The sequence below is a fragment of the Leptospira bouyouniensis genome, assembly GCF_004769525.1.
GTDB classification, from domain to species: domain Bacteria; phylum Spirochaetota; class Leptospiria; order Leptospirales; family Leptospiraceae; genus Leptospira_A; species Leptospira_A bouyouniensis.
In genome coordinates, this window is the sequence record NZ_RQFT01000003.1 from 690,394 (window position 1) to 748,064 (window position 57,671).

Genomic DNA, 57,671 nt, shown 5'->3' on the forward strand with positions numbered 1-57,671 from the left:
AGAAATACGCAAGAATTCCATCTCCAATGAATTTATCGATAAATCCACCGTTGTTGAGGATGGGTTCACTCATCTCTTGGAAAAATCGATTGAGAACAAAGACTACGTCATAAGCAAGACTTGATTCTGTAAAAGAGGTAAATCCTTTAATATCTAAAAATAGGATCGCCGCATAACACTCTTCTCCCGTTTTTGAATTTTTTCTTTCGGAAGTTATATTTTTTAAATCTTCTTCGTCTCGGATGATTCTTTGGACTTCTACATTTCCAAAAATTTCTGTTTGGCATGACAAACGAATCTCGTTAGGCCATCCTTTTCGTTCTGCAATTGTTTTTTCCCTTTCATTTCTTTCACTGAGCGAGGATAATCCATCAGAAACAAAAACGCGACAAGTCGTACATCGAGCATTTCCTCCACATAAATGATAAAGGGGGAAATTATTGGCGATGGCGGTTTCCAATATGGTGTCACCTGATCGTTTAGTTTTTAAGGTTTTCCTTTCTGGTTCTAAAAAAGAGAGATCAAACATGAAGTAATACCTTTTTCAATTGAATTTCGAATGAAAAGAGTTTGGATCTTTTTCCCAAACAAATTTACATTTCCTAATGGTAAACAACTCTCTAGTTTGTTTTCCTTGCTAGAGAAAAATAGGATATTGGCCGTAGATTTTTTCAATTTTTCTGGGATCGTTTTTCGTTTCACTTAAGGTCTTTAGCGCAAAACAGGAGTATAATAACCATTCCTCAAGATTCCGTTCAAATTCCTTTGGTTATTCTATTTAGGTGATCAGATAAAACGATAAAACCCTACAAAGCTGGATTTTTGTACAAGTATACACGCTTTATCATTTCATTTGAGGGTTAATCATACAGGACCTGAAGACACATTATAGGAATGAATGGTTCTTTTTGTAAATGGATAGGTCGGAAATTGCTACATTGATGTTCTGATTCAAAGCCAATAAATGATTATCATTGGTGATAAGCACATAACAATGGTTCGGTATAATTTATTTTAGAGAATCGTTGAGATGAGTGATAGGCTTATGATGTAATCCGTCTTTTACGATTCATCAATCTGTTGCTACATATAGAATATCATTTAATTGTCTCATCAATATGAATATAAAATTTTTTAGAATCCTTTTTCGAAGGTTTCTTGTTCTGGTGATTGATTTTGATCATTTTTTGGAAGGAAGGAAAAAGAGAAAATAAATAAGCAAAGAAGTGGAAAGAATTGAGTTCGGAAAAATTGATTTATTAAATCACTCTTTCGATAATTCGGTCCAAGAATTTATTTAAACCGAAAGGGAGCGCAGTTTTAGTTTTTCTGAGAATCAATACCAAATCCAAAATACAATTTCGATATTGGTGATACATTTTTCAATACGTGCAAAGAACTTACCGAATTGTTTTAAGTAGGACGAATTAAACTCAAATCCATATTACAAAATATTTTCTTTGCATAATAGAACTTTATTTCGGGTTTTTTCGTAATTTAAAAGATTCTTATCTCGCGGGTAAAATCAATTTCAAATGTTTGATTTGATTGAAAGTGGGTTAGAAATGGAATTGGTTCGAGTCATACTTATGGTTCTAATATAGACAGAATTTCTTTCCAATCGATTCGATATGTATTATGTAATAGAAAGCGACTCCGTTTAGCTATGGGACAATTACTTTTCCTGAGATATAATTGTCGCTAAATCCTTTAGGTCCATCTTTCACAAAATAGGAAGAAAGAACAACACATTCTTCATGATAGGTCAAGACATCAAAGGTTCTTTGATCCGTTTGGTATGTTCCTGAGTTGATCGGTGTAAATATTTCTGTATATGAAAAAGTAGCGGGTCCGTTGCTACCACTTACTGTAGAACTGGTGGTATCCAAATATAAGTAATCTTCGTTTGCAGATTCGATTGTTGCTTTGGCAGTATATTCCATTTGATTTCCAACCAAATCGATAACTAAACAATGATTTGCACAGTTCCCAATAATTGTAGGTGCATTCACACTTCCAACGCATGGAGAAACTGGCGGGGGAGGGGGAATTGTATCGATACTTCGATTGCCTTTAGCATCAGCAGTGGAACCAATGACTATTATTTTGTACGTTGAGTTTAGTTCTGGAGTTATGAATAAAAAATTTTAAGATGATGTGTCATAGAAAGAAGCAGAAATATAATTGATGACATTAAAATTATCGGCTGCAAGAGAAATGATACTTGGTCTACCAATGTAAGCGTTTAGTTGTTTGAAAGCGGAAAGATCCGAACCTGCTTGAAATCTGACTCGAATCACTTGGTATTCTGTGCCTCCAATTACGGATCGTTTGGATTCATAACTAATAGACGGTAAGGTGATGGAATTTGGTGGGATGGTTGGAGGATTTGTAGGAGAGGTAGTCAGCTCCCTATAAGAAATAACTTTACCTTCTTTCTTTACCGTTAAGAAAACTTTGAATTTTTTACTATAATCAGAATAGGAAAATACAATTGAATTTGTTTGAAATAAATCTTCTTTTTGTTGAAAAAAACCTGAAATTTGATTCGTTTGTGCATTAAAAGAAATTTCATTTGGTTTTCCAATATATGCTTCTACTGTTTCAAAAGTTACATCCGATGAATTCAGTTTATATTCAATGAGAATATCTTGGAATTCGATGTTTCCATCTTTTCTATAAAAGGATGTAACACGGGCGGATTGGAATTTGTCTTCCATGTTAATGTTAGTCGAAATTACAGGAAAAATTAAAAAAGCTAAAGAAAACAAATCTTCGCTCTTAGATTTATCATTATACGAAATCAATAAAAACAATAATAAAAAAAAGGAAAATAAGGAATACATCAATGTTATTTAAAAAAATAGGATTTTTTATTCATTAATTTTTATATATGTATGGTTTTGCATATCTTTAATTTATTATGTGCATTAGAATATTAGTAAGTATAAGTATTGTCATTTTGTTACTCCTATTATTGAAAAATAATAATGGATAATGCTACAAGAAACTTTATAAAGGAAAAAATGTTTATTTGATATTTGTAGGTAATTTCTATACCCAACTACTATCTCCGATATTTGTTAATATTTCAAAAAGAGAATTCACAAGTTGGTAATTAACGATTATTTCAAAATCTCTGATTTGGCTCGATTCCATTCAGGTTTCAATCAAGTTTGAGAAGTGATCCCTGATTAGCAAAGACCATCATCATCAATTGTAGGGAACTTGTCGAACCCAACGGACTGAAAACGGTACTAGACAACTGAATATCGTTTTATATTAGACAAACCTTATGTTGTTTTTCCGAAATTCAGTTTTAGAACAAAGCACTCAATTTAGGTGAAAACCGATAGACCAAACATTTGTTGGCGATGAAATTCTTGTGATCCCTAGTACGGGATTGAATGACTCATTGTGATTTAATAACATGAATCCAATTCATGTCCAATCAGTTAGTCATTTGCTAAATTCAATGCACAGAAATCGAAAGTAATTCAAGATAGGAAATACCGTTTTCTTGCAATTTCTGTTATAGCAGATATTGTATCTATTATGTCAAACACACTCATACAACAAGAATCCAGTAAAGTCCACAAGGAAGTCATCGACGCCAATGAAAAATATGCATCTGCTTTTGGTAAAAAAGGAGAATTGGCCCTCCCTCCCGCGAGAAGTTTTACCATCCTCACCTGCATGGATGCAAGACTCGATCCCGCAAAATATGCAGGTTTAGCGGAAGGAGATGCTCACGTGATTCGTAACGCAGGCGGTCGTGCCAGTGACGATGCGATTCGATCGCTTGTGATCTCTTATAAACTATTAGGAACAAAAGAATTTTTTGTCATCCATCACTCTGATTGTGGAATGCAACTTTTCACTGATCCGATCATTCGTAATCTTCTTTCTAAAAGTTTAAAAACAGCAACTATTGATTCAAACGGATGGCGCAATTTAGAAGAATCTGGTGGTTCGGATGAAGCAAAGTTCATTCCGTTTCTAACCTTTGAAAATTTAGAACAAAGTGTAATTGATGACGTAAAAAGAATTCGAAACCATCCGTTAATTCCTAAAGACATTCCAGTGTATGGATATTATTATGATGTAAAAACGGGGAAACTCATAGAAGTTCCCGAAGCCACCAAAATTGGAAGGGCATCATAAGCAAAATCTTATTATTCTTGGTTCAATCATAACCTTTAGAATTCTCGGTGAATACATAGTTGGTTTATCTCTACTATTGAGAAGCGATAAATCAGCTATAATCATTAATTCTAGCAAACGTTATTCCTAAAAATAATTCACTTAAGTTCAATGATCATTTTATCTTAATGGAAAAGTTTATTAGCTGATTGAGTAGAAATAAGCCAATTTAATGGAATTTGACGAAATCACTTATTCGGGTCGATTGTTGATATACGTGGTTATAGCTGTATTTGCATCTTCGATATCGGGAATATAAACATTGCTTAGGTTAGTATTTCCTGCATGACCATATATCTTTTCACCAGAATTTGAAATGTCTTCTCTTGCCCACCAAGCTTGGATCACTGTGTAAGTAGAGTTCATCGTGAATTGTTCTAATCGATTCAAATTTCTATCGTATAAGACGAAAGTTGGATTTAATGAATAATTTTCATATGATGGTATTGTGCCTAAGGTGAAGGCACTGTATAATTTTGAGAGAACCGTAACCAAAATCAAATTTGACTGCCTGAACTCAGGGAGAAGATAACCAACTACAATGTAGTCTGCATCAATGTTTTTGAGCGAGTATGTTAATTCTTGCTCTGATTTTTTATTGATCTCAACCAGTTTTAAAATTTCATCAATTCCAGATTTTTTGGTAATTTGTAAATATGTATCAACAAACTCCTTCACTTTGGATTCGGGAATATCATCTCTAACTCCATTCACTTTGAATTTTTCGATTGGTTGACCACTTTTAAAATAAGACTTTAAGGATCGATTATAATTTAAGCTTGCGGTTGAAGTGCGTCCATATTTATTGCTTTGAGAGATGTAGTATGGGAAAAAGTTGACTAAAGCGATCGTCTTGTTTGTGCTTGCGGTTTAAGCAGTATAATCCCTTACAATAACTTGCGACTTGCAGTGAATTGCGATAAAAATTAAAAGAAAGGATATATATTGATTTTTCATATAGTGTTCAAACATGCGTTATGTTTAAAATTTTGGAAAGTCTTATTTTTAAGATAACTTAAAATAATAATATTGTTATAAATTTAAATAAATAAATGGTTTAGAATTCATTTTGTCTTTCAGGATAATTTGTGATGACCACTGAATTAGAAATTGAAGTTGAATTCTAAAAATTTTTCCTATTTTTAATCCTTTGATAAAAAATTCACCACTTAGGAAAGTCCTTCAACTTTTAATTAGATCCAGTAAGTGCGTGCAAAAGGGAATCTTAGTATATTTGTGAAAGATATGGCATTCCAATAATGAGCTTATCAAAGTGTAGAAGTTAATCGGCTGAAGAGGGATTTCATTTTTATATATTAATGAATTCTCTGTTCAATTTTCAGGTTCGGTTAACGATATAGCCCTCTCCAATTTGCATCGTAGTGGTAGTATTTCTTAACAATCAAAATAATGTTTCGTTGGGAGACTTGCCATTAACATCCTATCGATAAACATGTATAGATACGCAACATAACTTTTTAGTTGGAAGTCTCATTATCTTTTTCATCATAAATTTCAATAGCGAGTAAATTCAAAATCCTTTCACTAGGAGGACGTTGATGTTCTAATTCACTATCTTTTTGCGCAATTGCCTGATTATATTTAGTCTGATCATAGAAAAATCACAGATTTCCGTAATTTTAAATGAGTCAAAATATTGCCTATATTGCGAGAAACATGAATAATTCTTTTAGTTAGGGTCACAACGAAGACTTTGATACTTTGATCTGGCGATAAAACGATTGTATTAAGTCGTAACTCGAACCATCTCGCGTGCTTGGTTCTAAACTTATTGGATGTATCATAGATGGTTGTGATAGATTCAATTTTTTTAGATTTACCGCGCCAGCGATAGAAGCGGAAATCCTTTCCGATAGGAAAGATTGGAGCGGATAGCGCGGTCGTGATTGGATCGAATTTATCTCAACTAACAGATTCGAGGCGCCGTAATCTTTTGAAAAAGAATGTATGCATTCAGTATTAATATTTACGAATTCTCTCCCAACTTTCCAAAGACTAATCTCCGTCACCTTCCCATATTGAAGGATTCGAAGTGACTTTCCCTCTAATCGATCGACGTGACTTCCCTAAGTTGATCAAAAGGCATGTCTTTCAGTCTACCAAAAGGTTAGTCCGTCAAATCTACCTCTTCGAATGCCTCTGTTTGGTGGCGAAACATCCAGAGTTTACTACCTGAGTAAAAATTGATGAAACCATCTCGCATTTCAAATTGATAAATACGTCGGAGTAATAAATTTTCTTCAAATTGAACTTCCGAAGGAAGGTCGATCACAAGCATACGACGTGTTGTGATGATTGCCACTTTATCATAGAGATTGGCAAAACCACTGAGAGTTTCTTGTTCAAGGCTAATTGTATCCCAATGGTTCGTATAACTATTGTATAGGTAGAGTTTACGATCACTGGCAACAAGGGCAGCTTTATGACCCATTGCGACTTGGTAACGTTCTTCACCAAAGATATGTCCCTTTTCCCATTCTGTGCTCGAATTACTCACACCTAACAAATTTTTTTGCGAGACGATGATACAAAGGTCACCGAAACATTTTGAGTAACGAACATGTTCCCCTCTTGTGGAATAAGATACTTCTGTCCCATCGGATAAAAATGCCTTATAGGACAAATGTCCTTCCACAAAGTTGATCGTTGTTTGGATATAAGGGTAAGCTGTTTTATCTGTAGGTTCATTGGAAAATACCGTTATATCTGGTTTGGCGGGTACCGTAGGAACATGCAGTTCTGGGTGTGGTCTTTGAGGTGGTCTCGAACGATTTTGGCCAACGGTATCCATGTAATACATGTCCCCATCAAATTGGTTAGGATTGGCAAATAGAGAAGGGATGATGCCGATTACAATGGAAAATCCAATGATAACGGTTAGTACTTTTATTATCAGTTTTGAATGCTGCCAAGAGAACATGTCTATACGTTTCCTTCCCGTTGAATCTTTATTATATGGACTCTTCCGACAACCATTTCTCCACTTTTGATGGAGAATAGTTTTGTACATGAGTGAGTAAGTCTTTCGTTTCTTTTAGGACAGTTACGAGATCTAAGTTTTCCTTTTTTAAAAAACCTGATTCTACCATGGTTTGGAACATTTGGACAAGTGAATCGTAAAACCCATTCCAATTCAATAATACGATGGGTTTGTTGTGGAGTCCCAGTTGTGACCAAGTTACCACTTCAAAAAATTCCTCCATCGTTCCAAACCCGCCAGGTAACACAACAAAGGCATCCGAACGTTCAAACATGATGCGTTTTCTTTCGTGCATGGAGTCCACTTGGATAAGCTCTGTGAGTCCTATGTGTTCAATTTCCTTTCTTTTGAGAAACGTAGGGATCACACCTATGACTTGGCCTTGGTTCTCCAAACATCCGTTTGCTACGGCTCCCATAAGTCCCACACTCGCACCGCCATAAACAATTCCAACAGAATGTTTTGCAAGTGTTTCACCCAATTGGTAAGCTTCTTTGAGAAAGGAAGGATTTAGTCCTGAAGAGGAACCACAGTAAATAGCAATCTTTTGTACGGAAACCATTAGGTGGACAGGATCGATTGCCTAATGGAATTGAAAAGTGAAAATGGAAAATGGGAAAACTTAGTGATTATTTTCGGAAACCATAAAAAGCATTTGAAGGGAATTCCCACTCGGGTGTTGGGAAAATTTGACCCTCAGGCAGAACAAACCAAGGAGAAATAGGAGTATCGTTTTTTAAGATATGCATTTCTTGGGAAGGCATATAACTCTGTGCTAATAAAAACACTGTGTTTCCATCCTTCGATTGGGCTTTGTCAACAACCATCACCACATGACCAGGAGAACCTGCCTCAATCCAAACATCTCCTGGTTCTAAATGTGTTAGCGATTTTTTCACAAGTTCGGATTTGAGAGAAATTGTTCCCGCATAACTGTAGATAAATTTTAGATATACTTCAAAAACGTCTCGATTGTTTCCTTTTTTGCCATTGCCTACCTTCCAGCTTGTTTTATTTCCTTTCACATCCACTCTATCACCTTTTGCAAACCGAAAGAAGGGAACTTCCATTCCATTGCTGATCGTAAATTGGATTTTTCCCCATTCCTTTCGCGAATATAAATACTCAGCACGGAGTTTCATCACCGCATCCGCACATTGGATGAGGTCAGATTTAAGTAAGGGAAAATCGAGAACAGCTAAATGGACTTGGTTTTGTTTTTTGGATCCATTGTACAAAAATACAGGGCTTCCTTTTGGTTTTAAGGGAAAGTTTTGGAGGTAGGTAGAAAAACTTTCTTTTGGGTAAATAACTCGCAGGTATCCGTTAGGTGGTAAAAAACGTTCTTGGATGGATTCTGAATCAAGGGGACAAATAAAAAAAAATAAGAAATAGAAACAAAGTCTTCGGCCCAATTGATACCAGAGCTTTGATTTCATTTTTGTTGCTTGTTGATTCACTTTACCCAATCCAAAATCATATTTCAACGTGTCACAACCAGTTTGATTGATTCTTCCAACCATGCTTCTTTTGCTTCCGCAAAGGGAACTGTTTTTGTAACAATTTTTTCGGGAGTGAAAATTCCCTTTTGGATTTCTGGATAAAGAGCTTTCATCGAATCGATTGATTCCACTCGGCCAATCTGGATTTCTGCTCCTTGGTTGTACATTTCTAAATACGGAATTTCCAAACGATTGGTCCAAAAGATAGAAGCAGAACTTAAGATAGCATTTTTTCCCATTGAACGAGTGGCAAATTCCCATCCTTCTTTTGTGGCTGATGCATCACAAACCAAATCATACTTCTCCGTTGGTTTGGGAAAATTAGAGACAAAGGTAACGGGGATACCAAGAGAAGTTGCTAAATCAACCCGTTCTCTATTTGTATCGACATACATAACTTCGGCTTTTTTTGTTTGGTGAAGGTAGAGAGCCGTGTAAAGTCCGATACTTCCAGCATTGCCACCAACTACCAAAGTTTTGGGATCTTTTTTTCTTTCTAAAAATCGACCTGCCAATTTCCAAACTTCCGAGATATTATCACTCAAACTTGCAATCCCAACAGGATTGAGTTTTGGGTCAAGTTCGAGTAACATTTGTTTTGCGTAAGGAACTTTGATGAGTTCTGAAATGGCACCACCAACCGCATGGGCACCAGGTGGCATTCCATAAGCAGAAGTATATGGAACTGTTTCACAAGAATTGGTATGTATGGACAAACAAGAAGGACATGTCCCACATGAAATTTGGAAGGGGATCGCAACCATTGATCCGATTTTAAATTTTCCTTCTAAATCTTCCGATATACCTTTGATATGACCAACAAACTCGTGTCCTACGGGAAACGGCGCACGAAAAAGAGTTTCTCCCCTTACGATGGGCAAATCCAAATCGCAACGAGCGATCGCAATAGGTTCTATTAGTGCTTGATTTTCACCTGTGATGGTTGGCGTTATTACCTCTTCCCATTCAAGGATTCCTTTTTTCCGAAAGACAAGTCGTAACATTTGACCCTCCGTATACCGATCGGTCTACAATTCGGTTCTTTTCATTTTTATGCAACTAAAATTGTTGGAACCAATTTGGCAAAGTTGGCATCGCCGATTCTTCCCAAGTCCAATCACCAAGGACAGTGACAATCGGAGATTGGGATTGAAGTGCTTTTGTCAAACCTCGAGTTAGGTCCTCTCTCACTGTAGGTCTATAAGGAGTTGTAAATTGGTTTTGAAAGGCCTCTTTTTCATGTTCCCAAGCATAAGAAAGAAAAAAGTCCATAAACTTCTCGTTAGATGATTCAAATTTTGATTTGAGATTTAGAAGATCAGGATGGTTTGTTTTTTTCATCGTCCGTTGTAATACGATTGAAATACCTCTTACACTTTTCGAAAAAAATGTTCCAGCACGGACTAAACGGCGTTTTGAAGGATTTTCAAACGCCCAAAGGTCCGCCTTGTACTTGGCAATTCCCATGGAACCATAAAACGCCAATGTATGACTAAGCCAATAAAACGCTGAATAGGCGACAGTGAGTTTTGGTTGGAACTTTTTTTCTAAATCCACCATTGGATCCAAACAAATTCCCAGAGTATCTTTTATCTGTTCGTTTGTACTTTCGGCAATGGGAAATCCAACTTCTCCGAGAGCTGGTGTGTATATGAGAGCTTGAATCTGATTGGATCTACCAAGTCTTTCCAAATCTTCTACAATGGAATTCGTAAGTCCAGGTTCCGCACGTTTTCCAAATAAAGTTAGGTCAGAATTCGACACAGGTTCATTTGTTGTAGTGGTAGAGATGATAAAAGAAGAGGGGTCAATGGATCTAATCGCGGTAATCGCACTTTGCCCCGCTTCCCCTGCACCACCGATGATTAAATATTGATTTTGTCCCATGAATCCCTACCTGAATGTTTTTAAGACTCTAATTTTCGATTGATCATGGTAAAGTCTCTTAGATTCTTAATCGGAACAAGCGAAATATGAAAACCATTTTATCCTGCTCCAATTGTCTTAGTGGTCATTCCATTTCCGCATCCAAACTGGAAGGCAAAAAAGGAAAGTACCGTTGTAAAAAATGTTCTATTTGGAATCATTTTGATTTCAGAAAAAAACAAACTGTGGATCAATCCGACTCACTTGTGTTATTCGACCTAAATTATTTAGGCCAAATTCCCAACCATACCTTACAAGGCCAAATTTTTGGCAGATATACTGCGAATTTTATTTCTGACTGGTCCAACGAAGAACTTGTATTTTTGAAAGATGAAGAAGGCAACGACAATGACGTTCGGATTTCTATTTCAGGGCTTCCTGAAATCGTTAGGTTAAAAAATTTTGCTTATGACATCACAACAGAATCACCTTCCAAAGCACTCAGTATCATTATCAATCATAATGTCAATACATCTCCTGTTCGATTGTCCTTAACTGTCGAAGATTACGACCATGTCTTGGTAAATGGAAAATTGTATTTAGCAATCTCTGATGAGTGGAATACATTTTTACATGGCAGTTTCACTGCGACCCATATTTATAAAATTGAGTATGATGAGTATGGTGTTGGCAATAAAGAACTACCAGATTTTATCACTAGTTACTTAGCTTCAAAAATTTATGCATTATCCGGAAATATTTTATCCTTACAAAAACATTTTCCACAGTTATCAGAAAAAGAAAAAGAAGAACTACTCAGTTTAGTGATGTACCATTGGCCAGAAAATCAAACTACAATTTCAGAAGTTCATTTCAAAGAAAGTAATATCCAAGCCAAATTCCAACTCACACAGCGAAAACTTAACGAAACCCTTATCTTCTTAATCTCCAACCAACTAAAACTTAATTCTGATCATTGGCATATCATCCACGATGTGGTATGTCATTCTGAAGTGGAACCAATGTTTATCCCACTTCTCAAAACCAAATTTCCTGAGGAATACCAACAAAACTTAGGGAATCATTTAGAGTCTAAAAACGAAGATAAAACCTTGGATTGGTTAGATGGTGATGATCTTTATTTACTCGATTCATTTGTTCGCACTGTTGGATCGCTCGACTTTATCATAAAAGATTCCATTCGAAATCCCCTCGGGTTTACTTTGTTACAAGAAGCTTTTGTACGTTCCAAATACAAATCATGTATGCGATTATTGGAACGAGGTGCCGACCCAAATATTTTGGATGCTAACGGTGAAACTGCTATATTTAAATTATGTCAAGACAACAAACTGCGTTTGCAAGAAAAAACCAATTTAATGGATGAATTAATCCGTCGTGGAGCCAAAGTTAATTTACAATCTGTCAATGGAATGTCTCCACTGCATTGGTGTTCAGTATTTGGTGAACCAAGTATGGCAAAACGACTCATCCAAGCAGGGATCGATATTCACATTGCCGATCAAAATGGTAGTACTGCCTTACATGAAGCTTGTAAATTTGGAAACTCTTCTGTCCTTGCTTTGTTATTGGAATCGGGTGCAAAAGCAAATGTAAAAACTTTGGATGAAAAAACAGGACGAGATCTGGCATTCGAAAATTTAGAAATTGCTGATTTGGAAGCAGATGAAGAGAAAAAGAACCGATACCAAAGGGTTCTTTCTCTCTTAGATGTGTATGGTGGTTAAAACCCAAATTTTTTTGTCTTTAATCCTTTTACGATTAAATATAACACAAGCCCAACTGGCCCATAATAAAATGTAAGTCCATGGATGGGAACTAACACCAATCTGTGGATACCATTTGTCTTTCCATCTTCTGCCTCCCAAGTACCCAAAAACAAATCAAACGAAAGGTAATGGACCCAACCTGCTAACAAAAATTCATCGTTCATAAATAATGATCGAACGGATTGTAAACTTGAAAAGTTTCCTTCTGCATTGCCGAAACCAAGCGAAAGGGAAATGAGATACAATCCTCCAAGGAAAAGACCAGATACAAGAACTCTGAGAAAGGGAATCACCTTGTTTTGGTTTGGTGAAAGGATGAGTACCATCCATGCGATCACAGCGACAATATTTGCAATGGAAAATATAGTTGAAGGATTCATACTATAACCTCAGGGAGTGAAATTTTTGGTTGTGAAAACAGTCGGATACTTAGTGAAAATAAAACTAAAAAAAACAAGGCATAACTCAATGTAAAGAAAGGGTGGTAAACAAAGATTGAAAATCCCATTAAAGTTTGCACTACCATCAGGATATTAGTAGATAGAAATAAAATTCCAAACATTCGGACGATATAACTTTGTTCTTTCGTTTCTTTTTTTGGCATTAAGAAAGCAGCTAATACAAAAAATACCTGCATTACATGCATTCCAAAAAAATGAGGCACACGCATATCACCAACAATAGTGCTCCATCCAAAAAAAGTAATGCCTTGTCCAGGTTCTCCTCCAAATGTATGACTTCCACTCGTTTGGAAAATCCCTTGTTTCATCATTTCCAGTTGTTCGGGTCTTGGAGTTGTCATCAAAAAACCAATGATCATACCAAACCCTGCAATGAAAAGACCCCATAGAAGACTTTCTCGTATTGGTTTTGTTATCTGCTTATGTTTAAAGATAGGAATTATGATAGCCAAATGGAAAAGCCAAAAGATAGAAATACTTGTTCCCATGATGGAAAACACAATTTGGTTCCAAGTATTTGAGACATTGAAATGGCTTGCTTCCCCTCGAGCGGCTTGGAATGTAATGAGGATGATTTCAATCAGGGAGGTAATCGTGAGTGCAATTTGTGTAAAACGATTAAACCGCCAATGAGTCAAAAACCGCTCCAAAATCCAGACGGTTGATAAGGAATAAATTCCCAAGGATAGTGTGAACTTAATTGGTTTGATCCAGAGATTCACACCCAAAAGGGTTCTTGTGTCTAGAAAAAGAAAGGGAATCATGGTTATCGTGAGTACGACCATCGCGATCCCATTCCAAAAAAGTGGTTGTCTTTTAAAGTCTGCGTATTTCATAATGTTGACAGCGTAAACAATTATGTATACTGTGTCAACATCAAAAGTATACATTGTAAACATTTTATGAAACCATCTAAAAAACAATCTGGTCCCAAAATTCCGGCATCTCCAAAAAAAACGTCAGACCAAACAACAAAACACCCATCTCGTAAACCCAGAGACCAGGAAGAATCCGCCAACTACCACCATGGGAATTTACGAGAAGAAGTTTTGGAACATTCTCGCAAAGTACTCGAGAAAACAGGGGTTTCTTCATTAAGCCTTCGAGACATTGCGGGAGATCTTGGTGTGAGCCATACAGCTCCCTACAGACATTTTCCCAAAAAAATGGATCTACTCCAAGCCTTAGTGGCCGAAGGTTTTCGAGAATTGGCAAGTGCTATGAAACTTGCTTGGGATCATTCAGAAGATCCACTGGCAAAAATCCGTAAAGCAGGTGAGGAATACATTTATTTATTACTCAATAATCCAAGAAGGACAGAATTGATGTTTGGTGGTGAAATTTATGTTTCAGGAGACAACCTCTCCGATGAATTGAGGGAATGTGGAAACGAAGCATACATGGGAATGTTTCGCATTGTAGAATATGGACAAAATCAATTGGTATTAAAAAAATCAGTGCCTACAGCAACTCTTATGATGAGTTTTTGGAGTGGAGTCCATGGATTTGCCGTACTGAATGAACGCAAATGGAAATCAATTCAATCTTCTGAAGAAGAAAAACTATCCTTCCAGAACGAGGTATCACAAATCTTAGAGATTATGATTGAAGGGACACGTCTGTAAAATAGATGATACGACTAGTGATGATCGTATCATCTCCTTCTGTTTCTAAAGTTACTTCCATCTCAACTGGGTAATCCTTTAAAACCATAATCAAACCAATTCCCGATCGGTTAGAGTTAGGATCATTGGATTCAATTTTTTGAAAGTATAATTTTTCCAAGTCACTGGCAGAGAAGATTTCTTTTAAACTTGCTTCGTAAAGAGATACATTTGACTCATTGGTTTTGTTTCTGACTAACATCTCAAAAGACTGTCCGCGGTGGATGAGTGAAATTTCGATATCTGCTTTTTTGTCATAGGAATATTTGGCAGCGTTTTCTAAAAGTTCGTTGAAGACTGTGGAGATTGAATTGACAATCTCTGAATTTTTCATGTCCATCGAATCGGATGGGACATTGGGCAAAAACGAAAACCCATAAAAGTATCCAATAAAATCTGATAAAATTCCAATACGACGCCAGTAACGCATCAAATCCAAGGGTTTCAAATGGATTTCAATAATAGATTCCGGCTTTTGTTCTGAAAAAGCAGTGTGTGTTAGATTTCCATATTTTCGCATATTCGTAGTTTAACTAAGAAATGTAGCGGAATTACTTCAATGCCGCAAGCGCTTTTTCTAATGCATTTTGCATTAATCGGCGTTCTTCGGGATTTGTGCTGAGTTTGTCGAAGTGGAGTGGTTTTAAAAGGAAACCTTCCCCATCAAATTTTACAAATGGATTTTCCTTTTTTTCACGATTGTCCTTCAGTCCAATCACTTGGAAAGTTTCGATAGGTGTATGGACTCCCTTAACAACGATCTCTCCTTTTGGGATTGTATCAATGAATTCGTCTATCAAGGATTTGGTTGCGTTTGAAATTAAAATTTCACCTGCAGTAGATGCATTTTCTAAACGGGAAGCAACATTTACTGGTCCACCGATGATAGTATAATCCATCCTTTCGTTTGTTCCAAAATTCCCAACAGTCACATAACCAGTGTTGATTCCAATACGGCAGGTTAAGTTGTGATTGATCCCTGACTTTCTCCAATATTCGTCTAACGCAGGCAAACTATCTCGCATTTCAATTGCCATTTTAACACAATTCAGTGCGTGTGCTTTGTCGTTTTCGAAACTAGGTGCACCAAAAAAAATCATGATGGCATCACCAATGAATTTGTCGATAGTACCACCATATTTAATCGCAATACTTGACATTACATCTAGGTATTTGTTGAGACAATCAGAAAGGATTTCGGGTTCAATGGAATCGGTAATCGTAGTAAAACCAACAATATCAGAGAAAAAAATTGTGAGTTTTCGGCGTTGGTGAGAGATAGACGTTTCTACTTCTGCCCCTGTGATCATCTCGTACAATTGAGGGGAGAGATAGCGGCGCATCCGATCCAAATACATTTGGATCTTTTTATTATTTTCAAGAAGTTCGTTTTCGATTTCGGTTGAGTGGTCAATGATGTTTTGGTAAAGGACTTCTAACTCTGCATATTTGGCACGTTCCTCTTCCAATACTTTTTCATTGTCCATAAATTGCCTCTAACCTCGTTTCCTCATAATCATAATGGTAATGTCATCATAAACATCCATCCCATCGATAAAGACATAGATGTCTTGGAAAATGGCTGCCAAAATTTCATCCGTTGTGGGTAGATCTGCATGTTTTTCCAAAGATTCAATCAATCGATGAGATCCAAATTGTTCTCGTTTTGGATTTTCTGCCTCTGTAGCACCATCTGTGTAAAGTAAGATGATGTCCTTGGGTTGTAAAGGAATGGGTTTTTCATGGATAAATTCATCGATGGATTCTGTGAGACCAACTAACATTCCGTTGTCGACAGTATCGATGATTTCTGTTTTTCTCGAAGCATGGCGGTACACCATAATGGTTTCATGTTGGCCAGCAGTTGTAAATACTCCATTTTTATAGGAAAACAGAGAGAGTGTTAGGTTCCGTATGTCATTCATCCTCACATGGATGTTGGAAAACAAAATTGAGTTGATGGACCGAAGGGATTCACGTAATGAAATTACCTTTGATCGTAATGTGGTGATGAAGGCAGATTGGGTCATGAGCATCACAACTCCTGATGCCAGTCCATGGTCTGTGACGTCTCCGATCCCGATGTACACGGTGCCATCTTCATGGTGTACAACATCATAATAGTCTCCACCCACTTCGTTGGCAGAGTCCATTCTTGCTGAAATTTCTAACTCATCGATTTGTTTTAATTCTTCATTGCGGGGAAGTACCATGGCTTGGATTTGCCTTGCTACGTCTAACTCCATTCCGAGGCGCATATTCTCTTCGAGGATGGCTTGTTTTTCTGTGTTAAAAATTAAGTCCGCTTGTTCTTGTGTGGTTCGGGATGTGTTCAGGATGGCGTAAAGAATCAAACCTCCGGTCACAACCATATAGAGTAAGATGAGAAAAATTCCCATCGGAACTGCACTGACAAGGAAGAAGGAACTATTTTCTTCTAAAAAGTTTGGTTTGAGAAACTGAGACAACTCCATGAGTTTTGAATTGAGGTCTGTCATCTCAGGATAAAAATAAATCGTGAGCGAAGCATATTCAATGAGGAGTACTGCCACAGCAAAGATGATGGTCTTAGTATTATTACGTATGGATGCGAGGGCGATGAGGATGAAAAAGACATAAATCATCGGTGCCGCATACACAAGGCTTGGGTTTTTTTGGGAATAAGCAGTATACCCTGTAACAAATGTAAGGAGAGTGATCTCTAAAAAAGAGGACGAGAATTTAAATATATTGAGATATTTTCCCGACTTCTTTAATGAATAGAGGACAACGAAGTTGTAACAAAGTAAAACTAAGATAGCTGAAATTTGGTAATAAAATTCTACAGGTGGACGGCCAGAGAGAAGCCCGAGAGTCGCAAAGATAACCAAAAATCCCAGGAAGAAGAATCGGAACTTAGTGGCGAAGGTTTCGGCCCTAAATTCCCCCTGGAAGGCAATCTCTTTAAGTTGTTTCTTGTAGTAGTCCGATAGGACGAAGCGATTTTCGTTGGAAGAGGATTGCGGCATAGAGTAACGGTTTCTTTCTTTATATTTCGTTTAATAGAATGCGGAAAATTAACTGATAACGTCATACATTTTGCATAAATTGCAAATGATTTTTCAAATTTTTAAGGAGGACGGCGAGTATGAGTCATATCAAAGTCCATTTGGCAACAACGGAAGAAGATCGTAATAAAATTTACCACCTCCGATACGATATCTATGTTCAAGAAATGAACAGGGTCCAAGAATACGCAGACCACCAAAACAAAATGATCAAGGAACCTTTTGATGAAACAGGCCACCTCTTCCTCGCAGAAACGGAAGAAGGTGAGATCATCGGTACTGTTCGGATCAACTTTCGCAAAGAAGGAAGTTTGGAATGCGAAGATCTTTATGAAATGGAACTTTTCCGGCCTTTTTACCCAGACAAAGTTTCCATGTCGACCAAACTAATGGTCAAAAGAGAATACCGCCACACTGCCGCAGCGAGTATGCTTTGTATGAAAATCTATGAGCATGCACGTGAAAATGGGATTGTCATCGATTTTATTGATACAAACCCACATTTGGTGCGTTTGTACAACCAAGTTGGGTATCGAATGTACAAAAAGAACATACACCACCCTGAATATGGGATTGTGATCCCAATGGTGTTTTTGTTAGACGACAATGAATATCTAAAACAAATCCATTCACCTTTTCTTCGTTTGGCGAAGCGTTACCCTGCCAGCACAGAACTAGCTCAACTTTTTGAGACCAATTTCCCTGATTACAAAGATATACGACCTCTTTTCTCTATGGAAGGGGATGATGTCTGGCAAAATATCGTTCACGACATGATGCTCCCTCCGAGCCAGTTCCTCTCGTTTCTCCGAGGGTTTACAGAGGAAGAATCCAAAAAACTTTTATCAATGCTTGATTTGATTGATTATGAAGATGGGGACGTTGTTTTCCACCAAAACCAAGAAAGCCAAGGTTTGTTTTGTGTTTTGGACGGGAGTGTGGAAGTGATTGTGAACCGGGAAGATGGGGTTCGTTCTACCATTTCCATTTTAAACCAAGGAGAGATCTTCGGGGAACTTGGTTTTGTTGCAAAGTCAAATCGGAATGCCGACATCATCGTACGAGACCATGCAAAATTACTGATCCTGACTCCCAATGAATTTCAGAAATTAGAAATCCAAAGTCCTACCTTAGCGATCAAATTACTTACCAATTTATTTGTGATCCTTGCGCAAAGGTTCAATGAAATGTCCCGCCGCATGCTCGAATTTAGAAGGTTGTACGAGATGGGCGGAGCTTCGAAAAGAGGAGAATAAGGAATGTGGTTTAGGAAATTTCCAAAACCACTTGGTCCCAAAGTTTTTTGAAATTGGATAGGGATTTTGACTGCCAAGAAACATTGAGAGATCCTTGGATTTTGATTTGGTAAGTTGCACTTTTTCTGGAATCAATAATGAACATGGAAAGGGTAGTGATCCCAGAACTGTTCACAAATTGTAATTCTCGAAAATCCATCGTGAGTTGTGCCCCTTGGCAAAGTTTCGCAACATCTCTTAAAAATAATTTGATAGGTTCATAAGCTGGTAAGTTCTGCAAGCGGATGGATCCAGTGAATTTGACAGTCTTAGTGGCTTCGTCGTATTGAATATTGTAATCTAAGTCTTTGATTTCCATGAAGCTTCGCCTATTATATCTCTTCTACGTTGATAATTGCTCTTACCGTGATTTCATGAGTATCGGCATCGATCTCACTGAAACTATAACCAAAACGAACAGGATAATCCTTTAACATCATAAGAAGTCCAAGACCAGACTTGGTATCACCATCTTCTTTGGTTTCAAGTGTAGAAAAATACATCTCCTCCACATTTTCTGATATAAGTTTGTTCACAAAAAGCTCAAAACTATCTCTTAAGGTTTTTGACGCCACATTTAAAACATCAATTCTTAAAAGATTTCCATATTGTTTTAATTCTACATTGATTCTGCCTTCTCTCGCTTTGGAGAATTTGGAGGCATTTTCTAATAGTTCATTGATAATGGTAGAAAGTGAATTGGCTTTGGTTTCACTTTCTTCGTAACAATACGAATAAAATCCAGCAACGAAATTGGCTGTAAGCCCACAACGACGCCAATAAGTGGTCATATCAATCGGTTGGAATACCAATCGTAATTGGCCATCCGCAGGCAAATTCTCTGGAATGATGTGGTATTCACCGATGACGATGGGTGCTTTCTGATTCAATTTTGCCTCCGTTTATTTTTGGTACAAATGTGTTTCTAATTTGATCGTGAATTTCACACGATTGGACATATACTCGGATTGTAACTTAGAATACAATTCTTGCATCCCATCTGGATGTCCCATAAAAGACATCATAGACCAACCAGTCATCATCCCCAAATGAATTTTTGGGTATTCGACAATCGGTTTATCATCATTTCCATCATTAGATGCGATGAAGTCTGTCCTATGTTTCAGCTGAAACCCCAAGGACTCCATAATTCCGGGAACTTTCTCCATGACAAAACGATCAGCCGGGTGGATGGTCGCATGTTTGGCCACCATATCGAGAAGAACCTGAGGCCCAGTAAATGATTTGTCATTCGGACAATGGATCAGTACCTTACCACCAGGTTTTAGCACTCGGTAGAATTCTTTTAAAGCTTTTTCTGGTTCTTTGATGTGGATGAGGACCATCGAATTAAAAATAAAATCAAAATGGTTGTCGGGGTAATCCAAGGCACGTACATCGGAGACCTTCCAGTCTACTTTTGGATAGACCAATTTACAGTATTGCACCATATCCTCGGAGATGTCACATGCCATCCATTTAAGATTGGGATTTTTTTTCATGAGAAAACTGGTGAGAACTCCCGGGCCTGCACCAGCATCCAGTGCCGTTCCTACTTCTTTTTCGTATTCGATGGAATCTAAGTATGGCTCGAGAAGGAGCTTTAGGAGGTTCGCCTGTGCCGATAACCTAGGCATTTCATCCTGGATGGATATTTTTTGTGTGTAAAGGTTTTCGCTCAAAGTGAATACGCCAGAGGAGTGGTTCTAAAAAAGAGAACTCTTTTTAAGAATTGGTCAACTGAAATACGAACCATTTTGAATTGTTTTTTCCGATTGGTTTCGATCCAGAAATCCATCTGACATAATGATTAAGGATTCATTGTAAATCTCGAGCCACAACTCCGTCGATATCACTTCCATTATAACTCCCTGGGGGCCATGGGAATTTATTAGTGCCGTCTGCATGGTTGGTTACATTGCTTGCTGAGGTGATTTTGATAAATTTAAAACCAGTGGCTTTGATATCATTGGCAGTAGTCGTGTCACAATTGACATCGTTCGGATCATTTGGATCTAAATCATCCAAATCAAACCCGTCACCACCACCAAGAAGGAAATTGCCACCTGTACTAATGAATAAATCCTCGTTTGACAATGGATTGGTGGTCATATTGTAGAATACTGGTCTAAGTCCACCAAACTTTTGCCAGTTGGCAATTAGGTTGATATTACCAGCCGTATAACTTGGATTAAAACCGCAATATTTGGAACCATCAAGTGATACTTGGATGACTGAAGGGTCCATTGCATATGTATTGGAATCCCCTGAAATCCGAAAACTATTGTCATAAACGATGAAGTCAATGGAGTCTGTCACATTTTTGACGGTTCGGCCACCCCAACTGAGTATCATACTGGCTCCAGATCCTGTGATTTCTAATGCATAAACATCTAAAGATCCAACAAGTTCCCCAGCACCACAAACTCCATTGATCGCTTTACTGGGATCTGAAAATCCAGATACATTCGCATTTGCACTTATGATTGTATTCGCTAATAAAATTTCAGACGGGAGAGTTGATTTGGGACAAACATTTGCATTGGCACTGGCTCCAAGGAGTGGGATGAGGGCTGCCAAGGCTTCGTCATTTGATGAGGCTGATGGTTTGCAAGAAAAGGTCCACAAACATGTAAGGAATGAAAGTATAAAGATTAGGTTTGATTTCATCACTGTTGTGGTTCCCTTTCCAAAGTACAAAATTTCTATTTAAAGTCCAGTCCAAGTTGAGTTTTCAGTTCTCGAAAGTGCACGGCTAAATGTAAACCCACCACATCCATTTGTGGCATAATTAGTTGGATTACTAGTCACAGCGCTATTCAAAACTTCCGCAGATGTTGCTTTACCAGAGACTGCTTCACAAAAATAGAAACATTTTGCGGATCCGAATTCACAACCGGAAGTGGTAACAGGTGTGTAATCAATTCTACCAAATGTGGAGTGGGCAAAGTTATTACCACCAGGAGTATTTTGGTAATACAAACGTCTTGTGGATTTATCGAAGGATAAAATTCGATAGGTAGTATCTCCACCGCCAAAGTAGTCACTATTCTTTTCAAATCCAGAAATGATACTCCCTGATCCATCAGCGTTCGTTGCAATAATGAGTCTTCCTGTAGGAGTACCTGTTAGTTGGCCACTTGCGTTATAACTGAAACCTGCATTCCATTGTCCGTTGTATTCAAGTAAAAAAGAAGTAGAGAGTGCACTTCCAGCAAGTAGACCTACAAGTAAATTTTGTTCTGAATCAGATTGTGGAACTTGTTTTTCCATTTGGCAAGCAGTTGATTGAAAGACCAGTCCGAGAAGGACAAATGATCGGATAAAAGTTTGTTTCATATTCGTTTCCTAAAGTTTCAATTTTAGGGAACTCCGGACCAACGGATGACAAAGAATGGTTGATCTGAAAAAAATTTCCAAAATCAAAAATCATCAATGTAAAACTTGTTTCGGGTGCCCCGATGCCTCCGGGGCCCCTATCCTCCAAATGGTGGTCATTCGGATTTTAGTGTGTAAAGTTCCATAACCGCGAGGATTACTTTACGGGGAAGATCTGGCTCACCAAACAGATGTTTGGATTACAGTTGCGGGTCAGCACAGGATTTCCACCTGTTTCCTCCCAGAAGGTATTTTCCAGATTTTTGCGATCACAGAGAATGTCAAATTCTTAAATTCAGTATTTTTCCTGAACATCTATGTACAAATTGAAACGAAAACGTATTGGAAATGTAGCGTAATTCTTTGATAAACTTTTGCAACCGAATTAGTTTTTGAGACACATACCAGTTAAGAGGAAAAGATATGTTTTATTATGTCGGAAGGTCTATTGGATTTGTATTGATGTGGATTGTGGTAAAACCCATGAGATTGAAATACGGAAACAAAAAAGTAGAAATTCAAAACGACTTCATTTTACGCCAGTTAAATGGCAAATCGATGATACTCATTTCGAATCATATCAAACCAAGAAATAAATTTTTAAAAATCATTACGATGCCATATGATGCGTTTGTGATACGTGGTGTACTTAAACGATACGGAATTTATACAACTGCTCTCACAAGTTATGATTCAGGTATGAGCAACAAAGGTAGAAAATCAAAATGGCTTCGTAGAAAAGAACAATTGGTAAAAGGAATTGTAAAATCAATCGACTTAATTCCACTCAATCGCAATGAATCTGATCCAGTGACAATTAAAGATTTTCAAAGACGGATCAAAAGAGGAAACTTGGGAATTGGGATTTTTCCGGAAGGATCTTGGTATCGGGGATTTCGAAAGTCTCGAAAATTATACCCAGGTATGGTAGTTTTGAGTAAACGTTATAACTTACCAATAGTACCTTTGTATTTGGATGCTTACAATTTAAACAAACCCATTCGATTGACTGTGGGAGAACCTGTTTGGCAAGTAAATGATACAACTGAAGTGATGGCTGTAATCAAAACAGAGTTCATTCGTCTCAACCAACTTTCTAAAAAACAAGTGATAATAAACAATGGATCCCATGTTGGATCTGAAGTGTTATTGGAAGATGATAATGAAGGAATGGAAGTCTCAACAAGCGTTAGTTAGGTTGTTTGCTTTTTAAGGAGTTTTTTGAAATAGGAAATCCCTTCTTCGATTGGATTTCCTGCCCCTTTTCTTTTTCGTAACATACCCGTCATATCCAAAACGATCACACCATACATCCAACTCCACATCAAACGGGCAATCGCTGGGTATTCATTTTTGGGATAAGGAATTTCTCCTGAATCAAAACCGATTCGAACGGTTTCCAAAAAAAATCGATAACTTTTAGGGAGTTGTGGGAATGCCTTTCTATGGACTCCTCCATAATCGGTCACAAACATCACTTTGTGAAGTTCACGGTTGTTACTTGCAAATTGAAAGTAAGCACGTGCTATGGCTGCCAATTGATCAAAGGCAGAACCAGTATCCACCTCTGAACTCGCTTTTTTTAACATGGAAAGTAACTCATCTTCTCCCGTACGAATCAAATCTTTGACAAGGTCAATTTGGCTTTCATAATAGGAGTAGGGGCTTGCCACGCTACATCCGAGGCGGTTGGCAATTTTACGCATAGAAAGACCTTCGAGTCCTTCTTCCTTCAAAATGAGAAGGGATACATCTCGGATTTCCTCACGAGAGAGGCTATTGCGTATCCTTCTTTGTTTATGATGAGCGTCCAACATGGATGAATTTCAGATTCTGCTTCCATCCTATGTAAATCCAGCGAAAAATCGAACAATTTTTCTAAAATGCAGCGTTGATTTGTGCGTATGCCATATATGCTTCTTTCGCTAATTGGTTTCGACCTTGCAAATAGTTTTGGCTCCATTCAAATGATTGAGTGGTGGTATTGTATTGGATTTTGCTGTTCCGATAATTTTTGACGGCATCACCAGCTTGCAGGTAACCTACTCCTAACCATAAGGAAACAAAATCATTGATTTGCCCATGCCATGTCAAATCCACTTCGGTATAAATTCTTTTTCCCAAGGCGTATGGCGACGAATACGAGTTATTGGAATAATTTTCAGTACTACCTTTGTCTGAAGAAACTGGGTAAGGATTTTTTTCTCCAATCGATGAAGTTGAATTTGGTGCCCCGCTGATGGCATACCAAGCATCTTGTTTTTCTGCTTTATCATTTTGGAAATATGTAATTTGGAATTCACCGTAGGATTCTGATGAATAACTTAAACTAACAGACTTCGATAATAAATTTTGTGCGTTGATATTTTCAGAAATACCAGCAACACTATTAAAATAAGGGATCACTCCAAATCTTGGATTGGCAAGAGTTTGGAAAGTGGAGAGAGATGCATCAGAACGATTTTTATCGCCAGATGCATATAACAGTTGGCCACCTAATCTAAGTTTTTTGAAGAATGTGTAACCAGTTTGGAAAACATGCATTTGACCTGTGTATTTTTCTCTTTCCGTTTTGAGATTATCCCATTCATTCGGAAGGAATTCTTTGAGATAAGGATCTTGGATCCTGCGTCCCGAAGTTCCTGATTGGAACGCAGATTCCCAAGTGGCATCCCAAGCTTTACCTTCTGGTAAAAAATTTCCTTTGGTCCTATTTGTGAGTCGAAAACCTGCAGTCACTAAATTTTGGTTTTGTTTACTGCGGTTTGTGGCAAGTGGATCATCTTGTGATGTTTCCGGAAGCCCTGTGATGGTGTTCGTTGGATTTTTTTTCCATTTTCTGACAACACCTATGCTATAAAGATCAAGAGTAACCCAATCAGGGATCGTAAAACTATTGTAAGTTCCAAGTAGAGTTGTGTCTGTTCCATTTGCGGAAGAATTGAGTTTTGGGTCATTTGCTGATGCGACACCATTTGGTCCACTTTGTGTCCAATATGGCCGAGCCATAAAAAAATGAATTTTGACAGTCTCATAATTGAACATCAGTCTAGCTCCGTCAAAAGACAGACCATTAACAGTCCAATTTCCACCACCGATCATCCTTTGGTCGCCATAGGACCAAATTTGGCGTCCTACTTGCAGTTTGGATTGGAGAGGTAGTTTGTTTAATAATACAAATGCTTCCCTAACGCTCGTTTGGTTTAATGAGACAGAGTTGGTTTGGTTTCTTGTATATAAATCTGGTGTATTATTGAAAAAATTTGCCCTAATATCTCCAGAAGAAGCAGGTGATTCTCCTCCCCAAACCCTTGCATCTTGAAATGTAACTTTTGCTTGGACATAGGGACTTGGATCAAAGAGAAAATATAAGGATGAAGTTTGTAGAGTTCTATCAATATAACCTTTGTCAGATGCATTGAAATCTAAATTATAACGAGATTCCTGTCTTGGCCGAAGATACAATCCAAAACGTAATACATCATTCAACCAAAACTGAGTTGCCGTTGCTGAGTGTTTAGAGAGAGAAGGTTCTACAAACATATGGCGATTGAATTCTGGATCCAGACCCTTTTCTTTCATAGGAGAAACATACGGTTTTGGTTCTACTGGTTTCTCTGGATTCGTATTTTCAATTCCCTCAGCTGACAATGTTGAAAACGAAATCAGGTAAACCAGGTTCACAAAGAGATAGATTTGTTTGATCTTGAACATTCCTTACTTCTCCTATACCGATCAGGTGGTTTGAGATTAATTGTTACCGATAAAGCTCTTTAAAAAATAAAAATAAACAGGAATTCCAATAATGATATTGATTGGGAATACAATGGATAAAGCTACTGTTAGATAAATACTTGGATTTGCTTCAGGGATGGAATCTTTCATTGCCGCAGGGACCGCAATGTAAGATGCAGATGCACAAAGTACAACAAACATTAACGCATCTCCAATAGGCATTTGGATGATTTTTGTCAAAAAGATAGAGATGATTACGTTAATGAACATGATGATAAGAGTAGATCCCACCAAAAAGAATCCGACTTTTTTTAACTCACGCATTTGTTTGGCTGCATCAATTCCTTTGTCTAATAAAAAGAATGTGAGTAAACCTTTGAAGATATCTTCAGTGAAAGGTTTTGTTGTGTTCCATCCAGACTCACCAGATAAATAACCAACAATCAGGGCACCAATTAAGATATAAACGGAAGAACTAAAAAAGGCTTCGTGTAATAATTGTTTCCATTGAATTTTTTCTTTAGGATTTCCATTTTGTTTCTTTTTACCCAAACGGTCTATGATCACTGCAATGACAATCGCTGGTGATTCCATAAGTGCCATACCTGCTACAATGAAACCTTGGTATTCAAATCCATAACTATGCAAAAATGCACCAGCGGTAACAAATGTCACGGCACTGATGGATCCAAAACTGCCGGCGAGGGCTGCTGAGTTCGCATGATCCAATTTAAATCGAAAGATAAAGTAGGAATACACCGGTACAAAACATGCCATAAACATACATGCGATGAGAGTGAGTAGGTGTTCTTCGGCAAATGGTGATTTAAATAATTCATGTCCTCCTTTAAAACCAATAGAAAATAATAAATACAAAGAAAGGAATTTTGAGACACCTTCAGTGATTCGTAAATCTGATTTAAAGAATACGACACCCATTCCTAAGAAAAAAAATAAAACGGGTGGGTTGAGAATGTTGTTCAGTGCATTATGGAAATCCATTTTTATCCCTCTTTGTTGTCATGATTTTAGACATTCATTTTGTCCAAAATCATAATTTTGGACAAAAAAATACGTTCGAAACGATTTTCGAGGACCTTGAATTCGCTTCCTTGCGGAAGATTCCTTTCCAAATTGGTGTAATCCATGCGCACGATCCACCGGGTTTTCCTAGCTTTGGCACTCCTTTTGCTTCCGGAAGGTTGTCTTTGGAAACCAGAGGCGTTTTACGGGCGAAATATCAGTATGGATGTGGAATTTTTGGCACCATTGAAAGGTTCTGTCCCGAGCAATTGTGACCATTCTTCGATTCAAAAACTAAAACAATACCACTGGATTCAAAACAGGAGTGAGGATTCACTCCGGAGTAAATGGGAACCGCAAGGCCAGTGGCTGCATTTTACAATCAAAAACCAATTGGACTTCCCTTCCGACTTTAGTGTCCTGATCCAGTGGATCAATATCCCATCAGCGGAGATGTGTTCTGAAAATCAAAAAGGAGAGATCATTGATTCTTACAGCGGTTATGTTTGGGAAAATTGGTTAGGTGTATTATCTCCATTTCCACATTTTAATGTTTCATTAGAACCAGGGGAATCTAGAGACTTTTACATTTATATTGTTGCAAACGAAAATTTAAACTTTCCCATTCGGACGATTTCGAATTCAAGTTATCGATTTGTTGTTTTATTCCGATTTTTGACATTACTGTTTTTTTTAATGGTTGGATTTGTATCTGCAGGTTGGGCCATTTCTGAATTTATTAAATCAAAAGAATTCGTTTATTTATCAATACTCTTCCATTTCCTTTTGTTTTTTCTGTTAGTATATTCCGTTCATGGGAAGGAGCTGGCTTCTCTTTTTGATAACGAAAACAATATTATTAAACACTCTTACTATTTATTTCTATCAATTAATCATTTTGTATTCTTTTTATATCTATTTAATTTTGTAAAATTTACAAATGAAACACTAACTTATCCAAAATTATTTTGGGCTTCTGCATGTTCTGGATTTTTATACCTATTCATCCCACTTATGCCAAGAGTTTACGAATATCGAATTTTTTTGGTATTAGTGATCTTTGGATCAGCTGCGTTTTTTTTACGGAATACACATGGAATACTATTCTCAAATAAAAATGATGAAGAAAGAAGTTATTTTTTTAGTTGGTCTTTGTTTTTGTTTTTGGTTTTTTTAAAGACATTATTCCATTTTGATTTTTATCCTTACCAACCTTTTTTCATATATGCTTCTGTATTCTATCTTCCGTTTTTAACTGTAGGTAGCTTTTTGTTTTTGCGAAATTACGAAAAAAGAGACAAAACAAAAACTAGATTTCGAACGATTACAAATAAAATTGATACACAAGAATTCAGAATTAAATTAGAATCATTATTGGAATCAGAAAAAATTTACTTAAATGAAAATTGTAATGAGGAATTGATTGCGCAAAAACTTGGCGTAACCTATCACCAGTTAAGTGAAATTATAAACGTAGAATACAATTTTAATTTTCCGACTCTTTTAAACTTGTACAGAATCAAAGAAGCAAAACGTATCTTACTTGAAAAACCTGAATTAAACGTGGCAGAAGTAGGAAAAATGGCGGGATTTGGCTCGAGGTCCGCATTTTATTTAGAATTCAAAAAACAATCTGGAGTGAATCCAAATCATTTCAGAAAATCAACGTCTCATCCTAAAGATAAAAACAAATAAAAAAAATAGAGAGGAAATTTCCTATGAACAATGAAAAACCAAAAGATTGGTTACCTGGTTTAAAAGAAAACTGGCGGTCGGACATTTTGTCCGGATTTATTGTCTTTCTCATTGCATTGCCACTTTGTCTAGGAATTTCCTTGGCATCTGGTGCTCCACCGATGGCAGGAATTTTTTCTGGGATTGTTGGCGGACTTATTGTCTCCCTTTTGAGTGGATCTCATTTGACGATTAATGGTCCGGCTGCTGGGTTAATTGCAGTTGTTTTGAATTCAATATTTGTTTTAGGTGGAGGCGATGCAAAGTTAGGTTTTGAACTCACACTTGCAGCAATCGTTATTGCAGGAGCCATTCAAATTTTATTGGGTTTAGTGAAGGCAGGGAATCTTACCGTTTATTTTCCAATTTCCGTGGTTCATGGAATGATGGCGGCAATTGGTATCATTATCATATCCAAACAGTTTTATGTAGCGCTAGGAATCACTCCAAATGCAAAATCGATATTGGGATTATTACTTGAGATTCCTGGAAGTATCGTGAATGTAAATCCAGAAGTTGCTATCATTGGAATTTCTGCAATTGTTATCATTGCTTTACTTACTAAAATAAAACAACCTTTATTAAAAAAATTACCTGCACCATTAGTTGCGGTGATTGTCGGTATAGTTTTGGGTTTTGTTTTTGATTTAGCAGATGAACATTCTTATACTTTATTGAATCATACTTACAAAATAGGTCCTGAGAAATTGGTGAATTTACCAAACCATGTTTATGAAGGACTTACGTTCCCTAATTTTTCTAGATGGAAAGATGGAATTTTTTGGGTGATGGTGATCACAATTGCCCTGATTGCTAGTATTGAATCTTTACTCACTGCAACTGCCGTAGATAATACGGATCCATATAGAAGGAAGTCAAATATGGATCGGGAACTTGTCGCTAAAGGAGTTGGAAATTTTTTCCTTGGATGGATTGGTGGTTTGCCAATCATCGCAGAAGTTGTAAGGTCATCAGCTAACATGGAGAATGGTGCAAAAACTCGATGGTCCAATTTTTTTCATGGAATGTTTTTGTTATTGTTTATCATTTTATTGCCTGGTCTCATCCACAGAATTCCATTGGCATCACTTGCAGGTATTTTGATTATGGTTGGCCTACGTTTAGCATCCCCGCATGTCTTCCAGGAAACGTATAAAAAAGGATGGGATCAGATTGTTATTTTTTTAGTAACTGTGATTATCACCATTGTCGAAGATTTGTTGGTTGGTGTGTTTTGTGGGATCATCACTGCAATCTTAATCCAAATGTATTTTGGTGTAAAGTTTCGTTATATTTTTGTAGCTGATATCAAAAAAGAATCTAATAACAAAATTCACACATTGTATGTTAAACATGCGCTTCTTTTTTCAAATATGATTTCATTGAAGTTATTATTTCGCAAAATTTCACCAGGTGAAAGAATCGATGTAAAATTTGATGAAAATGTGAAGATGATTGGTTTTTCAGCAATTGAGTTTCTGCAAAGTTTTAAACGTGATTATGAAGAACGTGGTGGGCAGGTTAATTTGATTGGGTTTGAAGATTTAAAACCGATCTCTGCATATTATGGTGCCACACGGATTCAAAAGTAAGAAAAAATTCTTGTAACTATCTTTTCTAAAACCAATATTCTTCTATGCAAAGGATATTGGTTTGTTTTCTTTTCTTGTTTCCTATCTTCCTAATTTCCAAAGACGTTCCCAAATTAAATGCTAGAGTTACAGATGAAACATGGACTCTCCATTCCGATTTTATCGCTGCTTTAGAAAAACAACTTAAAGACCACGAAAAGAAAACTTCCAATCAAATTGCTGTATATATCATACCATCTTTAGAAGGGGAAAATCTTGAAGAGTTTTCCATAAGGGTAGCCGAAACTTGGAAATTGGGCCAAAAAGGTAAAGACAATGGAGTATTGTTGCTTGTTGCGATAGAAGATAGAAAAATTAGAATCGAAGTTGGTTATGGATTAGAAGGTGCTTTAACGGATATTATGTGCCGGTATATCATCGAAAATGAAATAAAACCATATTTTAAAAAAGGAGAATATGACGTAGGGATTCAAAACGGAGTCAAAATCATAATGAAAACCATTGAAGGTGAGTATCAAATGCCCGAACCAAAAGATTATTCACATTTAGGTCCACTTTCTTTTTTAGGAGAACTTTCCCCTGCTAGTGAAGAGATGCCAATCGTATTGCGAATCTTTTTATCTTTTTTTATTCTATTTGTATTGGGTATCTTTACCTATTTTGCAGCAAACGCACCTTATATTGGTTGGTTTGTGTATTTCTTTTTGTTTCCTTTTTGGAGTTTATTTCCTACTGCCATTCATGGAGCCAATGTTGGCGCAACAGTCTTTTTGACATATGCAATAGGAATAGGTATTTATAAACTCTATCATCTTTTAACACCTCACGGTAGGAAAAGAATGCGTAATAGTAGTTTTAAAACCACGTCTGGAAGTGGTCGTAGCGGTGGTTGGTCTAGTAGTGGAAGTTCAGGTGGATTTCGCGGGGGTGGAGGGAGTTTTGGTGGAGGTGGAAGTTCGGGGAGTTGGTGATTCGAAATAGGAATTCCAATTGTTTTATTAAACTTTCTAAGATCTGGGAACTTTTTTAGAATAAACCAGGTTTATTATATAGTGAAATATAGAAATATTTTTTCGTTAATAGGATTTGTATTGAGTCTTGTGCTCACAGCTGAGACAACAAAACCGATACAACTGAAAGATTTATGGCAAAAAGTAATTCAGTATAATCCTGAATACTTATCTCTAAAAGCTGACTACGAAAAAGCATTCTACGAAAATGAAAAAAGTTATGCAGGTTATTTGCCAACTGTCAATGTCCTTGCATCAGCACGCCAATCATCATCCAATTTTAGCGGTTCCGGTACGGTGAATGATCCATTGATTAGTGGTGGAGCAAGTGGTAACAATTCTCAAAACCAACAATCGAATACAGGAGAGTCTCGGCCCACAGCAGTAAATCGATATTCAGTTGGACTTAGCACAAATCAAAATTTATTTTCAGGATTTCGAGACAAAAGTGGAATTGAAAAAACAGAAGCTTTATTGCAGGCAGCAAAACAAACTTTAAATGATTCTAGATTAAAAATTTGTTTTGAATTAAAATCTGCATATTCTCAAGCATTATATGCCAAAGAACTCCATCAGCTTTCGCTTAAAATCAAAGACCGAAGAAGTAAAAATCGTGACTTGGTCAAACTACGAAATGAAGTAGGACAAGAACACAAAGGTAGTTATTTGTTAAGTGAATCTTTTGTTAAACAATCTGAATATGAAGTTTCATTTGCAGAAAGACTTTTCCAAACCAATTGGAGAGATCACAACTGAAGAAACAAATCAAACCATGTCTACTTTACTTATTGCACTTGCGACTGTTTCACTTCTTGTGGGCGGAATTGGAATCATGAATATAATGTTAGTGTCTGTAAAAGAAAAAACAAAGGAAATCGGTTTATGCAAAGCTTTGGGTGCAAGAGAATCTGATTTCAGAATCCAATTTTTAATCGAATCTACTCTTACAAGTCTTACGAGTGGAATTGTAGGTTTGCTATTTGGAATTTTGGCTGAGTTATTTTTTCAAGAAAACTTTGGATGGACTATTGTTTTATCCTTTCCTTCGATTGGATTTGCATTTTTATTCTCCATATCGATTGGAATTCTTTTTGGATGGTGGCCTTCAGAATATGCCGCTAAATTAAGTCCTATTGTAGCCCTACGATCAGAATGAACACTAAAATCAATCCTAGAAAAGTTCCACAACAGAAGCGGTCCAAAGAAAGATATCAAAAAATTGTTGATACCGCAATTGAGTTGTTAGGTGAAGTAGGTTATGATGATCTAACAACAGATTTAATTGCAGAAAAAAGTGGGATCTCTGTAGGTTCTATTTACCAATTTTTCCCAAATAAAGAATCCATCATTTATTCACATGCCGAAGCAAGTTATTTGATTATGCATGACCTCTTTTTTGAAAAGGTGACGAAAGAATTAAAAAAAACAAAAAAATTCACACCTGAATTTGTTGATTTTACATTAATTGCATTTGAACAAACGTTAAGCGAAGTCAAAGGTTATCGATTAATCAATTCAATTTTGTACACAAACGAAGCTTTATTGGATTTAGACATTCAAAGTAATGAACGATTTGCAAGGTCATTGGCTGAAAAAGTAATTTTGGCAATGTTTCCGAAAGTGAACAAAAAACGTGCTTTTTACATTTCACTTATGATCGTTGAATCAGTCGATTCCGTAACCAGAATCGTCGATCGGTCTCAAAAAAACTCAGTGAAAAAACAGGTTTTGGCAGAATTACGCACATTACTTCTGGTATATTTTTCCAGTTTTCAATGATTTAACATTGACAAAGTTTTAACACAATTCTAAAATTTTCCAAATGTGAGGTTTACCTCACGTTTCGGGAAAAACTATGGAAAAAACCAAAAAGATATTTTTAGGGATCTTTCTGGCAATGTTCTTAACCTTTGGTTTGAATTTTTGCAACTCAGAAGACCCGGCTAACTCGGCATTTGTGCATGTCACAATGATGGACAATGCCTTTCATCCACCAGTGATCCGTACCTTCAAAGGTGGGAAAATTCGTTTTGTGAATGAGGGAAATAACCCACACAATGCAATTTCCATAAACAAGGACTGGTCAACGGAAACCACTTATGGCAACTTAGCGATGTTTCGTGGTGCTCATACTGATGTGTTTTTTCCAGAAGAAGGAGTGTTTCCATATTTTTGTTCCTTTCATGCGTCGCCAGATGGTAAAATAGGGATGACCGGTGTTGCTGTGATAGGCGATGCATCTTACAACCCACAGGCGAATACATCAAAATCCAAAATTTCCAAAAAGTGGACTGGTGTGACAAGAAAGGTTCCTTCACAATATAAAACGATACAAAATGCAGTTGATGCAGCTTCTCCAGGTGATCTTGTTTTAGTCGCAAAAGGGATTTATAAAGAAGAAGTTACTGTTACAACTCCTTCTATTACCATTCGGGGAGAAGATCGTAATTTGACTATCATCGATGGAGAATTCCTACGTGGGAATGGCATAATGGTTGTTGGTGCTGATGGTGTTGCCGTCGAAAATATCACCACACGTAATGCAACTCTCAATGGAGTTTATTGGACAGGTGTAAAAGGTTATCGTGGATCTTACATAACGGCATATAACAATGGTGACTATGGTGTTTATGCATTTGATTCCGTTGATGGATTGATTGAAAACTCGTATGCATCTGGATCACCTGACTCAGGTTTTTATATTGGTCAATGTAATCCATGTAATGCAATTATTCATGATGTAGTCTCTGAAAATAATGCTCTGGGATATTCAGGTACGAATTCTAGCGGGAATATCTACTTGTTATCATCAATTTGGAGAAAAAATCAATTAGGCATTGGTCCAAATACTTTAGACCGTGAATTGTTACCACCGCAGAAGCAGATGGTTGTGAAAAAAAATATTGTTTATGATAACAATAACACAAACGCTCCTTCTAAAAAATTGGAATACCCTTCGATTGGAAATGGTATCGCTTTACTTGGTGCATTGGAAAATATTGTCGAAGATAATTTAGTTTTTAATCACAACAATTATGGAATCCTTGTGACGATGAATATTGATGAAAACATTTGGATTTCGAATAATAACATTGTGAGAAATAATCAAGTGTATCATTCCGGACGAGGTGACATTGCTCTAAGTGGACCAGTCAATGTTGGAAATTGTTTTGAAGGGAATTCTTATGGAGTTTCAAGCCCACCAATGTTGGAATCCTTACAATCTTGTTCTGGAATTCGATACCCACATCTAGGGGATATGTCATCTAGCATTGGTCTACTTGCGCTTTTTGTACAGGCAAACTTAAAAGAATTTGTTTTAGGTTCCTACAAAAATCAACCAATCCCAGGTTCACAAACAAATATGCCGGCCGAAGCACAGACAAAAATTGTGCCTGCACATGATGTGTTTGAATCTTACAAAGGACTTATTGATTCTGCTGAATTGCCAAAAATCGATCAAAAAGATTTTGAAGCACAGACTAACAAGATGTATACGTCTGGTTGGAGAGTTCATTTTCCAGGGACACTAAAAACATGGTATTTCCACATCATGGGATACCTTCTACCATTTGCAATTTTTGCAGCATGGACAGGTCTTGCTATGTTGGATCGATTCTCGTTGAAAGGTGCCAAGGTGGACAAATATTTTTGGATGATTTTACTTTTACCGTTTATCGGTTCATTAGTATATCTATTTTCAAAGGAATCAAAAGTTTCCCCAGTAGTCAGGAATACTGTCGTGTTTGGTGGAATTTTATTATTTTTTACAATACTAGCATATGCTGGTTATGCGATGACTGCGGTGACTGAACCGTCAATTACTTAATAGGAGTATTATTATGGAAACAAATTTTGCAAATCCAAGTTTTTGGACCTACTTTATCGGATCTTATGCGTATTACTTGCCATTCGTTTTGACGATGGTTTGGGCACCTTTGGCATTGTTTGGACTTTCAAAACAAAAGGATATGACAACAATCAAACAAGTGGTTTGGTCACTTTTGATTTTGGTCGTTCCAGTTGTTGGTCCAGCATTATACTTACTGTTAGTTGACAAAGAATATGACAAAAAATTTAAACAAATCGCTGTAGGTGGTGGACTAGGTGTCTTTCTCCTAGTTTGGATTTTAAGTTTAATTTCACATATTTAAATTCAGGTAACCAAAATGGATCGGAAAAGTTTTCTAACAACAATTGGATTTGGAGTTATGGGTTTTGTGGGATCAATTTTTGGTTCCATGGGATTTAATTCCAGAAAGTCCAATGATATATGTGGACCTTCTGATCCATCTTCCTCTTCTGCAAACTTTGGAATTGTAACGAGTCCTACGGTCAGTGACAATTACCAAAATTCTATTGGTGCGGGTGGAAGTTTACGTGGTACCAATACTTATGGAAGTATGGCACATCCACCATTCTTCATAAAAGAAGAATACACTGAACGTTTCTATTTTCCACCTAATTACAATAATACTAAAAATAAGGTCAAAGATTTTAACTTAAATCTTTTTCCTTTGAGTGTGAATATTGCACACAATGTCAATTACCAAGCGTGGACTTTTGATGGAGTAGTACCGGGACCAATCCTTCGAGCAAATTTAGGTGACAAACTTCGCATTCATGTAAAAAATTCTAGCCCTGATCCTCATTCCTTACATTTTCATGGAACTCACGATCCAATGGAAGATGGATGGGAACCTATCCCGGCTTTTGGTGAGAGAACTTATGAAATCGAGGCAGGTCCAATAGGATTACACCCTTACCATTGTCATGTTCCACCTCTTATGTTACACACCGCCAAAGGTTTGTATGGTGCTTTATTGGTGGATCCACCTGTGAAAAGAAAACCTGCTCATGAATTTGTTCTTACGTTTTCGGGTTGGGAAACGAAGGGTCAAGGGAAAAATGATTTTTATACCTGGAATGGAATCGCAGGTATATACGATCGATATCCAATGAAAGTACCAGTCGGAGAACGTGTTCGATTTTACATTCAAAATATGATGGAAAGAGAACCTGTGATGACATTTCATCTACATGCACAAACTTTTGATATCATTCGTAGTTTAGGAACAACAGTTCCCGATGGACACTCCGATGTAGTCACCATTGGTCAAACTGAGCGAGTTGTGATTGAGTTTGTACTCACAAAAAAAGGTAGATATATGTTTCATCCACATCAAACACATATGGCGGAAAATGGAGGGATGGGTTGGATCGTAGCTGTTTAAAAAAAGTAACATTTGTCTTTTTGATATTATTAAATATAATTCAATATGGATGCCAATCGAAAGCAGATATCAACCGAGAAGTTTGGAACCAATTGGGATTTGTTAAACCAAATGGCGAAAGTTTAGATCCTAAATTTTGGTCAGAAAAAAAATCTGTATTATATTTTGGATTTTCTCATTGTCCCGATATGTGTCCCTTGGCGTTAACTAATTTTGGAAGAGCATCTCTCATCTTAGGTGAAAAAGGAAAAGAGTTTCAATTTGTTTTCATTACATTAGATCCAGAAAGAGATTCACCTTCGACTTTAGAAAAATATGTACAAAACTTCCCAAGTAAAAATTTAACTGCTCTTTCGCCTAATGTAGAGAGTTTAGAAGCATTAACTAAAATGTTTGGAATCGTTAAAGAGAAGGTTGGAGATGGAAATTCATATCGAATCGACCATTCCAATTTCATATATGTTTTGGATGAAAAGTTGAATACGATTAAAACATTTCCTGGGGGAGTTTCAGCAAATGCACTCGCCACAGAACTTAGGAAGTTATCTGTACCTTAGAAGTTAAAATAATTTCAATTTCAGTTCTTGTACCTTCAGGATAGTTTTTTGTAATCTCAAATTGAAACTCAGAGTATAAATTCCTTAATCTTTCTTTTATATTTCCTAATGAACGACTCATTAATTTTTGTTTATCAGAAATTAAATCATCCGGTATTCCTGTCCCGTTATCATAAACTACAAAACTAAAAACCGAGTCTTTAATCATCTTAGCATGTATGAAGAGCTGGAATTGGACTTCTGAAGATCCGCGGAAGCCGTGTTTGAATGAATTTTCGATTATAGGTTGTAATAGTAATGGAGGTAATACAACGGATGAAAAATCTCCAGATTTTTTAAAATCGATTTGTATCGTATCATAAAATCTAAGTTTCTGTAGATGAAGATAATCCTCTAAAAAATTCCATTCCTCTTCAAATGGAATCCAATCCCTGTCTGTTCTGTCCGAAATAAAACGATAGTTATTCGCTAGACTCATGATTGCATCACCAATCAATTCTGGTTTGATTTTGTGAAGAGCATGAATCGTATTTAAAGAATTAAACAAATAGTGAGGGTTCATTTTTGTTTGTAAGGTTTTAAGCTGACTTTCTTTTAGAGTTTTTTCTGCTTTTAATAAATCTTCTTTGTAGAGAAGTGCTTTTTGTCGATCTGCAAATAAAGTTCTTTCTAGTGCAAACCCTTGCGAGATTACTCCAAACAAAACTCCCCAAAAAACAATTCCAGAAGGAGAAGTATCATTATACTTAATCGCTAAAAAGATTTCTAAAATGACTAAAAATAAAGTGATGCTGAATCCAATAAAGTGGCCAAATGCTTCTTTGTTTCCTTTTTTCCAAGCTTCATAAGTGATAAAAATTGGACCTAGAATATTGAAGACATTAAATAATATAAAAAAGCTTCTTGTACTAATCAGAAAAGAATGTGAAACATCTGTGAATGGTAGAGAAAATACCAAAATAGTAGTTATAGAACAAATGACTACATCTATATAAATTAAAAAGTCGAGTATCCTAAAAGATCCACTTCCAAATAGCCGTCGGACACCGGATAACATTGGAATAAAAACAAAGTTAGAGGAAATGATTGTTAAAACATATAAAGTTTGAGTGTTCGTAAATAGGTATCGAATGAATTCGTTCGAAGTTAAACCTAATAATCCAAAACAAAGTGAAAAAGCGGAAAAATCTAAAAGTATATTATATTGTTTTTTGAATTCAATAAAATAAACCAAAGCACAAATGATTCCTATCATCAAAAAGAAAGAATGAAAAAAGATTGTGGTAAGATTTTTTAATGCGATTTCTCTATATAATGCAGTTTGTTTGCCAATTAAGTTTTCTATAATTGTAATTGAGAATAAGATACTTTTTTTATGAAACAATCTTAAATAGTAATATTCGGATTTGCCTTTAGGAATTTTTACCCAAGAAAATTTAGATTGGAATATGTTTGGCAAATACTTTGGATCGGAAAATTCACCGTATTTAAAAATAGAATCTCCAAATTCATTATAAATTTCTATATTTAAACCTGCGTGTTCCAATAAAAAATGTAATTCTTCATTTTGTAATTCTGAAAAGGCTTTTGATCTTAGCCAGATATATTCCGAATCTGTAATGCGTTTGAATTCTTCGTCATTGATCCAACCTGATGTTGATAACCAATAAACTTTATGCATTTTTTGAAAGTCAATTCTGCCAGTATCATCAGCAGGGATATCGCCAACAAAATAATCTGCGTTTTCAGATAAATAATACTCTGAAATAGAATTATCTTTTGGTTTTAAAACAGAGTAAACGTATGAGGAAATAGAAACTGAGGTGATTAAAAATAGAAGGCAGATTGATAGATAAGGTTTTTCTAAAAATCTGCCTATCGCAACTCCCATAAATATTAATCTTCTAGAGAGAAGGTAATTGGTAATCGATGCGCCATTTTTTTGGGTTGGCCTTGCACATATCCTGGACTAAACCGAACTCGTTTGATTAATTTGAGCGCTGCTTCCTCAAAACCATATCCAACTCTCCCTGAAACAATTTTGGCAGATTGTAAAGATCCGTCTTCGTTCACTTGGACAAGTAAAATCACCTGTTTTTCCAAAATGTTTGCAGCTTTTGCTTGAGGGGGAAAATATTCTTTCAAATCAAAGTCGATGATAGCCGTTGGCATTTTATCTCCGTTAAATGAAAACAAATACCCGTCTTTATCGGTTCCATTACCTGACAATTGATTTGGATTGATGTCGGAATTATCGGGTTCATCCGCCTTATCTTTGTTACTTCCTTCAACCCATTCTTGTTTTTCGATTGGTGCAGGAGAGGAGGTTCCTCCTATTAACTCAGGAGGAATATCTTCGAAACTGACATCTACATCTTCAAAAGTTGAGTCTTCTACGACTTCCTCGCCTCTAAGTTGACTAATGCGATATCCTGCATAGGTTGCTGTGTGGATGAACAAACTTCCAATCAAACAGATATGGAAAACACGTTCCCTGTTTTGTTTGATCGAAGTTTTGAATTGAACCATTAGTTCAACGAATCGATTCATTTTTTTACACTGAGGGCAATTTTAGTCACTCCGGCTTTTCGGATGATTCCCATCAGCTCCGTAATTTTTCCATAAGGTAAACTTTCGTCTGCAGATAACGTCAAGCGCATGTTAGGTCTAATTCTTGCTTCCCTTTCAAGGTTTCGCACAAGACCTGTGACATCGGTATCTTTACCTTCTAAAAGTAATGCACCTGTTTTGGTAATTGATACCTGAACCGATTCTGCTACGTTTGGATCGGCAGCTTGTACCTTTGGTAAATTAATGTTTAAACTTTCTTTTTTTAGAAAGTTTGCCGTTACCATAAAGATTACGAGAAGTACTAAAATCACATCCACCATGGGTGTGATATTGATACTTCCGATTTCTTCGTCTTGTGATCCTGATGCTCCAGCCATAATTATACCTTTGTCTTATTCATTTGATAAGAGAGTAGTTCTTTTTTGAGTATCTCTAAGTTCTGTAGTATTACTTTTGCCTTTCTTGAAAAGTAGTTATTTGCCATAACAACAGGAATCGCAACGGCAAGACCTGCAGCAGTCGCTAATAGGGCGGTTGAGATAGAACGCATGACAACCTCAGCTCCTGAACTGCCAAGAGTTCCTAAACCGTAAAATGCTTTGATAACACCTAGAACTGTTCCAAGCAAACCGATGAAGGGTGCATTGTTACCTAATGTGTTTAAGATTGGTAGGCGTTTTTCTAATTCCAATTTCTCAGATAAAATTTGACCTTCTAAACTTTCATCTAATCCTTTTCGTCCTAGTTTTAATTGTTTTAATGCAAATTGAATGAATCGATTGTAGATTGATTCTTCACCAACATCGGTTTTCCAATGGATTTCAGGTTCTTCTTGGAGTGAATTCCTTACTTCCGATAAATAGTCTTCGTTTTTTTTACCTAAAGTTTTTTTATAGTAAATAAGTCTTTCAGCAAACACAGCCAAGGCGACAACACTTGCTATTCCCATTGCAATAAAAACTAACTCTTCACCTAATTCTACATATTCTTGCATACTAATCTCCGTCTTGAATGATATTAAATAAAAAATACAAAGGAATTTGATCGTTTGAAATCTGATTGTTTGTTGTAGCAAAACAAGATCTCAAACATGCAATTGCCGTAGGACTTGTTATACTTGCTTCGATTAAACCAGCAAACGTTAACTGTCCACAAGTGCCAACATTTGTTTTTGTTTTCCAATCATTTGATTGGCAATTAAATGAGCAAGTTTGCGCTATACTAGACATATTTTTATACAAAGGACTTGTGATTAAACCTTGGCATGTTTGAGTTTTTACAGTAGCACTAGTTGCTGTAAAACTTCCACCTACTGAAGTGTAATATGCTTGGAAACAGAGATCTTTGTTTGTGATCATTGATTCGCACGTTTCTTGTGGAGCATTAGGTGTTACTAAGTATTGAAGTAGTAATGTATCTTTATATGAATCTTCAGAATTTTTTCCTTCTGAACAAAAAGAGAATATAAAGACCAATAAGATTAAAGGTAAAAATTTCATTAGAAATGTACCTCCATACCTACGTTAAAAAATGGTATTACTGTTCCACCTGGTAACTCTAGAGTTCCGAATGTGTCGTTTTCTCTTGGGTTAGTAGCTGAAAATGGTTTTGAATTATCAAAATCATATCCATTTTTGTTTTTTCTCATGTATACGTTTACAATTTCTAAATACCAGTTTAAGTATCCCCAGGAATAGTTTTCAAATATATCAAAACGAACATCTAACCTGTGAAAGTCGGTGCCTCTTTTGACATATCCATATTCTGAGGTATATGGATTGTTCGAGTATTGTGGGTTCCAATATGTTAATCCATTTAATGGATTTGAAAATCTACCACCATCATCACCGATAATTGGTCTCGATGGAACAGACGTTAAATAACTCCAACGTCCACCAATTTGGTATCCTTCGTTCACCCTCCATCCATAAATTACATTCGCAACATGCGTTCTATCCCAAGGTGCTAATTGTTCGACTGAATTAGGAAAGTAAGCAGCCAAAATTTTTCTTTCGATTCCACCAACTTGAGTGGTATCACCTTCATAAACTTGGTATAAGTTTGTGTTTTGAAAGGATTGAGACCATGTGTAGGATATCCATCCAAACCAATCTCTTGTGCCAGGCCTTGCGTTCTTTCGGATGAGTAGTTCGTAACCATGTGACCAACCAGTCGCTCGGTTAGAATAGTTGAGTGGTCGATTGGCAACAATTGGTTGGGTTAACCATAATGATTTGTCTGGATTTAAACCAACTGGTGTTGAAACGTATGGATCATCGATGATCGTATCCGTGAATTCATTTTTAAAAAATTCTGCTTTTACTTGCCAAACTTGGTCAATTTTTTGATCAATCCCCGCACTTACTTTCCTTGCTCGCTCAAATCTTAAGTCAGGGTTTCCCGTTTCTGAATTAAAATTTGTTGTGAGTGGAAAACGGGAAACATCTCCACCACTACCATAAATCGTCATTCCTTTCCCAACATCAGGTAAGGTATACGAAGCAGTTGCTCTTGGAGTTAAGGCACCATTTCCGGTGACTTGAACGTAGTCGTACCTAGCTCCTGGCTCGAATAAAAAGTTACCGAATTTAAAATGTAATGTCGTATATGCATTGTAATATGGTGAATTACCTTGAATGCTAATTGGTCTTCCCACAAAATCAGGATTAGCTGAATTATATGGGTTTGGAGATGGATTGGTAGGATCCCTCAAAGCAACTTCTGTTCCATAATCCCGGAATGAAAACCGACGAACCTCTGTACCAAAATCTACTTTTAAAAATTTGGTTGCGGTCCAATAAGCATCTTGCCTCACACCTACATAACTTCCGCGTTGGTATTGTTTTCCTTGGATGGTTCCTACACCAACATTATATTCACCAATTGGATCAAAGTTAATGAGAGTGATTCGATTTTGAAACTTATCACCAGGAATCCAAGTGTATCGGAGAGCCGTGGTTCTAAAACTTTGACCAAAACTAGCTTTTGCACCACCGAGCAACGCAAGTTGTGATGAAGTTGGATCGTTTGCAGGTTTATTGGGAACATTGATTGCAAAGTTATCTTGGGCCGTTAAGTTATAAAAGGAAACTTGGTGTTCGGGTGTGAAGTTGTGAACATATTTGATTTGGGAATCATTATACCTTGGTAGTCGAATTCCTTCTGGTAATAATCCACTGGCACCCAAAGTTTTATCTAAATATCCAAGTTTTCCAGCAATAGCCAAATATCCTTTACCACCAGATGTTGGTGTTGCTGCATATGCAGTTGTATTCCATAGAGATACTTGGAAAGCTCCTTTCGTTTTTTGAACCGAATCAACCGTTTCAATTTCGATAATACCACCAGTCGCATTATTAAAATTAGCTGGATATGCACCGGAGTACAAATCAATTGATTTGATTAAATCGTTATGTATGACTGAAGTTAGTCCATCCAAATGGAAAGGATAAAGGATCGGTAAGTCATCGTATAAGTATGTATTTGCATTCGGATTGGCACCACGAACAATAATTCCATTGGCACCACCACCAAAACCAATATTGGGAATTACACCAGGTAAGGTTTCTAATGCTCTCAGCGCTTCTCCAAATGTTCCTGGCATCCGTTTGATCTCTTCGTAACGAACCTTTGTTCTGGATGCGACAGTTTTTTCCCTTTCCCCTTCTACAACAATTCCTACCTTCGGTGTAGATGATATTTTTTCAGTGTAGATGGTTCTTGATTCATCATCACTACCGACAGAAATTTTGATTTCTTGTATGCCAGTCTCACGTAGCAAACGTAAGGTGTAATCACCTGGAGAAGGAAATTCGAGTATAACATTCCCTTCCGCATCAGTCTGTGCAAATTTTTTCGTTTCAAAAATAAGCACTGATAAGTTTTTTTCGGCAATTTCTTTTTTCGGATTAATCAGTTTTGCTCTGATACTTACAGCAAAAACAGGAAACCCGGTAATGAGTAACAGAATCCCGAAAACAATCGATTTATTTAATTTGAACTTTGCTGATTTCATTGAAGTTTAAATACCAAGGGATATCTCCCGTTTCTTCTTCGAGATAAATGAGTGTGCATACAAGAGGGTAACCTAAAAACGGACATTCTGTACGTGTGATTGCAATTGTGCAAAGATCTAAGTTTCTTTGGATTGGTTTGTTTACGACGAGTAATGGTGGATTAGGAAGAGGATTGCCACATTTTTCTGAAGCAAATTTTGCTGCTGCGTAGATTTGGCTTTGAGCATCATTTGTATCAACTCGGTCCACACCAGATCCACAATTTAAAAGTAAAACGAAGGAAAATAAGATAATTCCAAAACTTGACTTCATTTATTTTCCTTTTGAGGCGTTTGGTTAAGCTCTTCCTGTTGTCCAACGACATCAGCTGTAACATTTACAACTGTGACCAAACCTAGAGGAAAATATGCTTTGTCTTCTCGTTGTATTTTTATATTGATAAGTGTTTTACCAGTAGGGAATTTTTCAAGAATCTGACTCATAGCAAGTTCTACGTTAGGTGCTTTTGTAACAGGGAACATACCTAAAAGGTAAAAAGCAGAATCTTGACCTGTTCCTTTTCCTAAAATTTTATAATCCGTTGACCTAACGACAGTAGCTGAATCATATAAATGAATTTCTTTTGGCACATGCGAACCGATACAACTAAACAAGCTGAGTGTACCCAGAGAAATACAAACCAATGTAATTTTGTTTAAAATCATGACTAATTTCTCAAATTACTTTTTTGATTTTGTTTGCGTTTGAGAGTTTTGGAATTTCACCAAATCACCTTTAATATTAAAACGATACCGTGTGATGGGTCCAAAAATTGACTTATCATTCCAGTATCGAATATTTACGAGTGCATCTCCGGATTCTTCTTCTAAAACTTTCTCATATAAATCTGCAACTGGTGGTTGTGAAATCGGAACACCAAAAAGTACAATATCGAAAGCATACCACGTAAAGGTTTTATCTACAGTTTTAATTGTTTCGTAAGGAGTATTTGGGATCGGTTTGTTACTTGTAGCAATCCCAACTGAGGAAGAAGCACAATTTGAAACAAACATCGATAATACGAACAATAAAATCAAAGAAACATTTTTTTTCACAAGTTAACTCCGTGATTATCTGTTTCGCAGAAGTTTTGGTATCGTCAATGGTTTATTTTGCAGATTCTTTATTCCCTACTGGATTGGGAATGAACGCTACATATTCGGGAGTGAAGTGGGAAAATTATAGTTTTAAGGCTTCTTTTAAAGACTGTGCGTAGGATCTACCCACGGGAAGAGTCGTTTCATCCTCATTCTTTAATTGTATGGTGTAAGAACCACCTTTATCATATCGAAGGCTTGCCACATAACTTAAGTTCACTAAAAACCCTTTGTGGATTCTTATAAATTGGTTTGTAGGCAATTTTTCTTCAATTTCTTTAAGTAATTTTGGTGTTTCGTAATCTTTTTGGGTAGTATGAATCACACAACTTTTGTTATTTGCAGAAATAAATTGAATATCGGGGTATGGTAATAAAAAAACAGCAGAATCTGATTGGATTTTCAAATGGATTTGGGTTTGGATATCGTTTGGGGAATTTTGTTTGGATTCTTGCAAAAATCTAAGTGCTTTTTCGACTGATTTTCTAAATCTTTCAAATGAAAATGGTTTTAAAAGATAGTCAGTTGCGTCCAAATCAAAAGCTTCTACCGCATGTTCACTGTAAGCTGTGGTGATGATAAAAAAAGTTGATTTAGAATGGTTTGACCTTAGGATATCCATGCCATTTAAAACGGGTAAGTTAATATCCATAAATACTAAATCGAATTTTTTCTCATTTAAAAGGGTATTTGCTTTATCACCACTTTCAGCAATGCCTGCAAGTTTTAGCTCAGGACAATTCATGACATAATCCATCATAAGCATGCGTGCAGGGTATTCATCTTCGATAATTAATACTGAATAAGGAGCTGATTCCATTTGATCATTTAAATTATATCTACAAAGAAAAAGGTTACATCATCTTTTAATTCTGCATCAGAATATTTGGTGATTTGCACTACAATCTCTTGTGATAACGATTTGATGTCTTTGTCTTTACCTTTCTCTAATAAATCAAGAATTTTGCCTTCACCAAATAATTTATTTTCTGCTCGAGCTTCGGTAACTCCATCCGTAAAAAAGAAATATCGATCTCCTTTCTGTATTGGGTGTTTCCATTCAGTAAAGGTAAACGACTCTTTCCAACCAATGATAGGACCTTTGATCCTCATAAATTCAAAACCTTTTCGGATTTTGTTATAAATGATCGGATTTGGGTGGCCAGCCGTTGAAAAAATGATTGTATTTTCGCTTGTGTCAACTAATGCACAGCAGGCGGTGATGAAATATCGGCTCACAAGGGATGTGAGTGCTTGGTTCATATGTTCCAAAATGAGTTTTGGTGAGTGGATTGTTTTTGTTGATTCTCGAAACTGCACTTTTACCATCGATGAAACAAATGCAGCAGGTACACCATGACCCGCCACATCAGCTATCAGTAAAATCAAACGATGATCATCTAATTCAACCCAGTCATACAAATCTCCACCCACTTGCCTCATTGGTAGGTAAGTGGTATGGATTCTGATTCCTTTTGTATTTGGATGATTCTTGGGTAATAAATAACTTTGAAGTTGGGAAGCAAATAACAAGTCTTGTTCTAAGTCTTCATTTTTTTCTCTAAGTTCTAATGTTCGTTCGCGGACTCGAATTTCCAAATCTTTAGTAAGTATCGAAAGCTCGGTTTCGTTTTTAGCATTTCGATACGAAATAGCAACACCAGAAAGGATCATAAGGATCAAAAATCCATACTGTGTTAGATAAATGTTTTTCCCAGACGTGACATCGATGATAATATCAAAGGTGGCACCCAAACAGATACAAACGAAGCCAATTGATAAAAAATAAGCTTCTGTTTTTTTTGCACGTGCAGCTCGAACTACAGCTCTTAAAATAAAGAATACTACAAACAATAAAGTAAATTCCCAAATTCTAAGTAAGAAAATCCTATTTGGTAGTTCGATATTAAAGGTTTGAATTAAAGCAATTGATATTAAAAAAATTACCAATAATCTTTCTTTTAGATAAAGTTTGTTTTGGAAAAGAGAATAACTAAATAAAAAAATAGATACCGGCAATAAGGTTTGAGATGTAAAAAATACTTTTAACCAGAAGAAAAAAGAAAAATCGGTATAAGTGTAACTAATGTTTAAAAGTGGGAGTCTCCATGTAACAAATATTAATGTTGACATTAGAAGATAAAAATTGGTTTTTGCTTGGCGTTTTAAGATGATAGAAAAAATTTGATACGCACCAATTCCAAAAAATAACATGATAAAACAAAAGTCTCGACCATCTTCTTTCAGAATTTGTTCGTGTAGTTTATCATAATTTCCTATAATGGGAATTCTTCGAAATAATCCTCCTTGGAACGTTTGATTCCGGAAATGAATTTCAATTCGAAGTTGATTACTTGCATTTTCCTTTAATACATGGTTTGGGATAAAGTAAAGACGTTTGTAATACCAATTTGGTAAATAAGTTCCGTCTTGTGAAATGCTACCCGTTTGACCAAGTGGGATTCCATTGATAATGAATCGATCTACTTCTTGGACCCTGTCTAAATAAATACCGAGTGGTTTGTTACTTGGTTTGTAAATAAAATTGGTTTCATAATACCCTTCGACAGGAGGTTGTATCCCTTGTAAGGATAGTCCTTTTCCAACGAAAATGGGTCGCGTGACACCATTTGTTGTGAACGTCCAATTTTCAGAGAGGGAAACAACGGTACTTGCGCTGATCGATACAGGTTCGGCTACGAGGGAGTAGATCGTAGAGAAAAAAATGAAGAAAAAAAATGAGAGAATTCTCATCGCTATCCGCTAATGATATTGAACTTAGAAGGGAAAGCAAGTTGAATTTAGATTCAAGTCGCAGAGGGATCAGTTTTTTAAGGATAATTTATGACAATTACTCAGCTCCGTTACATAGTTGCTTTAGATCAATTTAAAAGTTTTGCAAAAGCCGCCGAACATTGCTTAGTTGCTCAGCCAACACTTAGCCTTCAAATTCAAAAAGTGGAACAAGAACTAGGATTTGATTTATTTGATCGCAGAAAAAATCCAATCATTACCACAAAACTTGGAAAAGAAGTAGTAGAACAAGCAAAATCAACTCTGAAAGAAGCTGACAAATTATTTGAAATTGCGGGTCAATGGAAAGATGAACCTGCTGGTAACATATCATTAGGCATCATTCCGACAGTAAGTAATTATTTGATTCCATCGATCTATAAAAAATTACAAACTGAATTTCCGAAAGTAAACTTTCGGATTTCGGAACTTCCAACTCTAACAATCATAGATAAATTAGAGTCAGAAGAAATTGATCTGGGAATTCTTGCCACTCCACTCAAAATTTCAAATGTTGTTGAGTTAGCTTTGTATTATGAACCATTTGTGGTTTATTATCCAAAAGAAACAAAAGAAAAGTCTACTACTGTTTCGATGAAACATATTGAAAAGTATCCATTACTCGTACTCGGCGAAGAACATTGTTTTCGTCACCAATCTTTAAAAATCTGCAATCGAAATGCGTTGGCAAAAATAGAAAGTGGAAGTGTTGAAACCTTAAAACGGATGGTGGATATGGGCATCGGAGTGACATTACTGCCTAAACTCGCCGTTGATAAAGTCTCAGACAGAATTGTACCTTTCCAATCTCCAGAACCTGCTCGGGAAATCAGTTTGGTTTACAAAAAAGGATTTTATAAAACAAAAATCTTAAATAAACTCACAAATTTGATTCTTAGTGTAATTCCAAAAGAATACCATAAAAAAGAAAAATATAAAGTGATAGGAGTATCCATCGGACAAGATTAAACGACCAAATCACAGTAATAGCTTTTATAAATCATATCATTTATAGCATTTATTTTACAAATGATCCGAAATGGGCTATATTCTTCTTAACAAGAAAAGGAGGATATTCAATGTCCAATATCAACACACAAATTCCAGACTTCACAACAGAAGCTTTCCACAACGGTGCTTTTAAAAAAATCAGCAAAAAAGACGTACTCGGAAAGTGGTCTGTTTTCGTTTTTTACCCTGCAGACTTTACCTTTGTTTGCCCTACAGAACTTGGCGATGTTGCAGATCATTATGAGGAACTCCAAAAGATGGGTGTAGAAGTGTATTCCGTTTCTACAGACACACACTTCGTTCACAAAGCGTGGCATGAAGCAAGTGATACGATTAAAAAAATTAAATTCCCAATGCTTGGTGATGCTTCCGGAAAAATCACAAGAGGATTTGGAGTGATGATTGAAGATGATGGCCAAGCTTTGCGAGGTACTTTTGTCGTTAACCCAGACGGTGTGATCAAAACCGCTGAAATCCATGATCTAGGAATTGGAAGGTCCGCAGAAGAGTTAGTAAGGAAAGTACAAGCAGCTCAATACGTTGCTAACAACGACGGAGAAGTATGCCCTGCAAAGTGGAAACCAGGAAACACAACATTAAAACCTGGTCTTGACTTGGTAGGAAAAATCTAAACAAAATTAGGCGGGTTATGCCCGCCTAAAACTAGGAGGAAGTTATGTTAGATGAATCAACCAAACAACAAGTAAAACAATATTTCGAAAGAATCAAAAATCCAGTAACCATTATCTTGTATTCTGGAGAACATGAAAAAAGAGAAGAACTGGTTTCTTTCTTAAATGATATTGAATCATTGAGTTCGATGATATCAATTCAACACTCGAATGATGTAATTGATGGTCTTCGATTCACGATACTTACAAATAATAAACCAACGGGAATTTATTTTTCAGGGATTCCTATGGGACATGAATTTACTTCCTTTATTTTAGCGATTCTTCAATCAGGTGGCAACCCAATCAAATTGGAAGAAGGGATCCTTTCTGCTGTTTCTAAATTGAAAGGCGAATTTCAATTTGAAACTTTTATCTCCCTCGACTGTCATAACTGCCCAGAAGTTGTACAAACCTTAAATAGTTTTGCTTTGGTGAATCCTAATATCTCTCACAACATGATTGATGGAGCGATGTATCCTAACTTAGTGAAAGAAAAAAACATACAAGGTGTTCCTGCAGTTTATTTGAATGGTGAACGTTTTTTAAGTGGAAAAGCAGAGGCGTCGATTATCTTTGATAAACTTTTGGAATTGTATTCTATTCCAGAAGAAGTAGAGTCAAATGATAGTATTACAAATCCATCTGAAATTTATGACGTAACTGTCATTGGTGGTGGCCCTTCTGGAGTGACAGCTGCTGTATACTCTGCTCGGAAAGGACTAAAAACACTTGTGGTTGCCGACAGAATTGGCGGACAAGTGAAAGACACTATGGGGATTGAAAACATTATTTCTATCCCGTATACAACTGGTCCAGAACTCACTCACGTCTTAGCTGACCAACTTGAAAAAAACCAAATTAAAAAGAAAGAAAACGTTCGTGTTCAAAAAATTGAATCAGACAAAATCAAAATCATTCATTTGAATACGGGCGAAAAAATCCTATCCAAAACAATTATTTTATCAACTGGAGCGAAGTGGAGAGAACTCAATGTTCCTGGAGAAAAGGAGTTTGTTGGAAAAGGTGTCGCTTACTGCCCTCATTGTGATGGTCCATTTTTTAAAGACAAAGACGTTGCAGTGATAGGAGGAGGGAACTCGGGTGTAGAAGCTGCACTTGACCTTAGTGGCATTGTAAAATCGGTAACCTTGATTGAATTTGGTGATAAATTAAATGCTGACAAAGTTTTATTGGATAAAGTATCAAACTCTCCCAATATAAAAACATTGGTGAAAGCTCAAACTACTGAGATCCAAACAGGCAGTGATAAAGTAACCGGACTCACTTACAAGGATCGTTCTACTGAACAAATTGCTACCATACCTTTAGATGGAGTGTTTGTCCAAATAGGATTAGTACCAAACAGTGGTTTTGTGAAAGACCTCGTCGAAACCAATCGATTTGGAGAGATTCTAGTAGATGAAAAGTGTAAAACTAATGTCGAAGGGATTTTTGCTTGTGGAGATGTGACAAACACTCCGTACAAACAAATTATCATTGCAATGGGTGAAGGAGCAAAAGCGGCAATCAGTGCTTTTGAGTATCTTTTACACGCGGCTTGATGTAAGCCACTTTTCTACCGCTTTATAAAGAAAGGCGGCGGAAATGGGTTTGGTTAAAAAATCATCCATTCCCGATTCTATCGCCGTATCTTTATCAGAATAGAATGCACCAGCTGTCAATGCGACAATTGGTGTTTTTTTGTTTAAATCTTTTTCTAATTTTCTAATTTCTATCGTTGCCGTAAAACCATCCATAATCGGCATTTGTAAATCCATAATGATTAAATCTGGTTTTTTGATTTGGAATTGAGCAATGGCCTCAACTCCATCGATTGCAAAATGTAAGTGTATGTTAGGATATTTTTTTTGTAATAATTTAGTTAATAGTTTTCGGTTCAATTCATTGTCTTCGACAATAAGAATATTGGAATGGAATCCCTGAATTTGTTCTAAGTTGGATTCGATTGTATGCGTTGTTTTATCATCGAAAATTGATGAAGCATTTTCACCTGATGATTTGATTTCGAGTGTTAGTAAAAAGCTAAATTGACTTCCCATTCCTAATTCACTTTTAATGTTTAATTTAGAATTCATACGTAACAGAAGTTCGTTCGTGATGGTAAGGCCAAGTCCTGTTCCACCATATTTTCTTGTGATCGATGTATCTGCCTGGGAAAAGGAATCAAATAATCTGGAACGTACGTTTAGATCAATACCGATCCCTGTGTCTTCTACTTCAAAGGAAATGGTTACAAAATCACCCAAACGTTCGATTTGGTTTAGGTTTACTTTTACATAACCTTCATGGGTAAATTTAACTGCATTGCCAATTAAATTCGAGAGGATTTGTCTAATCCTAAGTGGATCGAGTGATACAAATTCAGGCAATTTGGGATCAATCTGAAATTGTAAGCGAATCCCTTTAGAAGCGGCAGAAACTTGAAAAAGATCTAAGGTCGACTTGATTAAATCACTTAAATTAGTATTAATGGATTCAAATTCCATTTTCCCTGAATCAATTTTGGAAAAGTCTAAGATCTGATTGACAAGTTCTAACAAACTTTTCCCTGAATAAAAAATATTTTTGAGATATTCTTTTTGTTCCTCTTGTAAAGGAGAGTTTAACAAAAGTTCCGTGAATCCGATGATACCATTTAATGGTGTGCGAATTTCATGACTCATATTTGCAAGGAAGTTACCTTTTGCAATATTTGCTGCTTCAGCTAATTCTTTTGCATGGCGGAGTGTATATTCAATTCTTTTTGTTTCAGTCAGATCTGTATTGGATCCTAGCAACCGAATTTTATTACCGGATGCGTCTCTTTGGATATAACATTTAGACAATACATGCGCATAATTTCCTTTTCTTTTTTTCATTTGGAAGGTTAATTGAAATGTTTCTCGCTGAGAGTATAAAATGTTTTCTAAAAATTCACTAACCCAATCTTTATCATCCGGATGGATTAAACTTTGCCAATATCCAATCGGTACATTTTCCGGTTTTTGATCATTTCCAAATTCTAACCACCAACGTCGGGAATAAATAACAGTATTGTTGACTAAATCCCAATCGAACCAACCATCAGAACTTGCTTCTAAAATTAATGCATATCTTTCATTATACTCTTTTAATGCATTTTCAGCTAATTTTTGTTCGGTGATGTCTTTGCTGGCACCTACAATATACTTATATTTTCCTTCTAATTCAATTGGAGTAAGTTCTGTGATCCAGATTTTTGATCCAGCAGGCATGGTGAAACTTTCTTCGTAAGAGATCGTTGTTTTTGCTTGGATTGCCTTTTTGAAATTATTGATTACAGTCGTGCCAAGTTCAGCTCCTAATAATTCAATTGGAGTTTTACCTTGGATCATTGATTGAGTGATGCCAGTTGATTTTTCGTAAGCTTGGTTAATTCTTCGGATCACATATTGCTCTGAATCGACTACTTCAATCAAAAACATTGAATCTTGAGATCCATTAAAAATCATATTGTTTTCAATTAACAAATGTTTTATATCAACAGATTCGTCTTGAAATAAATTATATAACGGAAGTAAGTCGGATATGTCCGTCACAATGCCATCGATTCGGTAGGAATTTTCGGAGTTATTTTGAACCAATCGACCATGACATTCGACATATTTGAAGATTTTTTCTTTGGTAAGAATTCTTAATCGAACTCGGAATTTTTGATTTTTGCGAATAGCAATTAACGCATGTTTAATTAAGTTTCTATCTTCATCATAGATAAATTTTTGCCAAGAATTTTTGTTTTCCAAAAAGTATGAACTATCAAATCCAGTTAATGTCTTGATTGATCGACTAGTATATAGAATTTCCAAGTTGGGATATCCAATGGAAAATACAACATCCTCAAAATCGGAAAGAATTTGGATTTCGAGGGAAGGACCAGACGTCATACCCCCAATCAGACGAAAATAAGTTACACTTTACTGCTGTTTTACGTGTTTGGTCAACTTTTTCGGATGAGAAAAGGGAGCGCAAGAATTGGTGCAAAACGTGGGTAACTCATACCCAAAAGTTCTCCTTCTTTTAAAACGCGGAATTCATCCACAAAATAGGGCCAAGGAAACGGAGCCTGCTTTGTATAATGCAGGAATAACGATGGTTTCCCATCGATGGGAGAATTTCCAAATGAAACCAACATTTTATACTTCTCTTCAAAAGACATAGTTTCTGGATTTTGGAAGAGATTGAATGCTTCTTCATTTCCTTGGAAGGATTTACCCCACCAATTGCGAAAATGCAAAAATTGTAATCCAATTTTGGCGGACCATTGGAACCATTTGGGACCGAGCCATTGGATTTGAAATTTTCCTGTTGGAATGGTCGAAGGTGATTTTAAAGTTAAAAATTGTTTTTTATATGCAAAGATAGACATCGACTTCAATCCAATGTTTCAATTTTGAAAGCATAGCGAAATTCAGGATAGCGGGAAAAAAAATTAGAAAGAAATTTGATTTCATTCAGGAAAGACTTGGCAAATACAACCTACAATCGTAGAACAGAGGACATTCGGTTTCGGGAGTTTGTATGCGTAAGATATTCCTTTGGTTTTTGCTGTTGTTTTTCTTTGTATCCTGTCAATCAATCAAAGGAATTTTTAAGTCAATCAAACGTACGGTTTTCCCAAGCAGTTGTCGACTTGAAGTAAAGTTGGACACCACTGGATTAAAGTATTTAGATAACCTATGGGATTATAAAATTTTTGTGTCGGAAGATACAGATTTTGAAGAGTTAGCAAACGCAGTTACGATTCAACCAAAACCAACTTATGAAGGCACTCGGTACTCTTCGTTTGTGAGCCGGGAATTCTCATTAGACAATTGGCACTTTGATGAAAACATCGAATATGAAATTACGATTTCAAAGTTTTATGCAACAAACGACTGTTTTCTGGAAAACCCAGTCAGTTTTAAACTTCCATCGATGGTTCGTAAACCTTCCTTTTATTTGTCACACGAAAACATTTTTGAATCCAATCTTAACAAAGTATTACCAATTTCCATTTCCAATGTCCCTGAATTTAAGGTTCGCTCCGCCGAACTAACCATCCCGATTTTAGTGAATGCAGTATCACGTTATGGAAATACATATTATAATTATGATAATGAATTAAATTGGAAAAGTTCAACTTGGAAATCAGGTGAAAAAGTAAATGCTTATGGTAACCAAGGTATGGATATCGACAAATACTTTGGATCAAAACCGAATAGTAAGGGTTGGTTAGCATTTGAATTAGGAGCAACTGTTGTTGGAGAAGATAACAAAGAAGAGTTTGCAACGGAAAATCGATTCCTTCAGTCTACAAACCTTGGTATCACTACAAAAGAAGATCCAAATGCCTTACATGTATGGGTGAATACTTTATCAAAAGCAGAACCAGTTTCCAATACGAATATTAGTTTGTATGTCAAAGGAAGTTTAAAAGGCACATGTAAAACAGACCAAGAAGGATATTGTTCTGTCCCTTCCATAGGAAATACAAAGCTTTTGGAATATTCTGTCCTGATTGCAGAAGACCAAACAGGTGATAAAGCTTTTCTTCATTTCAACCAAACACATATTGACGGTTATTCTGAATATAGTTCGGAAGATCATATCAAAGGAAAAATTTACTTTGATCGAAAATTGTATCGTCCGGGTGATCGAGTCGAAATTAAGGCATATTTAACTGACAGAAAAAATGGATCTTTGGTTCCTTTTGCTTCTCGTACTGTGAACATTCAAATCCGCGATTCACGTGGAAAAGATGTATCCAATCTTAATTCGACAACCTCATCACAAGGAGGAGTGAACTCGAGTTTTGTTATATCAAATGATGCTCCACTTGGGCATTACTCCGTTTCGATTTTAGTCCCTGGAAAATCATATTCTGTCACTTACGATACCTTCCAAGTGGAAGAGTTTAGACCTGTCAACTTTATGGTGAATGTGATCTTAGCAAAACTTGCAACGAAAAATGAGAATATAAAAGGATCTGTTGAAGGTAAATATATGTTTGGTGCTCCTATGGGTGGAGCAAAAGTAAGTTTTTCAGTTTTAAAACGAAAACGATCTGTACATTTTGAACAGTATCCAAGTTATGATTTTTCTGATACCTGGTATGATTATGAAGATGAATATTCTGAAGGTAATTCTGAATATGTGTCCGGATCAGAAGGTGTATTAGACAAATCCGGTCTTTACAAATTAGATATACCAATCGAATCTCTAACAAGAAAATTTGTGACTGATGGAGAAGATATTGAAATTGCTGATCCATATAACTTAATCGTAGAATCATCTGTTTATGATGTCGACGGCAAATCTGTTACGAAATCAGCAAACATTCCATACCAACCATCTGAAACATACGTTGGACTCAAATGTAAAGATCGTTACCAATCAATCGATAAATCATTTCAATTTACGGCTATTGCGGTTGATACACAAGGAAAAGCCGTAAATGGAGCTGAGTTAAAAGCCTACATCATTTACAATGATTGGACTTCTGTTTTATCACAAGGGATTGGTAAGTTTTTCTTTCGAAGTAACCAACTCACTAAGAAAGTAATGGAAGTAAAAAAGTTAGTTTCAAAGGCGGATGGAGTCACTTTTGATTACAGGACTAAAGACCCTGGAAGTTATACGATACTTGTCTTAAACAAAGACAAAGTATTTTCTCGAGTGGATTTTTATGCTTACGAAAAAGAGTCATATTATACTTGGGATTTTCGTGGAGATGACTCTATCGAATTGCGATCTGACAAAAAAGAATATAAAATTGGCGACAAAGCAAAAATTCTCATCAAGTCACCACTTCAAAATGCACGTGTGATTGTTACTGTCGAAAGAGATTTAGTTTATTTTAAAAAGTCTTTCTTGATGAAAGGAAATAGCGCACCGATTGAAATTCCAATCGAAGAGAATTACCTTCCCAATGTAGATGTGAATGTTGTTTTGTTATCTGGCAGAATGACAGTTCCAGATGGTTTATCCTCTGACGACATCAAGGAGTTCAACGAACAAGACCTAGGTGCACCGAAAGCAAAAACTGGTTCTGTTACTTTAAACGTAGAACTTGCATCCAAAATTGCGCCAGTTACGGTGACCACAGACAAAACAGAATACCAACCAAGAGAACAAGTAAAGTTGGCAATCAAAACAGCTCCAGGAGCTGAGGTGACTGTTTCAGTCGCTGATCGAGGTGTTTTGGACTTAGTTGGTTATTCTTACCAATCACCAATCCAAATTTTTTATCAATATTGGAACAACCTCATTAAAACTTTTGAACTCAGAAGTATGATCATCAAACATTACTTATATGAAAATAAAGGTGATAGTCCTGGAGGTGATTATGGTGAGGATTCAGGTGGCGGATTTTCTGCAGAGTTAGAATCTGGCGCAAGAAAGGACTTTAGACTCACTGCCTATTGGAACCCAGTTATCATTGCTGATAGTAGCGGGGAAGCAAATGTAAATTTTACACTTCCGGACAATCTAACAACGTTTAGAGTCATGGTAGCATCTGCAGCAAATGGAAAATTTGGTGTTTCAAACACTGAATTTTTAGTTAAAAAGAATTTAGTCTTACAAAAGACAGTGGCTCGATTCATTCGTGTGGGTGATAGTCTTGAACTTGGTGGAAGCATCACAAACAATACGAAGATAAATGGAAAGTTTCGATATAAAATTGAGTCAAAATACTTATCTGAAGATAAAGGTTGGCAATCCATTGAACTGAGTGCAGGCCAGACGAAAGAAGTTTTGAGAACATTCCAAATTTCCGAATCACAGTTTATCAAACTCAAACAAAATAAACCAAATGAAGAAATCCAATTGGTTTATCAAATGTCGGTTGAACCCGAAAATAATTCAAATTTTACAACTTTTAAGAAATCTGATTTATCAGATTCATTGATCATTTCCCTGCCGATTAAAGAATTCGATCCAGTAACGGCTGTCCAATTTTCTGGTTATACTGACTCAGAGTTTAAAACGACAATTCCATTCCCAAAAAAAGATTCTATGTTACTAAACAAAGGTTCATTGGACATTCGAATCTCTGGAACCGCACTCACTGCTTTGAAAAGTGCATTTGATTTTTACGAATCAAACCCTTACTTTTGTATGGAACAAAGAACTTCTGCCTATTTGTTATCTTTAAGTTCTGGTGAATTATTAAAAGAGTTTCAATACAAAACACCAAACAAAGATTCTTACGATTTCACACAAATTGAAAAACTATTTTTGGATGAAATGTCTGAATTCCAAACTTCGAATGGTAGTTTCCAATTATGGAAAGGTTATAGTAGGTCTGGTTATCCATATCTGACTGCGTATGTTGTTTCTGTGATGCAATTAGGAAAGGA

General features: G+C 36.3%; 53 protein-coding genes and 1 pseudogene (2 of these 54 only partly in view). 19 read left to right on the forward strand and 35 right to left on the reverse strand.

The annotated features are described in order from the left end of the window. From EHQ43_RS04935 to EHQ43_RS19680, 3 genes are all read right to left on the reverse strand, one after another. On the reverse strand, window positions 1–529 hold the 5' end (the start) of the coding sequence (locus EHQ43_RS04935) for an adenylate/guanylate cyclase domain-containing protein (protein ID WP_135739850.1). It extends 815 nt beyond the left edge of the window; the window shows 529 of its 1,344 coding nt (coding positions 1–529); its start codon is at window positions 527–529; its stop codon lies off the left edge, out of view. Window positions 530–1,664: 1,135 nt separating this feature from the next. After that, window positions 1,665–1,943 (reverse strand): hypothetical protein, encoded by a 279-nt coding sequence (locus tag EHQ43_RS19675; RefSeq protein WP_244242639.1) that lies wholly within the window; start codon window positions 1,941–1,943, stop codon window positions 1,665–1,667. Window positions 1,944–2,147: 204 nt separating this feature from the next. Beyond that, on the reverse strand, window positions 2,148–2,720 hold the full coding sequence (locus EHQ43_RS19680; RefSeq protein WP_244242640.1) for a hypothetical protein: 573 nt from the start codon (window positions 2,718–2,720) through the stop codon (window positions 2,148–2,150). A gap of 835 nt (window positions 2,721–3,555) precedes the next feature. Between EHQ43_RS19680 and EHQ43_RS04945 the strand changes: the two genes are divergently transcribed. Further along, a complete protein-coding gene (locus EHQ43_RS04945) occupies window positions 3,556–4,164 on the forward strand; it encodes a beta-class carbonic anhydrase (protein ID WP_135739849.1) in 609 nt (202 codons plus the stop codon). Window positions 4,165–4,395: 231 nt separating this feature from the next. On the opposite strand, the pseudogene EHQ43_RS04950 reads toward EHQ43_RS04945, so the two are convergent. The 6 genes and pseudogenes from EHQ43_RS04950 to EHQ43_RS04975 form a co-directional block, all read right to left on the reverse strand. After that, window positions 4,396–5,055, reverse strand: a pseudogene (locus EHQ43_RS04950) (Lp29 family lipoprotein); the annotation flags it as partial. Between the two features lie 1,276 nt (window positions 5,056–6,331). Continuing rightward, complete coding sequence (locus EHQ43_RS04955) at window positions 6,332–7,144, reverse strand: hypothetical protein (RefSeq protein WP_135770269.1); 813 nt, start codon at window positions 7,142–7,144, stop codon at window positions 6,332–6,334. Window positions 7,145–7,175: 31 nt separating this feature from the next. Then, window positions 7,176–7,766 carry an LOG family protein gene (locus EHQ43_RS04960; RefSeq protein WP_135753339.1) on the reverse strand — a complete coding sequence of 197 codons (591 nt, stop codon included), beginning with the start codon at window positions 7,764–7,766 and terminating at the stop codon, window positions 7,176–7,178. A gap of 67 nt (window positions 7,767–7,833) precedes the next feature. Continuing rightward, on the reverse strand, window positions 7,834–8,643 hold the full coding sequence (locus EHQ43_RS04965; protein WP_135770270.1) for a DUF4846 domain-containing protein: 810 nt from the start codon (window positions 8,641–8,643) through the stop codon (window positions 7,834–7,836). Between the two features lie 44 nt (window positions 8,644–8,687). Further along, window positions 8,688–9,710, reverse strand: coding sequence for a zinc-dependent alcohol dehydrogenase (locus tag EHQ43_RS04970; protein ID WP_135770271.1), 1,023 nt, complete (start codon window positions 9,708–9,710; stop codon window positions 8,688–8,690). A gap of 55 nt (window positions 9,711–9,765) precedes the next feature. Further along, complete coding sequence (locus tag EHQ43_RS04975) at window positions 9,766–10,593, reverse strand: hypothetical protein (protein ID WP_135739843.1); 828 nt, start codon at window positions 10,591–10,593, stop codon at window positions 9,766–9,768. An 86-nt stretch (window positions 10,594–10,679) separates the two neighbouring features. Here EHQ43_RS04975 and EHQ43_RS04980 point away from each other — a divergent pair, with 86 nt between their 5' ends. Beyond that, entirely contained in the window at window positions 10,680–12,320 is a 1,641-nt protein-coding gene (locus tag EHQ43_RS04980; RefSeq protein WP_135739842.1) for an ankyrin repeat domain-containing protein, read from the forward strand. On the opposite strand, the gene EHQ43_RS04985 is transcribed toward EHQ43_RS04980, so the two are convergent. Then, complete coding sequence (locus EHQ43_RS04985; RefSeq protein ID WP_135770272.1) at window positions 12,317–12,742, reverse strand: ABA4-like family protein; 426 nt, start codon at window positions 12,740–12,742, stop codon at window positions 12,317–12,319. The two genes, EHQ43_RS04980 and EHQ43_RS04985, sit on opposite strands and share 4 nt — an antisense overlap. Further along, window positions 12,739–13,608 carry a hypothetical protein gene (locus tag EHQ43_RS04990; RefSeq protein ID WP_341867032.1) on the reverse strand — a complete coding sequence of 290 codons (870 nt, stop codon included), beginning with the start codon at window positions 13,606–13,608 and terminating at the stop codon, window positions 12,739–12,741. The genes EHQ43_RS04985 and EHQ43_RS04990 overlap by 4 nt, the downstream gene beginning before the upstream one ends. Before the next feature lie 117 nt (window positions 13,609–13,725). On the opposite strand from EHQ43_RS04990, the gene EHQ43_RS04995 reads away from it, so the two are divergent. Beyond that, window positions 13,726–14,448 carry a TetR/AcrR family transcriptional regulator gene (locus EHQ43_RS04995; RefSeq protein WP_135753334.1) on the forward strand — a complete coding sequence of 241 codons (723 nt, stop codon included), beginning with the start codon at window positions 13,726–13,728 and terminating at the stop codon, window positions 14,446–14,448. Here the strand turns inward: EHQ43_RS04995 and EHQ43_RS05000 are convergent. From EHQ43_RS05000 to EHQ43_RS05010, 3 genes are read right to left on the reverse strand one after another with little or no spacing between them, the layout of a single operon-like run. Beyond that, a complete protein-coding gene (locus EHQ43_RS05000) occupies window positions 14,423–15,007 on the reverse strand; it encodes a DUF6272 family protein (RefSeq protein ID WP_135739838.1) in 585 nt (194 codons plus the stop codon). The genes EHQ43_RS04995 and EHQ43_RS05000 overlap by 26 nt on opposite strands. Before the next feature lie 31 nt (window positions 15,008–15,038). Then, window positions 15,039–15,974 carry an adenylate/guanylate cyclase domain-containing protein gene (locus EHQ43_RS05005; RefSeq protein WP_135739837.1) on the reverse strand — a complete coding sequence of 312 codons (936 nt, stop codon included), beginning with the start codon at window positions 15,972–15,974 and terminating at the stop codon, window positions 15,039–15,041. A gap of 9 nt (window positions 15,975–15,983) precedes the next feature. Beyond that, window positions 15,984–17,357, reverse strand: coding sequence for a PP2C family protein-serine/threonine phosphatase (locus EHQ43_RS05010; RefSeq protein WP_244242641.1), 1,374 nt, complete (start codon window positions 17,355–17,357; stop codon window positions 15,984–15,986). Between the two features lie 257 nt (window positions 17,358–17,614). Here EHQ43_RS05010 and EHQ43_RS05015 point away from each other — a divergent pair, with 257 nt between their 5' ends. Further along, entirely contained in the window at window positions 17,615–18,790 is a 1,176-nt protein-coding gene (locus tag EHQ43_RS05015; RefSeq protein ID WP_135770274.1) for a GNAT family N-acetyltransferase, read from the forward strand. A 10-nt stretch (window positions 18,791–18,800) separates the two neighbouring features. Here the strand turns inward: EHQ43_RS05015 and EHQ43_RS05020 are convergent, their stop codons facing one another. From EHQ43_RS05020 to EHQ43_RS05040, 5 genes are all read right to left on the reverse strand, one after another. Next, complete coding sequence (locus tag EHQ43_RS05020; RefSeq protein WP_135739834.1) at window positions 18,801–19,148, reverse strand: slr1659 superfamily regulator; 348 nt, start codon at window positions 19,146–19,148, stop codon at window positions 18,801–18,803. A gap of 13 nt (window positions 19,149–19,161) precedes the next feature. Further along, window positions 19,162–19,719, reverse strand: a complete 558-nt coding sequence (locus EHQ43_RS05025; protein WP_135739833.1) for a slr1658 superfamily regulator — start codon at window positions 19,717–19,719, stop codon at window positions 19,162–19,164. Between the two features lie 12 nt (window positions 19,720–19,731). Beyond that, window positions 19,732–20,511, reverse strand: coding sequence for a class I SAM-dependent methyltransferase (locus EHQ43_RS05030; protein WP_244242642.1), 780 nt, complete (start codon window positions 20,509–20,511; stop codon window positions 19,732–19,734). A 136-nt stretch (window positions 20,512–20,647) separates the two neighbouring features. Further along, complete coding sequence (locus EHQ43_RS05035; protein ID WP_135770275.1) at window positions 20,648–21,499, reverse strand: LIC_13355 family lipoprotein; 852 nt, start codon at window positions 21,497–21,499, stop codon at window positions 20,648–20,650. A gap of 39 nt (window positions 21,500–21,538) precedes the next feature. Further along, window positions 21,539–22,168 (reverse strand): hypothetical protein, encoded by a 630-nt coding sequence (locus tag EHQ43_RS05040; protein WP_135770276.1) that lies wholly within the window; start codon window positions 22,166–22,168, stop codon window positions 21,539–21,541. Window positions 22,169–22,630: 462 nt separating this feature from the next. Here EHQ43_RS05040 and EHQ43_RS05045 point away from each other — a divergent pair, with 462 nt between their 5' ends. Beyond that, the gene (locus tag EHQ43_RS05045) at window positions 22,631–23,404 is read left to right on the forward strand and encodes a lysophospholipid acyltransferase family protein (protein ID WP_135770277.1); all 774 of its coding nucleotides are present in this window, start codon (window positions 22,631–22,633) and stop codon (window positions 23,402–23,404) included. Here the strand turns inward: EHQ43_RS05045 and EHQ43_RS05050 are convergent. The 3 genes from EHQ43_RS05050 to EHQ43_RS05060 all read right to left on the reverse strand — a co-directional run bounded on the left by EHQ43_RS05050 (window position 23,401) and on the right by EHQ43_RS05060 (window position 26,944). Next, window positions 23,401–24,024 (reverse strand): TetR/AcrR family transcriptional regulator, encoded by a 624-nt coding sequence (locus EHQ43_RS05050; RefSeq protein ID WP_135739829.1) that lies wholly within the window; start codon window positions 24,022–24,024, stop codon window positions 23,401–23,403. The two genes, EHQ43_RS05045 and EHQ43_RS05050, sit on opposite strands and share 4 nt — an antisense overlap. 61 nt (window positions 24,025–24,085) lie before the next feature. Then, window positions 24,086–25,921: an alginate export family protein gene (locus EHQ43_RS05055; protein WP_135770278.1), complete on the reverse strand. Its 1,836-nt coding sequence runs from the start codon at window positions 25,919–25,921 to the stop codon at window positions 24,086–24,088. A gap of 36 nt (window positions 25,922–25,957) precedes the next feature. Further along, a complete protein-coding gene (locus tag EHQ43_RS05060; protein ID WP_135739827.1) occupies window positions 25,958–26,944 on the reverse strand; it encodes a sodium-dependent bicarbonate transport family permease in 987 nt (328 codons plus the stop codon). Window positions 26,945–27,088: 144 nt separating this feature from the next. On the opposite strand from EHQ43_RS05060, the gene EHQ43_RS05065 reads away from it, so the two are divergent. From EHQ43_RS05065 to EHQ43_RS05110, 10 genes are all read left to right on the forward strand, one after another. Beyond that, the gene (locus EHQ43_RS05065; protein ID WP_135770279.1) at window positions 27,089–28,660 is read left to right on the forward strand and encodes a helix-turn-helix domain-containing protein; all 1,572 of its coding nucleotides are present in this window, start codon (window positions 27,089–27,091) and stop codon (window positions 28,658–28,660) included. A gap of 23 nt (window positions 28,661–28,683) precedes the next feature. After that, a complete protein-coding gene (locus tag EHQ43_RS05070) occupies window positions 28,684–30,291 on the forward strand; it encodes a SulP family inorganic anion transporter (RefSeq protein WP_135770280.1) in 1,608 nt (535 codons plus the stop codon). Between the two features lie 74 nt (window positions 30,292–30,365). Next, on the forward strand, window positions 30,366–31,262 hold the full coding sequence (locus EHQ43_RS05075) for a TPM domain-containing protein (RefSeq protein WP_244242643.1): 897 nt from the start codon (window positions 30,366–30,368) through the stop codon (window positions 31,260–31,262). 81 nt (window positions 31,263–31,343) lie between these two features. Further along, window positions 31,344–32,057: a TolC family protein gene (locus EHQ43_RS05080; RefSeq protein ID WP_244242644.1), complete on the forward strand. Its 714-nt coding sequence runs from the start codon at window positions 31,344–31,346 to the stop codon at window positions 32,055–32,057. Next, window positions 32,014–32,457 carry an ABC transporter permease gene (locus EHQ43_RS05085; RefSeq protein ID WP_244242645.1) on the forward strand — a complete coding sequence of 148 codons (444 nt, stop codon included), beginning with the start codon at window positions 32,014–32,016 and terminating at the stop codon, window positions 32,455–32,457. Before EHQ43_RS05080 ends, EHQ43_RS05085 begins: the two co-directional genes overlap by 44 nt. Further along, the gene (locus EHQ43_RS05090) at window positions 32,454–33,080 is read left to right on the forward strand and encodes a TetR/AcrR family transcriptional regulator (protein WP_135770281.1); all 627 of its coding nucleotides are present in this window, start codon (window positions 32,454–32,456) and stop codon (window positions 33,078–33,080) included. The genes EHQ43_RS05085 and EHQ43_RS05090 overlap by 4 nt, the downstream gene beginning before the upstream one ends. Before the next feature lie 76 nt (window positions 33,081–33,156). After that, the gene (locus EHQ43_RS05095; RefSeq protein WP_135770282.1) at window positions 33,157–35,130 is read left to right on the forward strand and encodes a right-handed parallel beta-helix repeat-containing protein; all 1,974 of its coding nucleotides are present in this window, start codon (window positions 33,157–33,159) and stop codon (window positions 35,128–35,130) included. Between the two features lie 13 nt (window positions 35,131–35,143). Then, window positions 35,144–35,455, forward strand: a complete 312-nt coding sequence (locus EHQ43_RS05100) for a PLDc N-terminal domain-containing protein (protein WP_135739822.1) — start codon at window positions 35,144–35,146, stop codon at window positions 35,453–35,455. 15 nt (window positions 35,456–35,470) lie between these two features. Beyond that, on the forward strand, window positions 35,471–36,535 hold the full coding sequence (locus EHQ43_RS05105; RefSeq protein WP_135770283.1) for a multicopper oxidase domain-containing protein: 1,065 nt from the start codon (window positions 35,471–35,473) through the stop codon (window positions 36,533–36,535). Continuing rightward, window positions 36,517–37,092, forward strand: coding sequence for an SCO family protein (locus tag EHQ43_RS05110; RefSeq protein ID WP_135739820.1), 576 nt, complete (start codon window positions 36,517–36,519; stop codon window positions 37,090–37,092). Before EHQ43_RS05105 ends, EHQ43_RS05110 begins: the two co-directional genes overlap by 19 nt. Here the strand turns inward: EHQ43_RS05110 and EHQ43_RS05115 are convergent. The 11 genes from EHQ43_RS05115 to EHQ43_RS05165 form a co-directional block, all read right to left on the reverse strand. Further along, a complete protein-coding gene (locus tag EHQ43_RS05115; RefSeq protein WP_135770284.1) occupies window positions 37,070–38,983 on the reverse strand; it encodes a sensor histidine kinase in 1,914 nt (637 codons plus the stop codon). The genes EHQ43_RS05110 and EHQ43_RS05115 overlap by 23 nt on opposite strands. A 5-nt stretch (window positions 38,984–38,988) precedes the next feature. Then, window positions 38,989–39,642, reverse strand: a complete 654-nt coding sequence (locus EHQ43_RS05120; protein ID WP_135739818.1) for an energy transducer TonB — start codon at window positions 39,640–39,642, stop codon at window positions 38,989–38,991. Further along, window positions 39,639–40,040, reverse strand: coding sequence for an ExbD/TolR family protein (locus EHQ43_RS05125; RefSeq protein WP_135739817.1), 402 nt, complete (start codon window positions 40,038–40,040; stop codon window positions 39,639–39,641). The genes EHQ43_RS05120 and EHQ43_RS05125 overlap by 4 nt, the downstream gene beginning before the upstream one ends. Window positions 40,041–40,042: 2 nt before the next feature. After that, window positions 40,043–40,657 carry a MotA/TolQ/ExbB proton channel family protein gene (locus EHQ43_RS05130; RefSeq protein WP_135739816.1) on the reverse strand — a complete coding sequence of 205 codons (615 nt, stop codon included), beginning with the start codon at window positions 40,655–40,657 and terminating at the stop codon, window positions 40,043–40,045. A gap of 1 nt (window position 40,658) precedes the next feature. Continuing rightward, window positions 40,659–41,162 (reverse strand): hypothetical protein, encoded by a 504-nt coding sequence (locus EHQ43_RS05135; protein WP_135739815.1) that lies wholly within the window; start codon window positions 41,160–41,162, stop codon window positions 40,659–40,661. Next, window positions 41,162–43,678, reverse strand: coding sequence for a TonB-dependent receptor plug domain-containing protein (locus EHQ43_RS05140; protein ID WP_135770285.1), 2,517 nt, complete (start codon window positions 43,676–43,678; stop codon window positions 41,162–41,164). Before EHQ43_RS05140 ends, EHQ43_RS05135 begins: the two co-directional genes overlap by 1 nt. After that, entirely contained in the window at window positions 43,650–43,991 is a 342-nt protein-coding gene (locus EHQ43_RS05145; RefSeq protein WP_135739813.1) for a hypothetical protein, read from the reverse strand. The genes EHQ43_RS05140 and EHQ43_RS05145 overlap by 29 nt, the downstream gene beginning before the upstream one ends. Further along, window positions 43,988–44,383 (reverse strand): hypothetical protein, encoded by a 396-nt coding sequence (locus EHQ43_RS05150; protein WP_135770286.1) that lies wholly within the window; start codon window positions 44,381–44,383, stop codon window positions 43,988–43,990. Before EHQ43_RS05150 ends, EHQ43_RS05145 begins: the two co-directional genes overlap by 4 nt. 15 nt (window positions 44,384–44,398) lie before the next feature. Then, window positions 44,399–44,773, reverse strand: coding sequence for an LIC20211 family lipoprotein (locus tag EHQ43_RS05155; protein WP_135739811.1), 375 nt, complete (start codon window positions 44,771–44,773; stop codon window positions 44,399–44,401). A gap of 124 nt (window positions 44,774–44,897) precedes the next feature. Continuing rightward, complete coding sequence (locus EHQ43_RS05160) at window positions 44,898–45,635, reverse strand: LytR/AlgR family response regulator transcription factor (RefSeq protein WP_135770287.1); 738 nt, start codon at window positions 45,633–45,635, stop codon at window positions 44,898–44,900. A gap of 8 nt (window positions 45,636–45,643) precedes the next feature. Continuing rightward, complete coding sequence (locus EHQ43_RS05165; protein WP_135739809.1) at window positions 45,644–47,569, reverse strand: PP2C family protein-serine/threonine phosphatase; 1,926 nt, start codon at window positions 47,567–47,569, stop codon at window positions 45,644–45,646. 90 nt (window positions 47,570–47,659) lie between these two features. On the opposite strand from EHQ43_RS05165, the gene EHQ43_RS05170 reads away from it, so the two are divergent. The 3 genes from EHQ43_RS05170 to ahpF all read left to right on the forward strand — a co-directional run bounded on the left by EHQ43_RS05170 (window position 47,660) and on the right by ahpF (window position 50,855). Then, the gene (locus EHQ43_RS05170; RefSeq protein ID WP_135739808.1) at window positions 47,660–48,577 is read left to right on the forward strand and encodes a hydrogen peroxide-inducible genes activator; all 918 of its coding nucleotides are present in this window, start codon (window positions 47,660–47,662) and stop codon (window positions 48,575–48,577) included. 110 nt (window positions 48,578–48,687) lie between these two features. Next, window positions 48,688–49,251: an alkyl hydroperoxide reductase subunit C gene (gene ahpC, locus EHQ43_RS05175; protein WP_135739807.1), complete on the forward strand. Its 564-nt coding sequence runs from the start codon at window positions 48,688–48,690 to the stop codon at window positions 49,249–49,251. A gap of 44 nt (window positions 49,252–49,295) precedes the next feature. Next, the gene (gene ahpF / locus EHQ43_RS05180; protein WP_135770288.1) at window positions 49,296–50,855 is read left to right on the forward strand and encodes an alkyl hydroperoxide reductase subunit F; all 1,560 of its coding nucleotides are present in this window, start codon (window positions 49,296–49,298) and stop codon (window positions 50,853–50,855) included. Here ahpF and EHQ43_RS05185 read toward each other — a convergent pair. Further along, a complete protein-coding gene (locus EHQ43_RS05185) occupies window positions 50,841–53,216 on the reverse strand; it encodes a PAS domain-containing hybrid sensor histidine kinase/response regulator (protein ID WP_135770289.1) in 2,376 nt (791 codons plus the stop codon). The genes ahpF and EHQ43_RS05185 overlap by 15 nt on opposite strands. Before the next feature lie 53 nt (window positions 53,217–53,269). After that, window positions 53,270–53,698, reverse strand: coding sequence for a hypothetical protein (locus EHQ43_RS05190; protein ID WP_135753319.1), 429 nt, complete (start codon window positions 53,696–53,698; stop codon window positions 53,270–53,272). A gap of 152 nt (window positions 53,699–53,850) precedes the next feature. Here EHQ43_RS05190 and EHQ43_RS05195 point away from each other — a divergent pair, with 152 nt between their 5' ends. Next, window positions 53,851–57,671, forward strand: the 5' portion of a protein-coding gene (locus EHQ43_RS05195; protein ID WP_135770290.1) for an alpha-2-macroglobulin family protein. The gene runs 1,249 nt beyond the window's last position; the window shows 3,821 of its 5,070 coding nt (coding positions 1–3,821); it begins with the start codon at window positions 53,851–53,853; the stop codon falls past the right edge of the window.

Coding starts and splice junctions, on each gene's coding strand:
- EHQ43_RS05140 (WP_135770285.1), bottom strand. CDS start 43,678: ATGAAATCAGCAAAGTTCAAATTAAATAAATCGATTGTTTTCGGGATT.
- EHQ43_RS05090 (WP_135770281.1), top strand. CDS start 32,454: ATGAACACTAAAATCAATCCTAGAAAAGTTCCACAACAGAAGCGGTCC.
- EHQ43_RS05170 (WP_135739808.1), top strand. CDS start 47,660: ATGACAATTACTCAGCTCCGTTACATAGTTGCTTTAGATCAATTTAAA.
- EHQ43_RS04990 (WP_341867032.1), bottom strand. CDS start 13,608: ATGGTCGTACTCACGATAACCATGATTCCCTTTCTTTTTCTAGACACA.
- ahpF (WP_135770288.1), top strand. CDS start 49,296: ATGTTAGATGAATCAACCAAACAACAAGTAAAACAATATTTCGAAAGA.
- EHQ43_RS05190 (WP_135753319.1), bottom strand. CDS start 53,698: ATGTCTATCTTTGCATATAAAAAACAATTTTTAACTTTAAAATCACCT.
- EHQ43_RS05005 (WP_135739837.1), bottom strand. CDS start 15,974: ATGGACAATGAAAAAGTATTGGAAGAGGAACGTGCCAAATATGCAGAG.
- EHQ43_RS04975 (WP_135739843.1), bottom strand. CDS start 10,593: ATGGGACAAAATCAATATTTAATCATCGGTGGTGCAGGGGAAGCGGGG.
- EHQ43_RS05045 (WP_135770277.1), top strand. CDS start 22,631: ATGTTTTATTATGTCGGAAGGTCTATTGGATTTGTATTGATGTGGATT.
- EHQ43_RS05020 (WP_135739834.1), bottom strand. CDS start 19,148: ATGGAAATCAAAGACTTAGATTACAATATTCAATACGACGAAGCCACT.
- EHQ43_RS05125 (WP_135739817.1), bottom strand. CDS start 40,040: ATGGCTGGAGCATCAGGATCACAAGACGAAGAAATCGGAAGTATCAAT.
- EHQ43_RS05035 (WP_135770275.1), bottom strand. CDS start 21,499: ATGAAATCAAACCTAATCTTTATACTTTCATTCCTTACATGTTTGTGG.
- EHQ43_RS05130 (WP_135739816.1), bottom strand. CDS start 40,657: ATGCAAGAATATGTAGAATTAGGTGAAGAGTTAGTTTTTATTGCAATG.
- EHQ43_RS05150 (WP_135770286.1), bottom strand. CDS start 44,383: ATGATTTTAAACAAAATTACATTGGTTTGTATTTCTCTGGGTACACTC.
- EHQ43_RS04985 (WP_135770272.1), bottom strand. CDS start 12,742: ATGAATCCTTCAACTATATTTTCCATTGCAAATATTGTCGCTGTGATC.
- EHQ43_RS05055 (WP_135770278.1), bottom strand. CDS start 25,921: ATGTTCAAGATCAAACAAATCTATCTCTTTGTGAACCTGGTTTACCTG.
- EHQ43_RS19675 (WP_244242639.1), bottom strand. CDS start 1,943: ATGGAATATACTGCCAAAGCAACAATCGAATCTGCAAACGAAGATTAC.
- EHQ43_RS05165 (WP_135739809.1), bottom strand. CDS start 47,569: ATGAGAATTCTCTCATTTTTTTTCTTCATTTTTTTCTCTACGATCTAC.
- EHQ43_RS04995 (WP_135753334.1), top strand. CDS start 13,726: ATGAAACCATCTAAAAAACAATCTGGTCCCAAAATTCCGGCATCTCCA.
- EHQ43_RS05015 (WP_135770274.1), top strand. CDS start 17,615: ATGAGTCATATCAAAGTCCATTTGGCAACAACGGAAGAAGATCGTAAT.
- EHQ43_RS05120 (WP_135739818.1), bottom strand. CDS start 39,642: ATGAATCGATTCGTTGAACTAATGGTTCAATTCAAAACTTCGATCAAA.
- EHQ43_RS05105 (WP_135770283.1), top strand. CDS start 35,471: ATGGATCGGAAAAGTTTTCTAACAACAATTGGATTTGGAGTTATGGGT.
- EHQ43_RS05160 (WP_135770287.1), bottom strand. CDS start 45,635: ATGGAATCAGCTCCTTATTCAGTATTAATTATCGAAGATGAATACCCT.
- EHQ43_RS04970 (WP_135770271.1), bottom strand. CDS start 9,710: ATGTTACGACTTGTCTTTCGGAAAAAAGGAATCCTTGAATGGGAAGAG.
- EHQ43_RS04965 (WP_135770270.1), bottom strand. CDS start 8,643: ATGAAATCAAAGCTCTGGTATCAATTGGGCCGAAGACTTTGTTTCTAT.
- EHQ43_RS19680 (WP_244242640.1), bottom strand. CDS start 2,720: ATGGAAGACAAATTCCAATCCGCCCGTGTTACATCCTTTTATAGAAAA.
- EHQ43_RS05050 (WP_135739829.1), bottom strand. CDS start 24,024: ATGTTGGACGCTCATCATAAACAAAGAAGGATACGCAATAGCCTCTCT.
- EHQ43_RS05070 (WP_135770280.1), top strand. CDS start 28,684: ATGAACAATGAAAAACCAAAAGATTGGTTACCTGGTTTAAAAGAAAAC.
- ahpC (WP_135739807.1), top strand. CDS start 48,688: ATGTCCAATATCAACACACAAATTCCAGACTTCACAACAGAAGCTTTC.
- EHQ43_RS05145 (WP_135739813.1), bottom strand. CDS start 43,991: ATGAAGTCAAGTTTTGGAATTATCTTATTTTCCTTCGTTTTACTTTTA.
- EHQ43_RS05040 (WP_135770276.1), bottom strand. CDS start 22,168: ATGAAACAAACTTTTATCCGATCATTTGTCCTTCTCGGACTGGTCTTT.
- EHQ43_RS05095 (WP_135770282.1), top strand. CDS start 33,157: ATGGAAAAAACCAAAAAGATATTTTTAGGGATCTTTCTGGCAATGTTC.
- EHQ43_RS04980 (WP_135739842.1), top strand. CDS start 10,680: ATGAAAACCATTTTATCCTGCTCCAATTGTCTTAGTGGTCATTCCATT.
- EHQ43_RS05115 (WP_135770284.1), bottom strand. CDS start 38,983: ATGGGAGTTGCGATAGGCAGATTTTTAGAAAAACCTTATCTATCAATC.
- EHQ43_RS04955 (WP_135770269.1), bottom strand. CDS start 7,144: ATGTTCTCTTGGCAGCATTCAAAACTGATAATAAAAGTACTAACCGTT.
- EHQ43_RS04960 (WP_135753339.1), bottom strand. CDS start 7,766: ATGGTTTCCGTACAAAAGATTGCTATTTACTGTGGTTCCTCTTCAGGA.
- EHQ43_RS05135 (WP_135739815.1), bottom strand. CDS start 41,162: ATGAAATTTTTACCTTTAATCTTATTGGTCTTTATATTCTCTTTTTGT.
- EHQ43_RS05100 (WP_135739822.1), top strand. CDS start 35,144: ATGGAAACAAATTTTGCAAATCCAAGTTTTTGGACCTACTTTATCGGA.
- EHQ43_RS05065 (WP_135770279.1), top strand. CDS start 27,089: ATGCGCACGATCCACCGGGTTTTCCTAGCTTTGGCACTCCTTTTGCTT.
- EHQ43_RS05185 (WP_135770289.1), bottom strand. CDS start 53,216: ATGACGTCTGGTCCTTCCCTCGAAATCCAAATTCTTTCCGATTTTGAG.
- EHQ43_RS05060 (WP_135739827.1), bottom strand. CDS start 26,944: ATGGATTTCCATAATGCACTGAACAACATTCTCAACCCACCCGTTTTA.
- EHQ43_RS04945 (WP_135739849.1), top strand. CDS start 3,556: ATGTCAAACACACTCATACAACAAGAATCCAGTAAAGTCCACAAGGAA.
- EHQ43_RS05000 (WP_135739838.1), bottom strand. CDS start 15,007: ATGCGAAAATATGGAAATCTAACACACACTGCTTTTTCAGAACAAAAG.